Source organism: Thalassobellus citreus, from assembly GCF_044385915.1.
Classification (GTDB): domain Bacteria; phylum Bacteroidota; class Bacteroidia; order Flavobacteriales; family Flavobacteriaceae; genus Thalassobellus; species Thalassobellus citreus.
On sequence record NZ_JBISCC010000125.1, the window covers coordinates 57,672 to 115,342 of the forward strand.

Sequence of the window (57,671 nt, forward strand, 5' to 3'; positions counted from 1 at the left end):
AAAATAGATAGTGTTTTAGCGTATTCAAAAAAGGACTATTCGAAAACTGACAACAAATTAAATACTGCAATTGGCAACTTTATAGCCGATGCTATTTTTAAAGAAGCTAACCCTGTATTTAAAATGAGAACAGGTAAAGACATTGATATGGTTATACTCAATTATGGCAGTATACGCTCATCTATTTCCAAGGGAGACATAACAATTAATACAGCATACAGAATAATGCCTTTTGAAAGCGGTATTGTGGTAGTAGCCATGACAGGATCTCAAATTAAAAACCTTGTTTCTTTTTTAGTTAAATCTAGGGAAGCTCATCCAATATCTAAATTAAAACTATCTATTGACAAAGATTTCAATTTAATTAACTACAGAATAAATGAGCAAGTAGTTGAAACAGACAAAATATATTATGTTGCCAGTAGCGACTATTTATATAACGGTGGTGACGGTATGACTTTTTTTAAACCGAATGATAGTTTATATGTTTTAAATTACAAAGTTAGAAATGCTTTGATTGATAATTTTATAAAGACAGACACCTTGCTAACGGTTAGAGACGATAGATATATTCAAATTATAAATTAAAAATGAAACGAAGAGAATTTATTCAACATGCTACTAAAGGAACAGCACTTATAACTCTTGGAAGCTTTGGTTTACAATCATTTACTACCCCCACAAAAACCAAAAGAATCACTATTTTACACACCAATGATGTACATAGTAATATTGACACTTTTAAAGATGGTAAATACGCTAACAAAGGTGGGATTTCTAGACGTGCTACTTTAATTGAATCTATTAGAAAAGAAAGTCCTAACACACTCTTATTAGATGCTGGCGATATATTTCAAGGTACTCCATATTTCAACTACTATGGTGGTGAATTAGAGTTTAAATTAATGAGCAAATTAAAATACGATGCTGCGACTATTGGTAATCATGATTTTGACAATGGTATTGATGGATTATACGCTCAATTTCCGTATAAAGATTTTGAATTTGTGATTGCTAATTACGATTTCAAAAACACTATTCTAGACACCCATACCAAACCTTATAAAACTTTCATAAAAGACGGCATTAAAGTAGGTGTTTTTGGCTTAGGCATTGAGTTAAACGGATTAGTTCTTTCTGAGTTAAGCAAAGAAACAAAGTATTTAGACCCTATTGAATCTGCTCAAGACATGACACGCATTTTAAAAACCGAAGAAAAATGCGATTTAATTATTTGCCTTTCCCATTTAGGATATCATTATAAAAACAACCCCAATAAAATTAGTGACTTAAAACTTGCCAAAGCGACAAAAGACATTGATTTAATTATTGGTGGACACACACATACTTTTTTAAAAAAACCCACAGTTGTAAAAAACTTAGAAGAAAAGAATGTATTAGTAAATCAAGTAGGTTGTTATGGGGTGAATTTAGGAAGAATCGATTTTTATTTTGATACAGAAAAAAACAAATCTGCTAACGGAACTTCCATAATTGTTTAGTTTTATTTTTCTAACCTGATAGTTTTCTCAAGTTTAAACGACATAATGTTTAACTTTTTTAAACTTCATAAAAATGAAAAAGCATTTACCTCTAATACTAAGAATTGTTGTAGCAATAATACTTATTCAAACCTTACGCTTTAAATTTACAGCACATTCTGATAGCGTTTATATTTTTAGCAAAGTTGGATTAGAACCTTACGGAAGAATTGGTATTGGAGTTTTAGAACTAATTGCAGGCTTTATGTTACTTATACCAAAAACTATTTGGATTGGAGCCTTACTTACTTTAGGTATTATTGGAGGAGCTATATTTATGCACTTAACCTCCTTAGGAATTCAAATAAATAATGATAGTGGCGTTTTATTTTCAACCGCTGTTGTAACATTTATACTTTCTTTAATTATACTATACATATACAGAAAAGACATTCCTTTTATTAACAAAGCACATTAATTTAGAACAATTTCTTCTTTATCTTCATCTAAAAGCTTAGATTGTTTATAGAAAAAACAAAAAGCTAATAGAGACAGTGTAGCAGAAATAACATTAAGCAAGAATCCTGCTGAAATATATGTATAAGCTACCCAAATTACTTCAGAAAAAACAATACATAGCGCTCCTACAAATAGGTATAATGATTTCCTATTATCTCTATAAAAGAAGTTTAATAAAGACGCTGATAAAAACACTAACATAACTATATTATAAATCAACTCTACATAATACTCATTTGTCAATTCTACATAAGGATTTACTATAACCTGAAGAACATATACTATATAAAAGCTTAATGCTATTAAAACAATTAAATGTATTTTATAATTTTTCAGAACATGAATTACACAAATTGATTTACAAACTTCTAAAAACAAAGATATATAAGCTAATATATATAACGAATTACCTATATAATAATCAACCTCATGAGGAACAAGATTAACAATGAAAATCATTAAATCTGAAATAGAAAATAATATTAAAAAAAGTGAGAAAAATAAAGTTTTACGCTTAACAAACAAGAAATAAGCCAAAGTAATGATCGGCACTAAAACCGCATCAAAATACTCAGCTAATGTCACATCTCCTCTAAACTGAAAAAACACAAATACTATATAAAATAGTATTAATAAACCCACCAAAATTTTCGACTTGTACATAACAGCAATTTATGGTTACTGCACAAATATAACAAAAAAAATAACAATTAAACGACAAAAACATACTTTTTATCGATTAATTTTACAATTATTTAATTTTTTGTAAGAATTCATATTCACTCATAAGCGAAATATTCAATTTTTCTGCTTTCTCTTTTTTACTAGGCCCCATATTATCACCAGCAACAATGTAACTTGTTTTTGAAGAAATAGAACTACTTACCTTACCTCCATTATCTTCAATAAGTTTTTTTAGTTCGTTTCTAGAAATACTTTCAAATACACCAGTAATTACTATAGACTGTCCTTCTAAAATATTTGTTTGCCCGATAAGTTGCTCTGCAGACATTTCTAATTGAACTCCAAATGTTTTCAATCTATTAATTATAGACATACTTTCTTCTGAAGTAAAGAATGCTACAACACTTTCAGCAATCTTAACTCCTATCTCATCAACATTTTCCAGAGCCTCTTGTGAAGCAGTAGCTATAGCATCGATACTTTTATAATGCTTCGCTAATTTTTTAGCAACAGTTTCTCCCACATAACGAATGCCTATAGCATATAAAACACGCTCAAAAGGAATGTTTTTAGATTCAGCAATACCTTTAATCAAATTATCGGCACTTTTTTCTGCCATACGCTCTAAAGGAACTACCTGCTCCTTAGTTAACTCATACAAATCTGAATAATCCTTAATCAAACCTTCATTAACCAAAAGCGCCACTGTTTCTCCACCCAAACCATCTATATCCATAGCTTTTCGGGATATAAAGTGCTGAATACGACCAATTATTTGCGGATTACAACCGTTATAGTTAGGACAAAAATGTTTTGCATCACCTTCTAATCTTTCAAGAAGTGTGTTACACTCAGGACAATTTTCAATATAATGTGTAGGTTCAGAATTTAATGGTCGTTTAGTTAAATCGACTCCCAAAATTTTAGGAATAATTTCGCCGCCTTTTTCAACATACACTTCATCACCTACTCTAATATCTAGTTTTTCAATTTGATCGGCGTTGTGTAAGGATGCACGTTTTACTGTAGTTCCAGCTAACTCCACTGGTTCTAAATTTGCAACAGGCGTTATCGCCCCCGTTCTACCCACTTGATAGGTAATACTATTTAAACGCGTAGAAACTTGCTCCGCCTTAAACTTATATGCCATCGCCCAACGCGGTGCTTTAGCTGTATAACCCAACTCTTCTTGTTGCTGTAAATTATTTACTTTTATAACAACACCATCGGTTTCATAAGGTAAATCATGCCTATGTACATTCCAATAATCTACAAATTCTAAAACCTCATCAATAGAATGAGTCAATTTTGCAGCTTTGGGCACTTTAAACCCCCATTGTCTTGCCTTTTCTAAACTTTCAAATTGAGAATTGATTCCTAGATTAGATCCTGTTAAATTATACAATAAACATTCTAAAGGACGCTTAGCTACTTCAGCACTATCTTGCAACTTTAAACTTCCTGACGCTGTATTTCTAGGATTTCTATAAGGCTCTTCTCCTATTTCAATCCGTTCTTCATTCATTTTATTAAAGCCATCAAATGGTAATACAATTTCACCTCTTATATCAAACTTTGGTGGATAATCGCCTTTTAATTGCAATGGTACCGACTTAATCGTTTTTATATTAGCTGTTACATTATCACCCTGAAAGCCATCACCTCGCGTTACCGCTTTAACTAATTTACCTGCTTCATAGGTTAAACTAATGGAAGCACCATCGTATTTTAACTCGCAAGTATATTGAATATTGCCGTCTACTAATTTCTTAATACGCGTTTCCCAATCTTGTAAATCTTCTTTTGAATATGAATTATCTAAAGAATACATACGATGCTCGTGCGGAATAGTTTCAAAATTCTTAGTAACCTCACCTCCTACACGTTGTGACGGAGAATTTGCATCAAAAAATTCAGGATGCTTTGCTTCAAGTGCTTGTAATTCCTTTAACTTTATATCAAAATCATAATCAGAAATTGTTGCATTATCTAAAACATAATAATTGTGATTATGCATACGCAATTCTTCGCGTAAAGCTTGTATTTGCTCTTTAATATTACTCATTATTCTTTTCTCCTTTAATCATTCTATCTTTTTTAAAGATATCTTGTTTTAACTGAATGTTTTTAAAATTGGTTTTAAGCAACAGTCGAATCATATCTTTCCCTAAAAACTCATTAATTTCAAAAAACAATTGGCCGCTTTCTTTTAATTTTTTAATAGCAAAATCTGTAATGGATTTATAAAACTGCAATGGATTTTCATCTTTTACAAACAATGCCAAATGGGGCTCATTATTTAAAACATTCGCTTTCATTAAATCTTTCTCCTTATCTCTAACATAAGGCGGATTTGATACAATAATGTCAAATTTAAATTCAGAATCAAACAAAGATTCATCGATATTCAAAATATCTGCTTCAATAAACTCAATATCCACTTCATTTAATTCTGCATTTTTTCTAGCTACTTTTAAAGCATCTTTACTTATATCAAGCGCATACACTTTTGCACACTTTAATTGTTTAGCCAAAGCTATAGCTATACAACCGCTTCCTGTTCCTATATCTAAAATTCTGATTTCAGAATTATAATTTTTATATTCTTTAATAATCCATTCAACCAACTCCTCGGTTTCTGGTCGCGGTATTAAAGTATGCTCATTTACTTTAAATGGTAATCCGTAAAATTCTGTTTCTCCTAATATATATTGTATAGGTTTTTCTTCTTCTAATAAATTTAGAGCATTGAAAATCCTTTGTATATCTTGAACATCATAATCTAAATCTAAAGCCAACTGCAATCTTGAAACATTATAATACTCTTCAATTAAAATATAAAAGAAATTATCAACCTCCTCTTTTTCATAAAGCGCATCTAATTTTTGATGAAACGTATTTTGTATGTCTTTTAATTTCATAAGTCTAATACTATTGCTGTTTTTAACACTCATTTTGAATGCTCATATTTCTATACCGTTTGAAAAACTATATCTTTAGTCTTAAGAGCTAAATAAAACACTCCCTAACAACAACTCTTTTTGATTTTATGTGACCTTAATTTTTAGAATAACTATAGTATCTTTACCAACTCTAAAAATGCTAATTTTACGCAAGTGAAGATACTTAAATCTAAAAAACACCAGATGAAACGACTTATATTTTTATCAACAATATCAATTCTTTTTTTTAACTGCTCGGTTAAAGAAAAACCTCAATTTATAAACGTTGATAACATTAAAGTTTTAGAGTCTACATCAAAACATGTAACACTTTCTGCTGATGCTCATTTTTTAAACCCTAATGATATTGGAGGCGAATTAAAAACTGATGAAATAAAAATTTATGTAAACGACAATGAAATGGCTTCTGTTTCTACAAAAAGCTTCGATGTACCTGCTAAAAAAGAATTTTTAATTCCTTTAAAAGCTAACATTCCAACCGACAGCATTTTTAACAATAAAAATTTAGGCGGTTTACTAGGAAGTTTATTCAGCCGAAAAATAAAAGTACAATATAAAGGCGATATTATCTATAAAGTTTTTGGTTTTTCATATAGATATAATGTAGACGAAACTGAAACTATTAAAATTAAATAACAACCATTGCATAAACACGAAACTTATATAAAACGTTGCCTTGAGATTGCTAAAAATGGTTTAGGATCTACAAGACCTAACCCTATGGTAGGCAGTATTATTGTACACAATAATATTATTATAAGCGAAGGTTTTACTAGCACTTATGGTGGCAATCATGCCGAAGTAAACGCCATTAATAATGTAAAAGACAAATCGCTTTTAAAAGAAGCCACCATTTATGTAACCTTAGAACCGTGTTCGCACTATGGAAAAACACCACCTTGTAGCGATTTAATTATTAAACATAAAATACCAAATGTAGTTATAGGTTGTATAGATGATAATATACAAGTAGCAGGAAAAGGTATAGAAAAACTAAAAAAAGCAGGATGCCATGTAATTGTAGGTGTTTTAGAAAACGAATGCAAAAAACACCACAAACGTTTTTTTACGATTCACAACAAAAAACGCCCTTATATTATTCTAAAATGGGCTGAAAGCTCTGATGGATTTATAGCTCCTGAATCTAAAAACGAACAAAAACCGGTTTGGATTACCAATAAAAATTCCAGACAACTCGTTCATAAATGGCGTACTGAAGAGCAAGCTATTTTAGTTGGAACTAACACCGTTTTAGAAGACAATCCTAGTTTGACTGCTAGAGATTGGACAGGAAACAACCCCACACGCATTGTTATTGATAAAGAAAAAAAACTTTCTGAAGCGTATTCTGTTTTTAATAATGAAGCTGAAACCATTACCATTTCAAAAAACAATGTAGATTTCTCAAAAGATATAACACAACAAATTTGTAATATACTATTTGAAAAAAATATAAACTCTGTAATTATTGAAGGAGGCGCCAAAACACTACAAACTTTTATAAATGAAGGTTTATGGGATGAAGCGCGTATACTTACAGGCTCTAGCAAATTTAACAAAGGCATCAAAGCTCCTAAATTTTCTGGACAATTAATTTCTGAAGAAAAAATTCTAACAGACAATCTTAAAACCTACACAAATGATTAAAACCATTATTTTCGATTTTGGCAATGTATTTATCAATTTAGATATTGATGGCACTTTAAAAAGAATGTTTGAAACTTTAAAAATTGATGCTTTTTCAGAAGAAATGATTGCTTTTAATAGTTTTTATGAGCAAGGTTTAATTTCTACAGAAGAGTTTATCGATTTTTATTCTGAAAATTTCCCAAAACTTTCAAAAGAAGAACTAATTGATTTATGGAACTTTATACTAAAAGATTTCCCTAAGCACCGTTTAGATTTTCTAAAAACCCTAAAAGCATCTAACAAATACAAACTCATTTTATTAAGTAACACAAACGAACTTCATATTAATTGGATTAAAGACAACGTATCATTTTATGACGATTTTAAAAATTGTTTTAATACGTTTTACTTATCACAAGAAATTCATTTAAGAAAACCGAATAAAGATATTTTTGAATTTGTATTGAATGAAAATAATTTAAAAGCGAATGAATGCTTATTCATAGACGACAACAAAGACAATATAAACACTGCTGATACTTTAAAAATAAAAACTTGGCACATCAACCCTGAAACTGAAGACGTTTCAAATCTATTTAAAATTAAAAATAATTTATTTTAATCTCTTTTTTGACTAAAAACGATACATATAAAACTATTGAAACGGCTACCGAACCTGTTTTATTTAAAGATAAAAACAGTAAGTTTTTTGGCTATCTTTTTCCTGTCTCTAATGTTGAAGCTATAAAACCTCACATTGAAGCATTAAAAAAAGAACACCATGCTGCAAGACATTGGTGCTACGCATACCAAATAGGTACAGAAACAATAGTTTATCGCGCTAACGATGACGGCGAACCTAGTAATAGTGCAGGTATGCCTATTTATGGACAAATACAATCTTTTGAAGTCACTAATATACTAATTGTAGTTGTACGCTATTTTGGAGGTGTAAAATTAGGGGTTGGCGGCCTAATAAATGCTTACAGAACAACTGCTCAAATGACTCTAGAAGCTTCATCTATTATAGAAAAAACCATCAATAAAGATTTCCTTATAACATTTGATTATAAAAACATGAATACAGTCATGCGAATAATTAAAGAAAAAAAACTAAATATAATTAACCAAAAACTAGAAATGGATTGTCAAATAACTATTTCTGTAAGAAAAAAAGAAGCACAATCTGTTTTTAAAATCTTCAATCACCTTTTTGAAATTAAAATAAAAGAAATTTATATTAATTCTTAATAGCATCTAAAATATACTTGGGCACCTTAGTAGGCCTGTTTGTTTTCATATCTACAAAAACCAAAACAGTACTTGCAGTTGTTAAAATCTCACCTTTTTCATTAGTAATTTCATATTCAAATTCTATCTTAGCTGTAGGCTCTTTTTTTAGTTGAGTTTTTACATTAATTACATCATCATAACCTGCTGATTTTTTATAGTTTATATTCAAAGAAACAACTGGTAACATAATCCCGTTTTCTTCCATATCTCTATAAGAAATCCCAAATTTTCGTAACCACTCAATTCTTCCCATTTCAAGATATAATGCGTAATTACCATGATAAACAACCCCCATCTGGTCAGTTTCACCATATCTCACTCTAATTTGTATTTCGTCGATTTTCATAAGGTTTTTTAAATATTTTTTTGTAGCTTCGGCAAGATGTTAAACATGGGGAAAAATTTCTAAAAAATCAATAACAATTGATTTTTTTTTTAAGAAATTTGTTCACATATTTGCCACTCAATAATAAGGGGGATAAAGAATCTAAATTCTTTATCAAAAAAACAACTAACAAAACTACAAAATTAAACAATGAGTGTAACTGCGCAATCGGTATGGAATAACTGTCTACTATTTATAAAGGATAATATCCAACCGCAAGCATACAAAACTTGGTTTGAACCAATAGCTGCAGTTAAACTTACTGATAAAGCTTTAAGTATTCAGGTACCTAGTAAATTCTTTTACGAATGGCTTGAAGAACACTATGTAAAAATCCTTAAAGTATCGCTTACAAAAGAATTAGGTGAAAACGCTAAACTGGTTTACATTATTAAAATGGAAAACACCTATGGCAACAAACAACCTTTTACAGAAAAGATTCCTAGTGCTAATAGAAGTGGTTTAAAATCTCAAAATGTTGATATTCCTTTAAACAATAAAAACCCAGAATTAAGAAATCCTTTCGTAATACCTGGTATTAGAAATGTTAAGATAGAATCTCAACTAAATCCTAATTATAGTTTTGACAACTTTTTAGAAGGTGACTCAAACCGTTTAGCTCGTAGTGCAGGTTTAGCTGTTGCTGCAAAACCAGGAGGCACATCTTTTAATCCGTTATTAATTTTTGGAGGTGTTGGTTTAGGAAAAACACATTTAGCACACGCTATTGGTGTTGACATAAAAGATAAATATCCAGAAAAAACAGTTTTATATATTTCTGCTGAAAAATTCACACAACAATATATAGACTCTGTAAAGAAAAATAATAGAAATGATTTTATTCACTTCTACCAAATAATAGATGTTTTAATTATTGATGATGTACAGTTCCTTTCTGGAAAAACAGGAACACAAGATGTATTCTTTCATATTTTCAATCATTTACATCAAAACGGCAAACAAGTTGTTTTAACTAGCGACAAAGCACCTGTTGATATGCAAGATATTGAGCAACGCTTACTATCTCGTTTTAAATGGGGACTTTCAGCCGAATTACAAAATCCAGATTTTGAAACTAGAGTTTCTATTTTGAAGAACAAATTATATCGTGATGGTGTTGAAATGCCTGAAGATATTATTGAATATGTTGCAAAAAACATAAAATCAAATGTTCGTGAATTAGAAGGTGCTATTATTTCATTAATTGCTCAGTCTTCTTTCAATAAAAAAGAAATTACTATTGATTTAGCTAGAACTATCGTTGAAAAATTTGTAAAAAACACAAAACGCGAAGTTTCTATAGATTACATACAAAAAGTAGTGTCTGATTATTTCCAAATGGATGTTGACACACTGCAATCTAAAACTAGAAAACGTCATATTGTACAAGCTAGACAATTAGCTATGTTTTTTGCGAAAAAATTCACAAAAGCATCTTTAGCTAGTATTGGCTCACAAATTGGAAAACGTGATCACGCTACTGTTTTACACGCTTGTAAAACGGTTGACAACTTATCTTCAACCGATAAACAATTTAGAAAATATGTTGAAGATATTTCTAAAAAACTTACTGTTTAAAATTTAATTACAATGACTAAAATACTCATGGTTTGTTTGGGAAACATTTGTCGTTCTCCACTAGCCGAAGGTATACTAAAGTCTAAACTTTCAAACGATTCATTTTTAGTAGATTCTGCAGGAACTGCTAATTATCATACCGGAAACCCTCCAGACAAACGCTCTATTGCTGTTGCAAAAAAATACGGATTAGATATTTCTAATTTAAAAGGAAGGCAATTTGAAGTTTCAGACTTTGATGTATTTGATATTATTTACGTTATGGACGATTCTAACTATAACAATGTTATTAATTTAGCAAGAAATGAAGCGGACATTAATAAAGTAAAATTCATCTTAAACGAAGTCTATCCTAAACAAAACTATAATGTCCCAGATCCTTATTATGGTGGAAATGATGGTTTTGAAAACATTTACAAAATGCTTGATGAAGCTTGTGATATTATTGCTGAAGATTTAAATTAAACAAAATGAACACAACTAAAGGTCAATTATACCTAATACCAACAACACTTGGCGATAACGATCCTATGGAAGTTTTACCAATGTTAGTGAAAAAGGTTATTGAAGATACTGATATATTTATAGTTGAAAACGAAAAGACCGCTAGACGATTCATAAAAAGAATTACACCTGAAAAATCACAACCTTCTTTAAAAATATTTCTTCTAAATAAATTTACTGAAGCTAGCGATTTACCAAGTTTTTTAAATCCTTGCTTAAACGGTACTAATATTGGTCTTTTATCTGAAGCAGGATGCCCTGGAGTTGCAGACCCAGGTGCAGATGTTGTAAAAATAGCACATGATAAAAATATTAAAGTAGTACCATTAGTTGGTCCTTCATCTATATTAATGGCTATTATGAGCTCTGGAATGAATGGACAAAGCTTTGCTTTTAACGGCTACCTCCCTATTGACAAAGGCGAACGAAAATCTGAAATAAAACGCTTAGAACGCTTATCTTTTGAACACAACCAATCGCAAATTTTTATTGAAACACCTTATAGGAATAATAAAATGATTGAAGATTTAGCTTCTGTACTAGAAAATAATACAGATGTTTGCGTAGCCTGCGATATTACTCTCTCTACAGAATTTATAAAAACGCAAACTGCAAATGCATGGAAAAAAAATAAGGTAGACCTTCATAAGAGACCTACCATATTTATTATTCACAAAAGCTAATAGCGAATTAAATAGCTTTAGCTAACTTATTAGGCTTTACAAAAGACGTATCGTAACCAGAAAAACGTTTCATATAATACTGAACTGTTGTACCATAACCATCTGTAAAATTATCTAAGCCATAACTTCGCAGGTATTTCTTTACACTTCCAGGACCTGCTAAATGCGCTGCTGCTAAAATACCCGATTCTGTCACCAGCACACCATTAATTCGTCTACCAACAAAATTCTTAATATCTCTACGTAAAATCCATTTATTACGAGCTGAGTTAGCAATAAATGCCTTTTCTTGAAGTATTGGATTCTTTAAAAAATGAGCTGGATTATGAATTCCAATCATTCTTAAAGTTCCTTTCCCAAATTGATACTTCCCTAAATACCCTAAAGTATTAACCGAAAAATAATCACCACCAGATTCTTTAAAAGCCAAAGCTTCTTTAAATCCTACAAAAGATTTTCCTAAATAAGGAGAAAACGATTGGTTCACATCATTTGACGCTAAAACATCATCCTTAATGCCCTCGTCTTGACTTACAGTATAATGTAACTCTAAGCCCTTTGTTGAGTACTTACTTAAATCTATCGTTTCATTAGATGAAAACGATACTAACACTAGAATACATATTGTAAGAGTTAGGGTTAAGTAACTTGCAATACTTTTTCTCATAATTTTAAATTTTTTCAGCTCACTTACATAGTAAAGTTTGCTTGAAAATTTGAGCGTGCAAAATTAGATATTTTTTCAACACCATCAAAATTAATCGTCAAACTACTTTTTTCAGTAGTACAACGGGTGAAATACACACCCTTTTTTATTAAATTCTAATGCTGGAAAAGGTATTTTTATAGTATTAAAAACATCAAAAACCACCTTAAGCAACCTCGAATTCGTTTTAATTCTACTCAAATTTACATCAAAACTTAAATAGAACTGCCGTTGCCTTCGATAACTTGTTAACAACTGATTGTCAACATCTTTAACACCAGACAACATACCATCTCCACCATAACCAATAGCGACATTTACCCAATTAGGTATGTTACTTTCTTTAAAAAACGCATGTAAATTAGCACTAAGCCAATACGTCTGTCCATTATAATCTTTCAAAACTTCTTCAAGAAACCCATTACCTAACTTATCTGAACGTAAAGAAGCGTACTTTGTTTGATGAAATGAAAACTTAAGTGCTATTCGCTGCTCTTTCCAAAGCAATTCTTGCCCAACATACAAACCAGTACCTGTTGCATTTGCTAAAACATCGCCCCAAGAAAACCCCCATTCTTCAGAATAACCGTCTAAAACTTCAACAGCTGTTAAAAAAGTAAAACCTAAAGTTGCTCCGTAAATTAATTGATTTTTTTCACTAACACCACTCCATTCTAAAAGTTGAGCACCATGCTTCCCCAATTGATAAGACGTAAACACATGCCCCATCTTATCCATTTGGAGCCATTCATTATTATCATTAATAGTATGAAACTTAGATTGCTTATAATCTGCATACCAAAGCTGATTTAACCCTAATAAAGTAATACCTCCAATAGCTGCTTCAGAAATAATTACAGCATTTCGTCTTGATGTATTTAAGGTATCACTAGGTGTTAAAAAAGCATCGAGATTAGATTGTGAAAAAACAAAAAAAGGAAATACAATAAAGCCTATCGCATATTTTAATGCTAATAGTCTCATTACTTATTTATACCTTGAGAAGATAAATACCTTTGATATTCTCTAGCATTCACATTATGCTGAGCCAAGGTTTTTGCGAATTTATGAAAGCCAAAACGTTTTGCATTTGCCGCAAAATATAAGTATTTATGCTTTTCATAGTTTAAAACCGCATCAATAGCAGATATATCTGGCATAGCAATAAGCCCTGGAGGCAATCCTCGGTTTTTATAAGTATTATAAGGAGATTCTATGTCTTTATGAACATTTAAAACACGTTTAATAACCGTATTTTTATACTTAGGAAGTTTATAAGCAGCAAATTTAAGCGTAGGATCTGCTTGAAGTGGCATACCAATTCTTAATCTATTTAAATAAACACCTGCAATTCTTGGTTGCTCGCTTGCTTGTTTAGATTCTTCATAAACAATAGAAGCTAAAGCTATAACTTGATTTTCAGACAAGCCAATATCATGCGCTTTTTGTATGCGTTTATCACTCCAAAAACGCTTGTATTCTTTAAGCATTCTAGCTCTAAATTTTTCGGCAGATGTATTCCAGAAAAACTCATAACTATTAGGTAAATACATACCAAGAGCTGTTGCTTCATTAAATTTATTTTTAGCTAAAAAAGCTTCATCCTTCATAGCCTTTAATATTGAAAGACTATCTGCTTCAATGTCTTTTGAAATTCTCCCTGCTAATTTTTCTAAAGTACTTTGATTATTAAAAGACACTTTTATAGGCAAGTTATTACTTCTAATAGAGTTTATAATATCATTATTACTCATACCCTTCTTAATAGCGTATTTACCAGCTTTAATATTAGTGGTGTATTTTTTTTGCTCCGCTAAATCGTCAAAAGAATCAATATCATCTAACAAAGGTTCTAATTGACTACGAACATCATTATAACTATCTGTAGATGCTATATAAATATAAGCTTCTTCGTTATTAAAAGCTGTGTTTGGTTTTAACATGGCTTTGTAAACAAAGTTTGCAAAAAAAGCAGCTGCTACTAGCCCGATAACTACAATGGTTAAAAGTATTTTTTTTATATACATTTAATTATTAATAAGCTGAAATAAATATTCGTTTTTATAAGCACCATTAACAAGATTCCAATCTTTTTTAAGACCTATGTTTTTAAAACCTTGATTAGAAAAAAGGTTGATGCTTGTTTCGTTTTCTTCTGAAATGTTACAATATAATTGATGTAAACATAAATGCTTAAAACTATAATCAACCAAAAGTTTAAGCGCTTCTTTTCCGTAGCCTTTTCCTCTTTCGCTAGCATCTTTTACTAAAATACCAATACCTGCTCTACTGTTTTTAAAATCGAAATCGAATAAATCAATCATTCCTAAAGCAACATCTTCATAACTTGAAATAACGAGTCTTAATTGTTTTACCTCAAAAATATCTTTATGAGCTTGCTCTAAATACTGTTTTATTAAATATTTAGAATAAGGCGTAATGGTATTGCTTATTTCCCAAACAGATTCATCATTTTCAATGGCATGAATAAACTCTAAATCTTCAGGTTCTAAAGCACGTAAGTATATATGTTCTCCTTTTAAAGTAATCATATAGTACCTTGATAAACAAAATTTGCAGGCCCAATTAACCAAACGTTTTTGTATGAACCGTTTTCTGTATCAAAAGATACTTTTAATTCGCCACCTTCAACTTTTAAAGTAATGCAGTTTTTATTAGTTTGATTAAGTGTATGCATTGCTATTGCTACGGCAGTTACACCTGTACCACAAGATAAGGTTTCATCTTCAACACCGCGTTCGTAAGTTCTTACTCGAAACTCTGTATCTGATATTTTATTAACAAAATTCACATTAGTACCTCCTTCATTATAGGGTTCGCCATACCTTATTGAAGCGCCTTTTGTTTTTATATCGAAATTGGCAATATTTTCTTCAAACTGAACATGATGCGGAGAGCCTGTATTTAAAAACACATGATTTTCATGTTTCTGAACTATATCAACATCTAACATTTGCAGTTGTACGATGTCATTTTCAATAGTTGCATGATGTAAACCATCAATAGCTTCAAAAACAGCTTTGTCTTTAATAACACCTAATTGTTTTGCAAAAGCCACTAAACAACGTCCGCCATTCCCACACATGGTACTTTCGTTTCCATCGGCATTGTAATACACCATTTTAAAATCTAAATCTGGATGATTTTCAAGTAAAATAAGTCCGTCTGCTCCTATTCCAAAACGTCTGTCGCATAAAAATGCGATATGTTTTGTGTCTTTTTTATTGAACGTTTGCTGACGATTATCAATCATCACAAAATCGTTTCCTGTTCCTTGGTATTTATAAAAAGTTTGCTGCATAATAAAGCACAAATATAAAGAAGTCCTTTAAACTTTTTGCTGGTTAACTAAAATTTCAATCTATATAACACTGTTGGCAGGTATTGCGTTAGGGATTGAGGCATTTGTTGAAGCTCTCCCGATTTTTCTTCGGGAAGCGACTGCTGAAAGCCCGCCCCCCTTTTCGGGGTAACGCCCAAATTAATTTTGTTTTTTTGATTGTTAAATAGGCGTTAAAGTGGGCGTTAAAAAAAGTTAAAACGTATTTAGGAACTCAATAAATATTTAATTTTAATCGTTGTTTAATTCCCTCCTTAACGGGAATGACAATTTCAAGAGGAAACCTTAAAAATGAATTTTTGAGGAATTATTTTAAAATAAAATTAAATTGAACATATATGAAGAAGATTTTATCATTAGTACTAGTATCTGCATTGGGTGGCGTTTTAACACTTGGTGCTTACAAACTATTTTTAGAACCAGAAAATAAAGTTGTTGTAACAGCAACCAACGAAACACCTTCCTTTTTGCCCACTAACAATGTTAATACATTTTTAAACACTGCTGAAAACCCAGATTTTACTACAGCTGCTGAAAATACTGTGAATGCGGTTGTACACGTTAAAAACGTATCGATTAGCAGAGGGCAAATGACTATACAAGATTTATTTTCAGGAAGAAGCCCGCAACGTGCACAAATGGGTACAGGCTCTGGTGTTATTATTAATGCCGATGGTTATATTATTACGAATAATCATGTGATTAATAATTCGGATAAACTATCAGTAACTTTAAATAATAATAAAACATATGATGCCAAAATTGTAGGAACTGACCCGAAAACCGATATTGCATTATTAAAAATTGAACCAGATGAAGATTTACCTTATGTAACATTTGCCGATTCTGATCAAGCTAAAATTGGTGAATGGGTTCTGGCTGTTGGAAATCCTTTTAATTTAACATCTACAGTTACTGCTGGTATTATTAGTGCTAAAGCACGAGACTTATCGGGTAATAGTGCGCAATCTTTTATACAAACAGATGCGGCTGTAAACCCAGGAAATTCTGGTGGAGCGCTTGTAAACACCAAAGGAGAACTTGTTGGTATTAATACTGCTATTTCATCTCAAACGGGTTCTTATATTGGCTATTCGTTTGCTGTACCAAGTAATATTGCCAGACGTGTTATTGAAGATATTATGGAATATGGTAGTGTACAAAATGGTATTCTTGGTATTAACGGCACACCGCTACCGCTAGACCCAAAATCGGCTGAAAAACTAAACATTAATATTAATGATTCTGAAGGCATCTATATTGTTAATGTTATTGAAGATTCTGGAGCTGAAAAAGCAGGACTTATTACTGGCGATATTATAAAAGAAATTGATAATGTAAAGGTTTCAAAATTTGCCGATTTAACAGGACATATTAATGCAAAAAGAGTAGATGACGTTGTTACAATTAAAATATCTAGAGATGGAGAACTAAAAACTATACCTGTTACTTTAACTAGAAACGAAACTTTTACACTCCCTCCTGTTGGACAAATTAAAAATGCAAAAAAAGAAGACTTGAAAAAATTGAATGCCCCGAACGGTGTTAAAATAAGTAAGTTGAACGGAGAATATGCTGAGTACTGGAAAAATAATGGTGTAGAAGAAGGTGCTATTATAACATCTATTAACAATACCAAAATATACAATGTTGATGATGTAAAAGAAGCTATGACCTCTAAATCATCTTATGAACCTTTAAGAATAGAACTTATAAACTCTAACGGGGAAAAAGAACGTTATAACTTTAGATAAGAAACAAACCATTTTCGTTTTATAATCCTTCAAAATCTAAGAATTTTGAAGGATTATTTTTTTAATAAAACACGCTACGAAAACGTTTGAAATATAGTATTTTTGCGAAAAACTAACTAAAACTAAACTATTTAAAATGTCTTTTATTAAAAACTACGACAAGGAATTAGCCTTTCAAACGGATCGCCGCAGAGCTACTGTAGAGTTTATCAAAATTATTAGTGATTTATGGTATGAAAACTCTATTGAACTTGTTATTTTCAGAAATCAATTAATTGATAAAAATGTAAGTCAAATTTTAAACCTTCATGAATATGCTAGCAAATTTGTACAAAAACCTATTTCTGTTTTTGATACTGTAGAAATTGCTCAAGCCATTAAAACACTTAACATCCCTCCTGCAAAACTAGATATAGGAAAATTAACTTATGAATATTATTTAGAAGACAATCAGCATAATAATGCGATGGCCTTTGTTGTATCAAAACTAAAAAACGCTAATAAAAATGGTGAGATAAAACCAAAAGATGTTATTCTTTATGGCTTTGGAAGAATTGGACGCTTGGTAGCTCGCGAACTTATGGCTCGTACAGGTAAAGGAAGTCAGCTGCGTTTAAGAGCTATTGTTACCCGAGGTGTTGTTGACACCAAAACATTAGAAAAAAGAGCATCATTATTACGAAATGATTCAGTTCATGGTGATTTTTCAGGCACTGTTTCTATTGATAATGATAACAAAGCCCTTATTATAAACGGTACTACGGTTAATATTATTTCGGCAAATGCACCAGAAGATATAGATTATACCAAATATGATATTAGCAATGCATTAGTTATTGATAACACTGGCGCTTTTAGAGATAAAGAAGCTTTAAGCAGGCATTTAATTTCAAAAGGTGTAGACAAAGTTTTACTAACAGCACCAGGAAAAGAAATCCCAAATATTGTTTATGGTGTTAATCACAAAGAAAACGACCCTGATAAGATTAATATTTTCTCAGCAGCTTCATGTACCACAAATGCTATTACCCCTGTTTTAAAAGCTATTGAAGATTCTTTTGGCGTAAAAAGCGGTCATTTAGAAACTATTCACGCTTATACTAATGATCAAAACCTAGTAGATAATTTTCATGGTAAATACCGCCGTGGTCGTGCTGCAGGACTAAACATGGTTATTACAGAAACTGGTGCAGGAAAAGCAGTTTCTAAGGCATTACCAAGTTTAGAAGGCAAATTAACATCTAATGCTATTCGTGTACCTGTACCCAATGGCTCACTTGCTATTTTAAATTTAGAATTAAAAAACAAAACATCGCTTAATGGCGTAAATACAATTCTAAAAAAATATGCTTTAGAAGGTGATTTAGTTGAACAAATAAAATATGAACTAAGCGACGAACTTGTTTCTAGTGATATTGTTGGAGCATCAGCGCCTTCCATCTATGATAGTAAAGCCACTATTGTTAGAAAAGATGGTAAAAATATTATTGTATATATTTGGTATGATAACGAATATGGCTATAGCCATCAAGTTATTAGACTTGCAAAATATATTTCAAAAGTAAGACGCTATACGTATTATTAATAGCAAAAATCTAAAATTATTTTTTAGTCGTATATAATTTAGCCTCACCTAGTGAGGCTTTTTATTAATTATGCTATGTTTTAATAAACAATATTTTATAACTTCGTAAACCAAACAAAACCATTTTAAACCAAAATCATAAATGAAATCTCTTAAATACCTAGCTATTGCCTTTCTTTTTGTTTTATCATCAACATTATTTGCACAAACAAAAACACAGGAAGACAACCTTTCTTTAAACAGTGGTACTATTAAAAGTCAATTTGAATATGTTCTTAAAAAGTCAGGTAATTTTAAAGGTACTAATGGTCAAATGTATGAAGCTGTAAAACTTAACATGCTGCTTACCTTAAGAAATCACACTATTGACTCCTTAAAAACCATTCATAAGAATTTAACTGATACACAAGCTATTGTAAAAAAACAAGCTAAAGAAATTACAGATTTAAAATCTAACTTAACAAATACGCAAACAGATTTAGACAAGACTGAAACAGAAAAAAACAGTATGTCGCTATTTGGTATTCAAATGAGTAAATCTGGTTACAATGTCCTTATGTGGGCTATTATTGCTGGTTTATTAGCTATGCTTCTTTTCTTTATTTATAAATTTAAAAACAGCAATACTATTACTAAAGAAGCTAGAAAAGCTCTTGAAGAAATTGAAGAAGAATTTGAAGAGCATCGTAAAGTTGCTTTAGAACGCGAACAAAAAGTAAGACGCCAGTTGCAAGACGAAATTAATAAGCAGAAAAAAGCTTAATACTTATATTTTAAAATTAAAAAAATCTGTGATTTCCATTACAGATTTTTTTATGTTTATTTTTAAAACAAACACAATCTTGAATTTATAAAAAATTTCAATTACATTTATTAAAAAAATATAAATCACTAAAAAACAACCACTAACAACTAAACACATAAACCACCATGAAAATCAATAACATTTTAGAAGGCATAGGCAACACACCTGTTGTACGATTAAGTAAATTATTTCCAAATGCGAATGTTTGGATGAAACTTGAAAAATCAAATCCTGGAGGAAGCATTAAGGATAGAATTGCTTTATCTATGATTGAAGATGCTGAAAAGAAAAACCTTTTAACTAAAGACACCGAAATTATTGAACCTACCTCTGGAAACACAGGAATTGGTTTAGCTATGGTTGCAGCTGTAAAAGGATACAAACTTACATTAGTCATGCCAGAATCTATGTCTGTTGAACGACGTGCACTTATGGCTGCTTATGGCGCTAACCTTGTGCTAACACCAAAAGAATTAGGCTTAGGAGGTACAATTGCAAAAGCAAATGAGATGGTTGATAACAATACAAATGCGTGGATGCCATCTCAATTTACAAACCAAGCAAACCCAAAAATACACCGTAACACAACTGCTTTAGAAATTATTAAAGATTTTCCAGAAGGCTTAGATCATTTAATTACAGGTGTTGGTACTGGTGGGCATATTACTGGTATGTCTGAAGTTTTAAAAGAAAAATTTCCGAGTTTAAAAGTATTTGCTGTTGAGCCAAATGATTCTCCAGTAATTTCTGGAGGTGAACCTGGACCTCACCCACTTCAAGGTATTGGACCTGGATTTATTCCTGAAGTATTTAATATTAAAATAATTGATGGCGCCATTAGAATAACTAAAGAGGAAGCTTTTGCTGAAGTTAAAAACATAGCAACTACAGAAGGTATTTTAGTTGGTATTTCTACCGGAGCCTCTTTAGCTGCTGTTAGAAAACAATTGCAGACTATAAAAGGAGAAGAAACCATCCTAACTATGAATTATGATACTGGAGAACGCTACCTTTCTATTGAAGGACTTTTATCATAATTTTTAAGAAAACATATCTCATAAAAAAAGCTTCCAAATTGGAAGCTTTTTTTAATCAACACTTTAATTTCCTTATTTTACAGGAGCATTAAGTTTTGTGCTCATCTCCATAGAAATAGCTGTTCTATCAAACTTTAACTTTCCTGCCATCGTTTCAATAACACAACTGTTATCTTTATCATTTAACTCAGCTATTTTACCGTGTAATCCGCTTTTGGTAATAACTTTATCACCACGTTTTAATTCGGCTGCAAATTTCTTCTCTTTTTTTGCTCGTTTCATTTGAGGTGCAATCATAAAGAAATACACAACTACAAACATTAGTATAAACGGCAAAAATTGTCCCATTCCTTCTCCCATAATATTCTTTTTTTATTTAGTGAGCAGCTGCTGCTGCTTTTGGTTTAGCATTTGGGTCTGGTTTTACAAACGCTTTTATTTTTACTACTTCAGAACCTTTTTCTGTATTCGCAGTAACTGTTATTGATTTAGATATTTTACTAGATCCTGCCCCACTAAACTTTACTGAAAAACTAGCTGAATCTCCTGGAAGTAAAGGTTCTCTACTCCAATTTTGAGGGATAGTACATCCACAAGAACTTTTTATATTAGTAACAACAAGTGGTGCATTACCTGTGTTTTTATATGTAAACGTAGTTTCTTGAGGCGATCTATATTCTATTTCACCAAAATCATGTTCTGTTTTATCAAACTCAATTACTGGAAACTTAGTTGAATTAGCATCTCTTTCTGCTGCTGCTACAACATTACTTTCTTCTATTTTTTTTGCTGCATTTTCTTTACAAGAAACAAATGCTACTAGGCATAATGCACTTAATCCTAATATAACTTTTTTCATTTTAAATACTGTTTAATATTAAAGATGTAAAAATAGCAATTATTTAATCTATTAAAAATTTTTATTAGAGGCTTTAACAGAAAATTACATCAACCCTCGACCTACTTTATTTAAGGCTCCTGCTTCTTCATATTCTTTTACCAACTTATCTAATATTCCGTTAATAAAAATACTGCTCTTAGGTGTTGAATATTCTTTAGCTATTTCTAAATACTCATTAATAGTCACTTTTACAGGAATTGATGGGAATTTTTTCAACTCACAAATAGCCATTTGTAATAACACATAATCAACATTTGCAATACGATCTGATTCCCAATTTTGAGTTTTACCTTCAATTTCTTTATTAATGGCCGATCTATTTAAAAGCGTTTTTCTAAATAAATCGATAGCATATTGTTTATCTTCAATATCTTTATAAAGTTTAGGCGTAAAATGATGATCTGGCGAACTCGCTTTAGATTTTCTTAGTATTTTTAAAATAGCAGTATTTACTGTAGGCAAATCATCTAACCAAGTTAAATTTTTATCTTCAAGATATTCGTAAAGCTTCTCGTTAGGCGCCATAATATCTTTAAAAACATCAACAAGAAATGCTTTATCTTCCTTAAAATCTGACACCTTAGTTTGCATATACTCTTTATACAAATCGCTAGACACAATTGCTTTAAAAATAACATCCACATACTCACTATCAAGCTCCCAGTTATTTATTTTATAAGCCTCGAACCTATCTTTTAATTCTAGGTTGTTTTTAAGTAATAGCAATAATTGGTTGTTAACAAATTTCCTGTTAGGATCTTTGTCTTCTTTAGTTGCTAAATGTTTCTGTTGTTTTTTTTGTAAATCGTTTTCTGCTCTTTTTTGAACTTCAAGTAATAACGATATTAATAGTAGGTACAAGTTGTACATATTATCTATACTAAACAATAAAAACTTTTGATCTTTACTTAGGTCATCACTTTCACTACCTTTAAAGGCATACATAGTTTGCATTACCTTTACGCGAATATGTCTTCTGTTTAGCATAATAAAAAAGAACTTAAATTTTAAAAAACGTAATTATCATTAATTTCGTTCGGCAAAAATAATATTATTTTAAAAAACTACTTCATATTATTTACTTTATTATCTAATAGATTTTAAAGTATATTTAACACTTAGTAAATGTTAATACTAAGAGCTGTTTTATTATAAACCTTTATCTTTGTTAACTCACATTTTTTTACACATAAAAGTGAATCCTTAGATTATTAATGAAAGAATTACAACATTTAAATAAATATTTTTTAAAATACAAAGTACATCTTTTAACAGGTATTGCTATTACTATTGTTGCTAGAATATTTTTACTTTTTACACCTCGACTGGTTAGAGAAATTTTTGTGATAGTTGAAAAATATAAAGAAGGGAATGTTATTGGGGATTCTACAATTGAAAGTGAACTAACCCAAATTATACTTTATATTATTGGTGCTGCCATAATTGGTGGTATTCTTACTTTTTTTATGAGACAAGCCATTATAAACGTGTCTCGATATATAGAATACGATTTAAAAAACGAAATTTATGACCAGTACCAAAAACTTTCTTTAAACTTTTATAAAAAGAATAGAACAGGCGATTTAATGAATCGTATAAGTGAAGATGTTGGTCGTGTTCGTATGTATGTTGGTCCCGCCATTATGTATAGTATTAATACCATTACACTTTTTGTAATAGCACTAATCTACATGTTTAATACTGCTCCTAAACTAGCGCTTTACACCATTTTCCCATTACCTATTCTATCTATAGTAATTTATAAATTAAGCAAAGAAATACATAAAAGAAGTACTATTGTTCAACAATATTTATCAAAATTATCAACTTATACACAAGAGTCTTTTAGTGGTATTTCAGTTATTAAAGCTTATGGTATTGAGCCATTAACATCTACAAACTTTAACGAATTAGCAGCTACTAGCAAAGAAAAACAAATTAGCTTAGCAAAAGTACAGGCTTGGTTTTTCCCTATGATGATACTTCTTATAGGTATTAGCAACTTATTAGTTATTTACATAGGCGGCATGCAATATATAAATGGAGAGATTGAAAGTTTAGGCACTATTGCCGAATTTATTATTTATGTAAATATGCTTACATGGCCAGTTGCAACAGTAGGTTGGGTCACCTCTATTGTTCAACAAGCGGAAGCTTCACAAAAACGAATTAATGAGTTCTTAAAAATAGAACCAGAAATTAAAAACACGGTTGAAGCACATACCAAAATTACTGGTGATATTGAGTTTAAAAACGTATCGTTTACTTATGACGACACTAACATTCAGGCTTTAAATAAAATAAATTTTAGAGTAAAAGAAGGGGAGACACTGGCTATTATAGGCAAAACAGGATCTGGAAAATCTACAGTTTTAGATTTAATAGGTCGACTTTATGACATTGACAATGGAAGCATTAATATTAACAATATAGAAATTGACAAACATAATTTAACAGATTTAAGAGATGCTGTTGGTTATGTACCACAAGATGCTTTCTTATTTTCTGATTCTATAAAAAGCAACATCAAGTTTGGAAAAGAAGATGCCACCGATGCCGATGTTATTGAAGCTGCTAAAAACGCACAAGTCCATAAAAATATTATTAAGTTTAATAATGGTTACGATACTGTTTTAGGTGAACGTGGTATTACGCTTTCTGGCGGACAAAAACAGCGTGTATCTATTGCTAGAGCCATTATAAAATCGCCTGAAATTTTATTATTTGACGATTGTTTATCGGCAGTAGATACAGAAACAGAGGAAAAAATACTAAAAAACCTTAATAAATTATCTGAAGGTAAAACAACAATTATAGTTAGTCATAGAATTTCTTCAGCTAAAAATGCCGACAAAATCATTGTTTTAGACAACGGAGAAATCGTACAAGAAGGCACACATGAATCACTTATTAACGTAGATGGTTACTACAAACATCTTTACCTAAAACAATTAAGTGAAACCGTTTCAAATTAAATTTTGACAGTTAAAAACACCTAATTATTCCGTTTGCTTTTTTTATGCTTTTATCACTAAATAGTAATATTTCAAAAAGAAACTACAATATTTGTTGGTTAGTATTGGTTTTTTTTAGATTTTTGGTATACAAATGCTAATCGCATAAATCTCAAAACAACACTATGAATAATTATGATATGATGGAGAAAGAAGAAATTTTTTCAAAAGTATTAAGAGCAGGAAGACGCACTTATTTTTTTGATGTAAGAGCTACTAAAGCAGAAGATTATTATCTAACAATTACTGAAAGTAAAAAATTCACTAACGATGATGGATCTTTTCATTATAAAAAACATAAAATTTATATTTACAAAGAAGATTTTGCTGAATTTAAAGAGATTTTAGCAGAAATGACTGATTACATTATAAACGAAAAAGGTAATGAAGTGATTAGTGAGCGTCATCAAAAAGATTTTAAAAAGGAATATAATAATACACCTATTGCTACAGAAACTGAAGATGCTGAATCACCTGAAGCTAAAACTACTGAAAGTTTTACAGATGTAGATTTTGATGATATTTAATTAACTTGAACAATTTTATATTAAAAACCGTTACAGTTTTGTAACGGTTTTTTTTATTTTACTAAGCAACTACACTCCCATTTTTCACTTTATTTTCTGGGTTTAACAAAATAACATCTTTTCCATTAACAGCTCCCAAAACCAAACACTCACTCATAAACTTAGCAATTTGCTTTTTAGGAAAATTAACAACAGCTATAATTTGTTTTTTAAGTAAATCTTCTTTTTTATAAAGTGTTGTTATTTGAGCCGATGTTTTTTTTATTCCTAAATCTCCAAAATCAATAATTAGTTGGTATGCTGGATTGCGTGCTTCAGGAAAATCATTCACTTCTAAAATAGTTCCTACTCGTAAATCTATTTTTGTAAAATCTTCGAAAGTTATTGTATCGTTCATTGCCTAAAAATACAAATAATCACGAACTTTGTTAAAAATATTTATTTATGGCAAATACTCCTTCAAACATGATTCCTTTAGGAACCCAAGCACCCGATTTTAATTTGTTGGACACCGTATCTGACAGTGTTTTATCGCTTCAGCAATTAAAAGGAAGTACAGGCACTGTTATTATGTTTATTTGCAACCATTGTCCGTTTGTAATTCATATAAATTCGCAAATAGTAAAAATGTCCAATGACTATAGCAAAAAAGGCATTCAATTTATAGCCATTTCTAGTAACGATGTTATAAACTATCCACAAGATAGCCCTGAAAAAATGAAAGTCCTAGCTAAAAATGAAAGTTATCCTTTTCCTTATTTATATGATGAATCTCAAGAAGTAGCAAAAACTTATGATGCGGCTTGCACACCAGATTTATATCTTTTTAATAAACAACTAAAACTTATTTATAGAGGGCAACTTGATGACTCAAGACCTGGAAACGGACTTGCTGTAACTGGCAACGATTTAAAACATGCTCTAAATTGCTTAATTGAGGACAAAGAAAACATGGCCGTTCAAAAACCTAGTATTGGTTGTAATATAAAATGGAAGTAATTAAAATTTTAATTGCCAAAACCCTATATCGTGCCATTTTCCAAATTTTAATCCAGCTTCTTTTAAATGAGCCACTTGATTAAAACCAAACTTTTCATGTAATTTAATACTTGGCTCGTTAGGAACAGTTAACACTCCTAAAGCTGTGTGAAAATGACTTTGCTTTAATTGCTTTAACAACTCTTTATATAGCTTTGTTCCAATTTGTTTTCCGTGTGCTCCATGTTTTACATAAACGGTAGTTTCTACTGTATAGTTATAAGCTGGTCGTGGTCTAAACTTACTTCCATAGGCATATCCTAAAATTTCACCCGCTTCCTCATAAACAATAAAAGGAAAATCTGTTTTAATATCTATTATTTTTTTAGTAAATGAATTTAATTTAGAAACCTCTAAATCAAAAGTTACTACGGTATTTAAAACATAATAATTATAAATATTTAGAAGTTCTTGAGCATCATCTATATGAACCTTTCTAATCATAAATAAATATTTAAATCCAATTATTATGTTTTAGTACATTTTCTATATGCGCATAATGATGGTTACTATGCCATGCATAATTTCCAATATTAAAACTTAATATAACTTGACTATTAGTTTCAGGATGTATAAAACACTTGTTTAAATCATACTCATTCAACGTTTTAAGTAAATACACTAGCTTAGTATGAATAGCTTTTAAATGCAATAAAGACATCTCTATTGGTGCTGTTTTAGAATCTATTAATTCGGCCCATCGTTCTTCATAATATGCTTTTATAACAGGGTTATCTTCTGTTAAAGCCCATTTAAAACGAATATAGCTATGATGATGACTATCTGATAAATGATGAACGACTTGTCTTATTGTCCAGCCTCCTGGTCTATAAACCGTATCTAACTGTTCGTTGGTTAAACCTTTAACAAGATTTTCTAACTTATTTGGAAAATGCTCTAAAATAGAAATCCAATTTGCTATATCTTCTTTAGAAATATTTGTTGGGCAATCAAATTGACCTATTGGATATTTAAGTAACTGTAATTCTTTCTCTGTCATAAAAACAAAGATAGAAATTGTTAGGCAACTTCGTTCATCCCTTTTTTAACAAAATTAACAGCGTTATATAAATTATTAAAGTGTTTAATTTTTATCCTTAAAAATAAATTTTCAACCAAAACACACAACTTTCCCAATTTACTATCGGATACAATGCAATATTCTTTTAAATCAAATTTACTATTATAAAACTTTGGCCAATCTGAAGGTACAACAGAATATGGATATACTCTATTAGATATATAAATAAGATCATCTCCGTTTGTTCCTAAAAAACAAGAAATATCTTCTGTAACAAGTCTTGCATGATTATCCCAAGTATAATTAACTCCCCGGTTAATTTCAGCTACTACAAAGCCTTTAAAAATAAATATATTTCCAAATGGATAATTTAATTCTTTTATAACTTCAGAATATAAAGGTGTCGCTTTAACATTTATCATTTTTTAAAAATATTTTATAATAACCTATTTTTAAAATATAATCGACAAACAAAGTATTACTTAGTTTATATAACAAAAAAAGCACCCAATAATTGAGTGCTTTTTTTGTTATATATTCTGAATATTATTTCACATCCATCAACTCTACGTCAAAAATTAAAGTAGCATCTGGTGGAATAACCCCTCCAGCACCAGCACTTCCGTAAGCTAGATGACTAGGAATAACAAAACGAGCTTTATCTCCAACTTTCAATAAACCTACACCTTCATCCCACCCTGGAATTACTTGACCAACACCTAATTGAAAATCGATAGGTTGATTACGTTTATATGAAGAATCAAACACGGTTCCGTCAGTTAATTGTCCTTTATAATGTACAGATACTGTTTTTCCTTTTTCTGCACTTGCACCAGAACCTTCTTGAATAATTTGATAGCGTAAACCACTATCTGTTTTATTAAAACCAGAAGCAATTTTTTCTAAAGCTGCTTCGGCTGCTGCTTTTGCTTCTGCTAATTTTGCTTCTCTAGATCCTTCAAAAGTTCTAAAAGCTTCAACAGCATTAAAAGCTTCGGCCTCAGCTCCTACTCTTACAATGTCTAAAGTATCAATAAGATCACCTTGAGCAATAGCATCAACAACATCTTGTCCAGATTGTACTTTTCCAAAAACAGTATGCTTGTTATCTAACCAAGCTGTTTCAACATGTGTTATAAAAAACTGACTTCCATTAGTTCCTGGTCCTGCATTTGCCATAGAAAGCACACCTGGTCCGTCGTGTTTTAAATCTGGATGAAATTCATCATCAAATTTATGTCCTGGATCTCCAGTTCCTGTTCCTAGTGGACAACCACCTTGAATCATAAAATCTGGTATTACTCTATGGAATTTTAAACCATTATAATATGGTGTTCCTTGAGGTTTTACCTTGTTTTCTAGGTTTCCTTCAGCTAAAGCTACAAAGTGCCCTACTGTACCTGGTGTTTTTTGATATTCTAAAGCAACAAGAATTTCTCCTTTTGTTGTGTTAAATTTTGCGTATAAACCGTCTTGCATTGTTCTAATTTTTAAGAAAACGCAAAGATATAAAACAAAGTGAGAAGTACGAAGTTAGAAGTGTAAAGTTTAGTTTGCTACTTCACTAATAAACTTGATACGATACAAACGAAGTTCTTCATCATCATAATCACCATCAAACTCTTCAATTGCTGCATCAATATTATCAGTCTCAGATTCCATGAAATAATCATGTATTTCTTCTTGCTGATCTTCATCTAGAATATCGTGTAACCAATAATCAATATTCAGTTTGGTTCCTGAATACACAATAGCTTCCATTTCCTTTATAAAATCGGGCATAGACATGCCTTTTGAAGACGCAATATCATCTAACGGTAATTTTCTATCTACATTCTGAATGATGTATAATTTATTAGCAGAATTAGTACCCGTAGATTTTACAACTAAATCATCTGGTCTCGTAATATCGTTCTCGTCAACATACTTAGAAATTAAAGCTACAAAATCTTTACCATATTTTTTTGCTTTACCATCTCCAACTCCATGTACATTTGCTAATTCGGTAAGATTTATTGGGTATTTTAAAGACATATCTTCTAAAGAAGGATCTTGAAAAATAACAAATGGAGGAACACCAAGTTTTTTAGCATTCTTTTTACGTAAATCTTTGAGCATACCCATTAAAACAGCATCTGCAACAGATCCGCTTCCTTTAGACGCTGTAATAATTGTACCATCTTCTTGTTCGCCTTCAAAAATATGATCTTCGGTCATCATGAACGATTGCGGATTGCTTATAAAATCTACTCCCGCCTCTTTCAACTTAATAACTCCGTAAGTTTCTATATCTTTTTTAAGATAGCCAGCAACCAATACTTGCCTTAAAAGTGCCATCCAATATTTATTATCTTTACTTTTTCCGTTTCCGAAAAAAGGCTGTTCATTGGTTCTATGAGAATTAATTAACGCATTTTCTTTTCCTATAATAACGCTAACTAAATCTTTAGATTTATATTTCTGATTCGTTTTTTGAATAATTTCTAACAACAGTTGTGCATCATCCTTAGCTTCAACTTGCTTTTTAGGGTGACGTACATTATCGTCCATATCTCCACCTTCGCCTGTTTCATTATCAAACTCTTCTCCAAAATAATGTAAAATAAATTTACGCCTGGATATTGAAGTTTCGGCAAATGCAACCACTTCTTGTAATAAGGCTTGTCCGATTTCTTGTTCTGCAACAGGTTTACCAGACATAAATTTTTCTAACTTTTCTATATCCTTATATGCATAATATGCTAAACAATGCCCTTCGCCTCCATCTCGTCCTGCACGTCCTGTTTCTTGATAGTAACTTTCAATACTTTTAGGAATATCATGATGAATTACAAAACGCACATCGGGTTTATCTATTCCCATTCCAAATGCAATGGTAGCAACCACAACATCTACATCTTCCATAAGAAACTTATCTTGATGGCTAGATCTTGTTTTAGCATCTAAACCAGCATGATACGGTACTGCTTTTACTCCATTAACCTGTAATACTTGCGCTAATTCTTCTACACGCTTTCTACTTAAACAATAAACAATACCCGACTTACCATCGTTCTGCTTTACAAAACGAATAATATCGGCATCAACATTTTTTGTTTTTGGTCGTACTTCATAATATAAATTAGGTCTATTAAAGGACGCCTTAAATGTTGTTGCACCACTAATACCTAAGTTTTTTATAATATCTTCTTGTACTTTAGGCGTTGCTGTTGCTGTTAATCCTATAATAGGAATATTATCGCCAATACGTTTTATAATATGACGTAAATTTCTATACTCTGGTCTAAAGTCATGTCCCCACTCACTAATACAATGCGCTTCATCAATAGCTAAAAAAGACACTTTTACAGAACGTAAAAAATCAACATTCTCTTCTTTAGTAAGCGATTCTGGAGCTACATAAAGTAACTTAGTAATACCGTTTACAATATCTTCTTTAACGCGTTTTACTTCGGTTTTATTTAATGAAGAATTTAATACGTGTGCAACACCCTCTTCTTTTGAAATACCTCTTATTGCATCTACTTGGTTTTTCATTAAAGCAATTAAGGGAGAGACAACAATGGCTGTACCTTCTTGCATTAACGCTGGTAATTGATAACAGAGCGACTTACCGCCTCCTGTTGGCATTATTACAAACGTATGATTTTTAGACATGATACTCTCTACAACGCCTTCTTGAAGACCTTTGAATTTATTAAATCCAAAATATTTTTTTAATGCAGAATGCAAATCAGTTTTTGCTATTGACATGAATTTTATAAAAATTTATTTCTACTTATTTAATACACCATAAAAAAGCAATTTTTCAATTACTAATTTAATAGTACATTTCGAGAACCCTCATATTTTTTTTCGTTAGTTTTGTAACGAAAATTCAAATTACAATAAAATTTTAATTTGAATAACATTTAAAGATAATAAAATCTTTAAAAGCATCAACAATAATAAAATAATAAATTTTGAACAGCAAAAATTCCATTATTAAAATTGCTAGACAAACCATTGAAACGGAAAGCAAAGCCATTTTAAATTTATCTAGTTTAGTAACTGATGATTTTGCAGATGCTGTAAATCTTATTTACAATTCTAAAGGACGTGTTATAATTACAGGTATTGGTAAGAGTGCTATTATTGCAAATAAAATTGTAGCTACATTAAACTCTACTGGTACACCTGCTGTATTTATGCATGCTGCAGATGCCATTCATGGCGATTTAGGACTTATTCTTAAAGACGATGTTGTTATTTGTATTTCAAAAAGTGGCAATACACCAGAAATAAAAGTTCTTATTCCTCTTATTAAAAGAGCAAATAATAAATTAATTGCCATAACTGGTAATAAAGAGTCTTTTTTAGGGCAACAAGCACATCATATATTAAATGCTTTTGTTGAAAAAGAAGTGTGCCCAAATAACTTAGCTCCTACAACAAGTACAACAGCACAATTAGTTATTGGAGACGCCCTTGCTGTTTGTTTATTAGAATTGCGTGGATTTTCTAGTAACGATTTTGCTAAATACCACCCAGGTGGTGCTTTAGGTAAAAAACTTTACTTAAGAGTTAAAGATATTTCTTCTGTAAATGAAAAACCAAAAGTTAACACCAATACAAGTATAAAAGATGTAATTATTGAAATTACAAAAAAAATGCTAGGTGTTACTGCTGTTGTTGAAGGAGAAAAAATTGTTGGTATTATAACTGATGGTGATTTACGTAGAATGTTAACCAAAGTTGATGATTTCTCTAAACTAACAGCCAAAGATATTATGGGAGCAACTCCAAAATATATTAGTGGTGATGCTATGGCTGTTGATGCCTTAGAAATTATGGAAGCTAATGACATTTCTCAAATTTTAGTTGAAGAAAATGGCAAGTATGCTGGTGTTGTTCACCTACACGACTTAATAAAAGAAGGTATTATATAATGGCAAAAAAGAACATAAATGAGATGTCTTTTTTAGACCATCTTGAAGATTTACGTTGGCATTTAATTAGAATATGTTTAGCAGTAGTAATTGTTGGTTCTTTAGTATTCATTTTTAGCAGGTTTGTTTTTGATGCCATTATTTTCGCGCCATTAGAAATGGATTTTCCAACCTATGAATTTTTATGTAAAACAGGAAAGCTTTTAAATGTTGAAACCTCTTTTTGCAATAGCGAAATGCCTATGATACTTCAAAACAGAACCATGGCAGGACAGTTTTCTGCAGATATATGGACAGCTGTATTAGGTGGTTTTATTATTTCATTTCCTTATGTTATTTATCAACTATGGAAATTTATAAGCCCTGGTTTACACGAAAACGAACGAAAACATTCTCGTGGTTTCATTATTATTTGTTCGCTTTTATTCTTTTTAGGTGCTTTATTTGGATATTATATTATCACTCCGCTTTCTATTAATTTCCTAGCAAACTACAGCATATCTACTAAAGTAGATAATCAAATAGATATAAGTTCAATTATTGGGTTAGTAAGATCTTCTGTGTTAGCTTCAGGTTTAATTTTCGAATTACCTATAGTCATATATTTCCTTACAAAAGTTGGTTTAGTTACACCACAGATTTTACGTAAATACAGAAAATTTGCTTTAGTAGGCGTATTAATTCTATCTGCAATTATTACACCACCAGATATTGCAAGTCAAGTAATTGTGGCTGTCCCTATACTTATTCTATATCAAGTAAGTATTTATATTTCTAAAATTGTAATTAGAAATCAAAAACGGAAAGAAAAACAACTTTGTTAAACAAAATATAAATTAAACCATCTGCTACAATAGTGTATATGATTTTACTATTTTTAGCGTTCAGTATATAAAATATGATTTTAAGAGCCGAAAATTTAATGAAGTCCTACAGCGGACGAAAAGTTGTAAAAGATGTTTCTCTTGAAGTAAAACAAGGAGAAATTGTTGGTCTTTTAGGCCCTAATGGTGCTGGAAAAACAACATCTTTTTACATGATTGTTGGATTAATTAAGCCAAATGGCGGTCATATTTTTTTAGATAATACTGAAATCACAAAATTCCCAATGTACAAACGTGCTCAAAATGGTATTGGTTATTTGGCGCAAGAAGCATCGGTTTTTAGAAAATTAAGCATTGAAGATAATATTTTAAGTGTACTTCAACTCACTAAACTAAGTAAAAAAGAGCAACTCCATAAAATGGAATCGCTTATTGAAGAATTTGGTTTAGGGCATATTAGAAAAAGTAGAGGCGATTTATTATCGGGTGGAGAACGTCGTCGTACGGAAATTGCTCGTGCTTTAGCAACCGACCCTAGTTTTATTTTATTAGATGAACCTTTTGCAGGTGTAGACCCTGTTGCTGTTGAAGATATTCAACGTATTGTAGCACAACTTACCAAAAAGAACATTGGTATTCTTATTACCGACCACAACGTACAAGAAACACTTGCAATTACAGATAGAACCTATCTTATGTTTGAAGGTAGTATTCTTAAAGCTGGAGAACCAGAAGAACTTGCTAATGATGAAATGGTACGTAAAGTATATTTAGGTCAGAATTTTGAGCTGCGTAAAAAGAAAATTCGCGATTAAAGATTTTTATTCTTTCTTATAAAACTTGTCATTTCTATTTTTATCTAAAAAATAACAAATTAGCAACATTACCCCTTTCTTCTTTCTAAAAGTACCATCATCATTAAACCTAAAATAATACGTTCTTCATCATCAGAATCGATATCATTCAGTTTAGATAATTCAAATTTTCTTCCGAAGAAAGAAGCTTCTTTTTTCAACCTTACAATAGGTTTATCATTCAAATCAAGTACACTATAACTTGGATTAAAAAGGTAGCCTGTAAAGAAACCTAAAATTGGAATTTCTCCAATTAAAGAATCTAAAACTTTAACCCATGCATTATCTTCTCTTATATGATATTGAAGTTTTTGATGCTGATCTATCAACTCATACTCGGCTTTCCAAATAGATTTCCAGCCTTTTCTTGCTACTTTACCTATTTCTTTATTGCTTCTATTTAATATACTATATGCTGCAGAAAAATCAATCCATCTATCTGCTTTAATTCTATATTGAATTTCTTGTTTGCTTTCGTTATTATAAACAAGAACATCTTCTTTTAGCTTAAACATTTTCTGCTTTACAAAAGCAATTGTAATTCCTAAAGAATCTTTTGCCGTAAAATCGTTAGCTAGTGTACCAATATTAAATTTAAAATTTATTGGATATTTAATGTCTTGCATATAAATTGAGGTTACTTGTGAGATTCTTGAGACTGTTCTTTTAACAATTTCTTTTGATAGCGTCCTTGAACAACATCGGTTATAACCAAAATAGTTATTACAAAATAGAAAGTTGTTTTACTCATAGACTCTATTGGCTCTCCAAATAACTTTAAATGTGCTAAATGCCCACCTTCTGTTACCAACATGATACCTACAATAAATAAAATAAATAATCCAAGTACTTCATACATTCTATTTTTAGCTAAAAAAACTGAAATTTTATCTGCTAAAAACAGCATTAGTAAACCACTAATTACAATAGCAATAGCCATAACTATAAAAGCTGTGGCTGTGTTATCTATTTCGCTAGTTAAACCAATAGCTGCTAATATAGAATCGAAAGAAAATACAAGGTTCATTAAAACAATACTGAAAATTACTGCATTTGAAGTTTTAGTTCCTTTTCCGTCATCTCCAACATCATCACTTAAATCGTGTTTAGAAATCATATGCCAAATCTCTTTTATAGCTGTATAAATAATAAAGCCACCTCCTGCTAATACTATTATACTATGACCATTAAAAGCAAAACTTGCAACATTTTCAATCTCTCCTGATAAAAAAGAGAATGGATCTTGAAAAAAATCAATGATAGACACTAATACAAATAACAATACAATTCTTAAAGCTATAGCAATAAGAATCCCCACTTTTCTTACTCTTTTTCTATCAAACTCTGGTGCTTTTTTTGATTCTAATGAGATGTACAATAGGTTGTCAAATCCTAAAACAGCTTGCAACAAAACAAGCATTAAAAGTGTAAAAATAATTTCTAGCATGATTTTTATTTAGAAGTTAAATTGTCTAAAACAGACATAAGTATATATAAAATTATAATTAATGGAATAGCTGCAAATTGTAAAACAATTAAAAGAACTATGCAGAGTATTAGAAAAATATAACGGATTGAATTTCCTTTAAAACTGTAATCTTTAAACTTTAAAGCGAATAATTTAATACTTGAATTTAATATCCAACAGCTAAAAATAGTTAACCCAATTAAAAACCATTTATTACTAATAATTGCATTTATAACATCGCTATCTTGATATTCTATTATTAGCGGTAATGATATTATAAGTAATGTATTTGCTGGTGTTGGCAAGCCTTTAAAATAGGATTGTTGTTCTACATCTATATTAAATTTTGCTAACCGGTATGCTGATGCTAAAGTTATAGTTAAACCTATAAGAGGGAAAAGTGTAATTTCATTAAAACTCAAACTCGATTCATTTATTAAATGGAAGTCGCTCCAAGTTCTATCAGACAACTCTAAAAGTTTATACATAACAATACCTGGCACCAATCCACTAGTAACCATATCTGCAAGCGAATCTAACTGTACTCCCAACTCGCTTTGTACATTTAGTTTACGTGCTGCAAAACCATCAAAGAAATCGAAAAAAATGCCCAAAAACACAAATAATGATGCTGTTACAAAATTATTATTAACCGCAAAAAGAACAGCAATACATCCACAGAAAAGATTCAAAAGGGTTAATGCATTCGGAATATATTGCTTCATATTTTGAAATTTGTTTTTGTAAAAATAATAAACAATTTGCGTCTAATACAAGTATTAAACAATATCTATTACAATTTGAAGTTTTAAAGATTGTAAATTATGTGCATCTTTGTAAAAAAATTGCGATTGAAACCTTATATAACGATATTATTCTTTATAATTTCGATATCTATATTTAGCCAAACCACTAGAAAATATTCTAATGAGTTTATGAACATAGGTGTAGACGCTGCTGCCCTAGGAATGAGCAGTGCTGTAACTTCACATTCTAGCGATGTGAATTCTGGTTATTGGAACCCCGCAGGTTTATTAAAACTTGAAGACAATCAATTATCATTGATGCATTCTAGCTACTTTGCTAATATTGCTAATTATGATTATGCAGCTTATGCTATGCCTTTAGACGACAGAAGCGCTATTGCTGTTTCATTAATTCGCTTTGCAGTTGATGATATTTTAAACACCACACAACTTATTGATGAACAAGGTAATATTAATTACGATAGAATTAGCCTGTTCTCTACTGCCGATTACGGACTTACATTTTCGTATGCAAGAGAGCTTCCTGTTCAAGGGCTTAATTACGGTGTAAATGCGAAAGTTATTAGACGTGTTATTGGAGATTTTGCGTCCTCTTGGGGTTTTGGTTTCGATTTAGGTATTCAGTTTGAAACTGAAAACAATTGGAAATTCGGAATCATGGGACGCGATATAACAACAACTTTTAACGCTTGGGCTATAGATGAAACAGAATTTGCTAAAGTACAAAACGCGGTAGAAGGCCAAAACCAAGAACTTCCAGAAACTACTGAAATTACTATTCCTAAATTACAAATTGGTATTTCTAAATTAGTAGATTTCAACTACGATTACACCCTTCTAACATCTGTTAATTTAAATGTAAGATTTGAAGAAAACAATGATATCATTTCATCGTCATTTGCTAGTGTTAATCCTGCTTTAGGGTTTGAATTTGGCTATATAGATATGGTTTATTTACGTGCTGGTTTAGGTAATTTTCAAAATGAATTACAAATAGATAATACCGAGCAATTAAGTTTTCAACCTAGCTTTGGATTGGGGTTCAAATATAATGGTATTCAAATAGATTATGCATTTACAGATATAGGAGATCAAAGTGTGGCTTTATATTCTAATGTATTTTCTTTAAAGGTAGATTTAAGTATCTTTCGGTAATATATAATTATAATTATGCAAAAAACATTTCTATTTTTATTCTCCTTTTTATTTTTTATTACATTATCTGCTCAACAAAATCTTTTATCAAACGAAGCTGAGATAAGTGTACTTACAATTTCCCCTGGAAATTCTTTATATGAAGCTTTTGGGCATAGTGCATATAGAATTTTTGATCGTAAAAATAAAATTGATGATGTTTATGATTACGGTGTATTTTATTTTAACACACCTAATTTTTACCTGAAATTTGCTCAAGGAAAACTTAATTATTCAATAGGCAAAAATGATTTTTATCAATTTTATCAAACATATGTACATTACAATAGAAAAATAAAATATCAAGTTTTAAATCTTTCCCAATCTCAAAAACAGACACTCTACAACTTTTTATTAAACAATTATAAACCTGAAAACAGAAATTATTTATATGAATTCTTTTTTGATAATTGTGCTACTAAAATTAAAGATGTTACAACAATTGCAGTAAACAAGACAATTGAATTCAAACTTCCTAAAAATTATAAAGAAAAAACGTTTAGATCTCTAATATACGAAAACGTTAACAAGAATTCTTGGGAAAGTTTAGGTATTGATGTGGCTTTAGGTTCTGTAATTGACAAAAAAGCAACTCCTGAAGAACAAATGTTTTTACCAGAAAACATCTATCAATTCTTTGAAGTAGCTACGATAAACGATGGAAATACGCCGCTAGTAAAAACTAGTAAAACACTTTTCACTCAAAAAGAAACTATAAAAAAAGATTCCTTTTTTACGAGTCCGTTATTCGTTTTTGGCATTATTGCTTTCTTCATAATCTTTATCACTTATAAAGACTATAAAAGCAACAGACAAAGTAAATGGCTAGATATAACTCTGTTTAGTATTACTGGGCTTGTTGGGATACTCATTTTACTTCTTTGGTTTGCTACCGATCATACAGGGACTCACCAAAACTACAACTTACTTTGGGCTTGTGCTATTAACCTTTTTGTTATTGGGCAATTTTTCAAAAAGAGAATCAGTATTTGGTTTATAAAATACTTGAAATTATTAGTTATTCTTTTATGCTTACTAACCCTACATTGGAGTATGGGTGTACAAGTATTCGCTATAGGGTTAATACCATTATTAATAGCCTTATTTATTAGATATATCTTTTTAATAAAACATTACAATAAACAATAATTTAATTATTGTCCTCTAAAGAAAATCATTGTACTAATTGTTTTTATAAGAATATTTATGTCTAAAAAAAAGCTTTTATGCTTGATATAATACAAATCATACTGAAGTTTTAATAAGCTATCATCAATAGATGAACCATATCTTGTATTTACTTGCGCCCAACCTGTTAAACCTGGCTTAATAATATGTCTGGTTTCATAAAAAGGGAGTGTTTGCGATAATTCTCTAACAAAATATGGTCGTTCTGGTCTTGGCCCAATTAAACTCATCTCTCCTTTTAAAATATTTATAAACTGAGGTATTTCATCTAGTCTAGAATTTCTTAAAAACTTACCAAAAGGTGTTATTCTTTTATCATTTTTTTTTGCCCAAACTGCTCCATTCTTTTCAGCATTCTTGACCATCGTTCTAAACTTTATAATTTTAAAAAGATTACCATTCTTACCTATACGTTCTTGAGAATAAAAGAGAGGTCCACGGTTGCCTATTAAATTACCTAAAAAAATAAAAGGCAGTAAAATCAGACCATTTAAAGTTCCTAATACAGAAATAAAGACATCAAAAAAGCGATGAAAAAACTGATACATTTTGTTTTGGTTACTTCTACTAAAAGGGAAATATTTATAAAAATCTTTTCCAACAAATTGAACAGGTACTCTATAAGTCATATCTTCATAAACCTGCGTGTATTCTTTTATTGAAAAGCCACCTTCTAAAAGCGTAATTAGGTCTTTATAAATTTCTTGAGTTATAGACTCTGAATTATAACTAGCTACAACAATTTCAGATATGCTCTCATCTTTAATAACTTGATAAATTTGCCTTGGACTATATTCAACTATTCCTTTTAATTTAATACTATCTGTTTTTTTTACTTCACAATTTATAAAACCAACTATTTTATAATTTGGATCAGCGCCATTAAACGCTTCAATAATAGTTTTTATGCTAGATGTTTCACCAACAATTAACACCTTTTGATAAAATCGTGGAGATACAATAAATGTTATATAAGCTAAACGCCATATAAATAATGCACATAGTATAGCAAAATAAAAATACAGAATCTGCAATCTATTATCTGGTAAAACAGGAGTTAAAAATGGGGTTAAAAAATAAAATAAAACAGTAACTGATGCTGTTAGTATAATATTGGCTAACACTTTTTCTAACCTACTAGATTTTTGTAAATCATAAAGCTCAAAAATAGTTCCGAATAAAGAAATATATAGAATTAATACAAATACCCACCTCCAATTTTCTTTATTAATTGTAAAATAAACAAAATCAAATGTGTTACTTACAAAGTATAATACAAGAAGTATTGAAACAATATCGAATACACGCAATAACACTTTACGCTCGGAAATGTTGAAATGAATCCCTTTTTTAGACATTATCGAAGAGCTTTTTTTGAGAGACTGTAAATATAGTAAGTTAATTCAACTAAAAACCAAATATCATTGCAAAACACTAAACCATTTTTGTTTAACAACTTCCCAATCATAGTTTTCAACTTTTTCTCTAGCTTTTAAAACCATTATATTAGTTTCTTCAGTATTATCAAATATACTTTTTAATGCCATTAAAAACTCATTCACATCATTTGGTTCAACTAATATGCCTTCTTTTTTGTTTTTTATTAAAAAAGGCATACCTCCAACATTGGTTGAGATAACAGGCAAACCTAATGCCATTGCTTCGATAATACTCACTGGCATATTATCAAAATTTGTAGTATTAATAAAAACATTGTAGTTCTTAGATAAATCACCCCATGCTTGCTTAGAAAGTTTTCCTGTAAATTTTACATCAACATTTAATTTCTTAGCATACGCTTTTGTTTTTTTAAGTGAACCATCATTTTCTGGACCAACCATACATAACGATGCATCAAACCCTTCTTTAAGTAATTGTCTAAAAACATCTATTGCTAATAATGGATTATAAATTTCTGAAAAAGAACGCACCCAAAGGAGTTTCGGCTTATCATAAATCCTTTTTTTAAACGGGTAGTTTTTAAGTTCTATAGCATTAGGAATACATACTAAATTATTATAGCCCTGTTTTTTAAATTCAGCCTGAATATATTTGGAAGGAGCTATATTTTTATAAGCATTAATAAATATTCTCTTGCTTAACTTTGGATTAATATGCAACCTATTTGGCAAATTACCTCCATGTAATATGGGAATATATTTCAACTTAAAAAACCGGCATAATTGACTACATAAAAAAGTGTAATAAAAATTCTGAGTACTGTACGTATCTATTAAAACATAACTTACTTGCTTCTTATATCTAATAATATGAAATAACATATCAAGCAAACGAAACACCTTATTCTCTTTCTTTGAAGCTGTAAAAACATGATACCCCTCTAACCTTAAAGATTTACTTAAAGTATCAATTATTGTTTCTGTTTTCCCCTTTTGAGATAATTGATTTCCTATGTAAAGGAGTTTTGTCATGTGCGTGCGTATCTACTATTTTCAATGGTCACATTAGTATCAATTTAATTTTTTCCTTGATTGTAACGATTTCGTTTTTGATGTTTCGTAAGTAATATTTAATAAACAAAGACCGTAAATAAATGCTGGAGCTGCAATTCGCATTGCTGAGTGATTAATAGTTAGTAGCCAAAATAGATAAAATGAATAGAAGAAAATATTATTCCTATTCTTAATTCTATATACTAATGGCACTAGCAATAATATTAAAAATGCAAATACGCCAAATAGCCCATGCTCTGCAACAATTCGACTCATTTCATTATGTGATGCGGCAGTAATTCCTGTTTCGTTTAAACGTGCTTCTTTTACTTTACCTACTCCAATTCCTAAAAAAGGATTATCAACAAACTCACCTATTTCAAAAGCGACTAACTCTGTTCTTCCTGTTGTAATATCTGCTTTTTCTCTTCCTGCTGCATCTTGATTTGCATAACGTTTATCTAAAAAACCACTAGTTTGAATAGAACTAACCATCCAAGTAAAAATAACCACTATTAAAAATATAATTATTGAAAATTTAATACGCAATTTAGTTTTTACATTAACCTTTAAATAATATAATATTAAAAAAAAAAAAATCATTACAACTGCTGTGATTACACCTCCTCTACTAAATGTCACTAGGGCTCTTAACCCTAATAATCCTAACAAAAGTAAATCTATAGTTTTATGAAAAAATAATTCTTTAGACATAAAAAATCGGGTTGTTAAAACAAACAGACCTATACCTAAAACAGTAGCCACTTGATTGGGGCCAAAACCACCTGAAGCAGCAAAATTAGAACCTGTACTAGTAATAACCTCCTGTAAATTTGGCGTATATAAAACCAAATATACAGTCATGCTAATAAGCGGTAATAAAAAAGCTGATAATATTATTTTAATCTGATTATAACTCACATTACGTTTATAACAAAAAAATGCTGTAAAACCTAAACAAATAGGACCACTCAAATTAAACGCAATCGCTCTTCTAATATCGGTTTCAAAACCCATTTCGACTACTGCAACAAAAATCCCGGGTATTAATAACAATATATATATTAAATACATTAATGCCTGCTTAGAAAAACTGTTACTAAACAATCCCATTATAATAAAAGCAATGACTAAATATTTACTTGCTTCATAAAAAAAAGTAGCATTATTCATTCTTAAAAACACTTCAATCCCTACTATGTAAGCACATGCCAAAAGCACATAAAACGTTTTATACTTTTTAGAAGCCATTAAAATTTTATAACTAAAAAAAACAGTAATGAATAAAAAATAAACTAGGGCTAGTGGTTTAAAGGCAAAAACACCTATAGCCAAAACTACATGAAAAATTAAAAGTTTATAATATAATGACAATCTCATTTTTAATTTTTAATAGTATTAATCAAATTAAAATATTTTACAACAAACCCTTTAGCACCATAGTTTTCATAAATATTTCTTTTTAATCCAATAGCTTTTAAATTGGCTAATTCTTTCTTTTCAAGAGCCTCCTTTATAGCTATAGCCAATTTTAAAGGAGATTTAGGGGGTACAATCCAACCAAATTCTCCATCACCTAAAACTTCTTTACATTGTCCAACATCCGTACATATCACTGGTAATTCTGCAAGACCATACTCCAAAAGAGACAAAGGCAGTCCTTCACTAAGAGAACTTAAAACCCCTACATCTGCTTTACCTAAAATTTCAGAAACATCAGTTATAGGACCTAAAATTTTCACATAGTTCTCGAGATTAAGATCTAAAATTAGATTTTTTATTTTTTTTACCCAATTTATATTTTCTAATGAACCTGCCAATAATAATTCGAAATCAATTTTTTGTTCTTTCAATAAAACACAGGCTTCTAATAAATTTGGATGATCTTTTTGAGATCGAATATTTGCAACACATAACAACGTGTGTGTTTTAGTCTTTTTTCGTTTCTGTATCTGTTGTATTAAAGGATAATTAGGGATATATACTATTGTTTCTTTTGTTACTTTTAAGTTATTAATATTCCATATTTTAATTTTATTATTTACACAAACAACGCCATTAATTAAAAAAGAAAAATACTTAATTATTCTTCTATCAGAATCTTTTAAGAGATCACTAAACCCCCAGTGATCATGCCAAATAACAGTTGTTTTAGGGTATAAAATTTTCACTAAAAAAGTCCAATATATAGATGTTTGATGTGCATGAATTAATGTCGGTTTATATTTCTTTATAAGTTTAAAGAATCTAAAAAAAGATAAAATATCCAAACTTCCTTTTTTATTCAAAAAAACAACATTTTTATTTTCCTGAATGAAATTATATAACGGTCCTGTTTTTCTTGAGACTATTAGAAAATTTTCAATATTATTCGAAGTGAATGTATTATACATATTAACACTCATTCGTTCGGAACCACCGATCTCTAGTGAATCTATTATCTGAAAGACCTTTTCATTTTTCATTTCTTAATCAATTCCTTTTGCTATAACTATTAAACTGATTCCAAAAAATTTAGAGAATACATACGGATTTAAACGTAACAAAATAGCCTTAAAAGGGTATGTTGCTTTTTGTAAAAATGTTTTATTATTAGACGGTGCTTTTATAGCTCCTTTTGAATATTCGTAGTCAATAATTTGTAACCCTGAGTACGTAATTAGATTTATTGCAGAATTAATATCTAGAAACACTAGATGTCCTGGGTTTTTAATTTTATTTTTTTGTAAATTTCTTATGTTAATCGAAAAGCAATTCTCTAAAGGAATATGCATTACAACCAGTTTAGCTCTTTCTCCTACTTTTGTTAAAAATGATATTGGATTTGGAATATGCTCGAAAACATCATTTAAAGTAACTAAATCAAATTTTTCATTCGACTTTATAAAATCTTCACAAGAAAACGTGATTATGTCGTCTTCTAAATTTTTAACGTGCGGAGAAATATCAAAGCCTTTTAAAGTCTTAAGGGTATTAAATTTGTGCTTTAATTCTTTTCCTAATACTTTTATTACTTCCCCTGAACCACAACCAACGTCTGCATACGATGTCAACTTAAAACTATTATGCGACAAATATTTAATTAAAATTTTTTTTAACGCCCCTGCCTTATACCTACTATCTTCTGTATGCCTACTTGGGTCTTTAAAATAAGTTCCTTCTGAATACATTTTACTTTCTTAATCTATTATAATTATCTTTTCACGAATTTACTAATTTCATTTTCAAATTTTTCAATTGTAAATTGTCTTGACCATAGTATAGCCCGCTCAACTTGCATTTTATATTTTTCATGGTTTGTTAAATAACGCTCAACCGTAGATACTATGTCTTCTTTTTTTGAAGAAACAATCGCTCCTCTATTCCCTTTATCTAACATATCTGGTATACACGAAACATTACTAGCAATAGGCAAACACCCCCAAAACATGGCTTCAGCAACAACTTTTGGCCAACCTTCTGATTTTGAAATAAACAATAAAAAATCGGATGTTTTAAATGCTTGTTTGATTATACACTTAGAAACATTACCATGTAAAATAATATTATCGCTTAATGCATTAGTCTTTATGTAATCTTCAATTATAATACGTTCCTCTCCTTCCCCATAAATATCCAAATGCACATTATGCCCATTCTTTATTAGCTTATGAATTACTTGAACACTTAATATAGGTCTTTTTCCAACAGTTAGAGTCCCTACAAATAAAAATTTTTTAACACTCCTATTAAAACTAGAATGCCTTACATCCTTTAAGACCTCCTCTTTTTTTTTAAAACGGACCGACCTTAAATTTGATTCTACATTATATTCTATTTCCTTTTTTGAATAGGTTGCTGTAAAAAAAGGGACTATATTTTTACTTTGATTCTTCCAGCTCCCATACACAAGAACTTTTATGTTTCGAGTCCAAAATACATTACTTAATAATCTTTTTTGAATTCTATAACTCAAAGGTTGTTTAGAGTTACTATCCCAATTACCTGCATACTTTGCTGTTTTTATTTTTTTAGGAAAAAACACTTGAACAAAACATCCTAATAATCCAATATTACCTGGACAACGTAAGTGAATATGGTCTGCTCTATTACAAGCAACTATTATATTTAAAAGAATGAAGGGTATTCTAAAAAACGACAAAATTGTTGTTTTAACACTTATAAAAGCTATTGCTGGAATTCTAGTAAACTTTATATGCTTATGTATATAATTTGTATCTATTGTTTCTAAATTCTCTTCTGATTTTGGAGCCAGTATTTCAATCTCGTCAACATATTTTAACCATAAATTCATCTCATTTACATAAGGAGCATAGGCAAACCATTGCTTATTTTGCAACTTATGAGGAACATGTGTTATAATTAAAAACTTCATTTCTGAATTTTCGGTTTATTAAAGAGTAATGAGAACCAACCTATAGCACGTCCTAAACTTTCTGTTAAGGACTCTATTCGTTTCTTTGTTGTTACAATATTTATAATCCTAACTACAGTTAACAATAAAGCTATTCCATGCCATTTAAACTGTGCTTTAAAAGATGGATTCGTGTTTTTTATACGCCATACGTACCAACCATTCCTAATTACCATTTTACCATAGTGATATTTATTGGGTCTCCCTGAACCATTATGATGATGCTGTAGTTGCGCTTTTGTATTTATATAAAGCTTGCCTTGTTTTGCCAAACGCAAAGAAAAGTCGGCATCTTCATAAAGTCCGTATCCTTCAAAATACGGCGAAAATGATAGCGTTTTAAAAACTTCTTTTTTATAACTAGACACCCCTCCCATAAGTTGTTCTACATTATAAACCCTCCCTGAAGGTGGTAAAAAGCTAACCGAGCGCCCATTTGAAAAATCGGGCATAAAACCTGGTGGCACATCGGGTTGTAAACCAAATTTTCGCCTTAACTTAAAACGAGAAGGTTCATTTCGAATCCAGCCATCAAAATAAAATTTTGATGGGTTTGTATTTTTATTAGATTGTTTCCAAGTAACTTCATTGGTAATATACCCTCCCACGGCCAAAGCCTCTGGAAATGTTATATATGTGTTTAATAATTGTTCAAAATAGTCTTTTTCTAAAATAATATCGTCATCTAAAAAGCATACAATTTCGGAATCTTCAGAAACTAAATTAATACCATAATTACGCTGTTTAGTTAGGCCTCTATTTAAATTATCTACTTTATAATATTTTACTTTTTTAAAATTATATTGTTCTAAAATTTTCTTTGTTTTATCATTGGTAGAACCATCTATAATTAAAATTTCATTAGGATATAATGATTGTTTTACTACCGACATTAATAATTCCAACAATGGTGTTGATCGTAAATAAGTGCAGATAATTAATGTGAACGTCTTATTCATTTTTCTTAAATTCTTGATGCATTAATTTAAAATAACCATCCCTTTTTAAGCTACTTAGCCATAATTCTCTATTTAATTGTTGTAATTCTTGAAATTCTATATTTGACAACTTATTATGAAACTTTAAAACCTGTTCTTCCATAGGTTCATTTTCTTTTATAATTACACAATGTTTACTCCAATCAATAATTTCGTGTAATGGCAATCTACAATCTGTATCTATCAAAATAGGTATTCGTCCTGTTGCTAAAGTTTCATAAAATCTAACAGAAAAATTACCGACTCCTCTAAGACAAAAGGTATAAGCATTATTATAAATATTTTCATAAAACTCTTTAGCCGTCTTGTTTCTTTCAATATCTAATTTTGCACCAGCTCTATATTTATTTCGAAATATAAAATCTGTTTTAAATAGCCCAGAATTAGTTAATTTAACCAAGTAGCCAGCACGTTTAACACTAGAAGGATAAAACGATTGTTTATCTGCTAACAGCAACTTACTTCGGCGTTTAATATCATATTTCAAATAATTAATATATTCTTTTACATACTTTAATAATCCACCTTGTGCATGGCCTACAAATCCAATACTTGGTTGTTCTTCTCTTTTTATCGACTTAAATTCAAATTGTAAATGTTCCTTATAAGGATCACTTATAAAGGAGGGCATGATATAGGTATTAGTATTAAACTTACTATCAAATCCACCTAATCGAAATACATAACTATTTTCTAAATAACTGGTAAAACCAAAATCTCCTGCTGCATATAACCAAACTACTTTGTTATTCTTTCTTGCTAGATGCAATAAACTTCTAAATGCACTTTTATGTGCTAAAAATGACACGTAATCTATAGGTAAGATAACAACATCACTATCTGAAACATTTTCGACTATTGTAAAATAAGACAATAATGTTTTATCCTTAAGAAAGAATAAATCTAGTAATAACGGAAATAAATAACGTCTATACTTTTGAGTTAAAAAAGTTTTATCTGTGTAAATATTAATCATTTCCAATCTGTTTTAATACATTCGCCCAATATTCACTTCGCTCCCAACGTTTTTTATAATTTCTAATATATCTTATAGGGTTTTTTATAGAGTTTATTTTATAAAATTTAATTCCCAAAATAAGTTTATACCCGAGTAACTGGCTTGGTGTAAAATAGGTTTGGTTTAATAATTGAATGGCTGGTGATGGTTTTGGAGCTGGCACATCACCTTCCCACAATTGTTTGAATTTAGTTCTATAGCCCCCCATAGGAGCCTTTAAATGTGTAATTTTTATATTTGCAAAAAAAATAACGTCTTCTCCTTGATTACGAAGTTGCATACCATAATCGATATCTTCCCCATAATTGAATTCGTATACTAAATTGAATGACGCTTTTTTTAATACCTCAGTCTTTAAAAAACTGTTCCCTCCTCCAAAAATTTGAGTTTGTGCGGTTTTTAAATAGGTTTGCTTTTGATTTGGCTGTAAACAGACTGTCGCCCCTACATTTTGTCCTGTAGTTTCTAATTCTTTAAACATATTTTCAAATAATAAGGCATCAAACCTTATATCGTCATCACCAAAAAACACCCAATCACTTTCTACTTGTGCTATTGCCAAATTTCTAGCATTACCAACTCCTTGCTTATTTATAAATGTATGTTTAATTTTAAAAGGCCACTCTTTATTATATAAATAATCTAGTTCTGTAACACTTTCGGGCAAAGCTCCCTGCTCTACTATAATAACGTTTTTGGGTACAATGGTTTGATTAGATAAATCTTTTAAAACATCATATAAATATGTCTTTCGACCAATGGTTGGTATAACTACATCTATTTCCTTTTTTATTCTTTTTTGTTGCGTTGAATCAATCCACTCACTATCAAAACACAACTGAGGTGACAGCTTTTTATAAAAAAGTGCTTTTAATAGTGAAAATACCACAACCTGTTTTTCATAAATTAATAAACATAAACACAAAATAAATAACCATTTTGGTTTATAATGTTGGCTCACAAATTTAAAGAGCATTGATATAGATGCTTTGGGAGCTATATACGTCGAAGTAACTTGCTTTAGAAGTCTAGGTTCTGAATAACAAAACAACCCATTGGGCATCCCTATTTTTGCAATGGAGTTTAAAACATAGTCCAACGAATTATCTTCGGAAACCACAGTTTTAAATTTCAATAATTCTGAACCATAAATAGCGCCAACCTCACTACTCATTAACCATGTTGGAAACTTTACACTTTTATTTACTTTTATAAAAGATGAAAAATCAACGTAGCCAATTTGCTTCGATAAATACTGATCTTTCGTATAAGATATCATCATATTTTTTAAATAAAATACATCTTGAATATCTTCTATATTGAGGTTGTTTTTTTGAGATTTATGACACCAAACTAAAATAGATTTTGGGTATTTAGCTGCCAACATAAATAACGAAGAGCTCATACCTTTCTGTTCAAAGTCATCAACTTCTATCTGCGTTCCTCTTTCTACTTTTAAAACCTTATCGTTATTATGATATACGATTATCATTAGCTATAATTGTTTTGTAAAAATTAACAGATTGTTGAGCGACTATTTTGTGTTCAAACATTTCTTTTACACGTTGTCTTGCGGCCTCTCCAAACTGTTTTTGCTTTTTGGTATCAATTAATAATTCTAAAATACGTTCTGCATATAATTTATGTTGGGTTGGATGCACTAAAAAGCCTTCTTTGTTATCTTCTATCATTTCTTTTGCCCACCCTATACTTGAAGCTACAATCGCTTTTTCTAAAGACATTGCTTCTAACCAAGATACAGGTAAAGCTTCTGCAAATGTAGGAAACACACAAACTGTGGCTTCATTAATTAATTTTTGAATTTTGGAATACTTTACTTCTCCTAAATATCTTACTTTTTTTATGGCTGTATTCGTAAACAAGGATTGCATCAACGCCCATGTAGAAGGTAACCCTGTCCTGACATCTCTACTATCTTTTCCTACCAACACGAGTTCTACTTCTGTATTCGATTTATTAATTAAGTTAAATATTTCTGGCAACTCCAAAAGTCCCTTTTTTCGAATTAACGTTCCAAAATAAAGAATACTATGTTTTTTATTTTGACACTCTTTGGGTTTAAATAATGTAAGGTCAATTCCATTAGGTATTACCGTAAACTCTCTATTTAAATTTAATAATTTGTTTGTCAACTCTCCCGTAAAAGCACTCACACTAATAATACCATTAGCCTGCTTTAGTGCTCTTTTTTCTAAGAGCTTATTTTTAAATTTCACTTTACGATGATCTAAATAACAAAAATAGGTGTCACTACCATGTTCTCTAATCACCAAAGGGCATTTTGGTTTCACAAAGGCCGAAAAACCTGTCCAATCTGGAGTTTCTATAATATCAATTTTTTCTTCTTTATATAATACATTAATCAATCGTTTTACTTTTATTTGAGTTAAGACAAGTGATAATCCCTTTATTTTTATATTTTTTATTTTATAAAACTCAATATTTTCTTCTGTAAAATAATCGTCTTTATCTTGCCCATATACTAAAACACTAACTTCATGTCCTAAAGCAACTAATGCTTTAGATAAACTTAAAAGGCTTGTTCCTATTCCTCCTGATCTTCCCGTTTTAGAATGCGGATACTCTGGTGTTAAAAATCCAATTTTCATAAACTTAAAAGTGCTAAATGCTTATCGACCATCTTATTTATAGAAAACTGTTTTTCTATTTGTGTTCTTGTATTAATCGTAATACTTTTTTTTCCAGTAATTAATGCTACTGTTTTTTTTTGTAACTCTACTACATCTTGCGCCTTCACAATAAACCCATTTTCATCATTAAATACAACTTCTGTATTTCCCCCTACAGGAGTTGTTATAACTGGAACATTAGCGGCCAAACTCTCTAAAATAGACAAACTAAAACACTCCATATGTGTTGGCTGAATTAAATAGTCATACTTTTGATATACATTTTTTAAACTTGAACTATTGCCTTTAAAATTAAAAACTAATTCTAATTTGTGTGATTTTACTAAGTCCAATAATGTCGACTTATAAGGGCCATCTCCATAAACATCTATTTTTAAATTAGTTTTTAAATGCTCTGGTAATAGATGTACTGCATCAATTAAATCTTGAATACCTTTTGAATACCTCAGATGTGAAACTACTATAAATTTCGGATTTACTTTACGGCGTGCTTCTTTTTTAGGTATGATATCATCTATTAAAACACCATTATAAATGGTTTCTACTTTATGTTTTAAAAACCCTCCAAAATCTTTTAAAATGGCATGACTTGTATATTCTGAAACTCCAATAAATCGATCTATATGTTTACCATACAACATCCCTTTTAATCGTTTTTTAATTCGTTTCTTAAAAGGATAACCGTTTAATGGTCTTGGATTATGATCTACAGCTATTATCCTTCCTTTTTTTTGAAGTCTTTTTATATCTGCAAAAAACGAGGTGCATAATTCTACAAAATGTGTAATTATGTGTGTGTACTGTAATTTTACAGTCTTTAATCGTGTTATAACCGCTTGCTCTAAACTTGTGTTTTCTGCTGAAAACATATTGAATTCGTGATAATCTCCATGAGTAGATGTATTAGGAAAAAACCAATCAATTTTTACACCTTGCGCTTTACATACACCATTAAAAGCCCAAAAGAAGTAATCCATCCCTCCTACACGATCTTCTAAAAGTTTGTAATCACATATTACTGCTATATGTTTACCTTTTAACTCCATTCCCTTAAACGCTCTACAAATTGTTTACTGGTGTCTCTTAAAGGTACTCCTATTTGTTGATCTATAAAACCCTTTCTATTTATTTTATCATAATCATTTTCTAGATAGGCTTTAATTGCCTCAATTAATTCTGATTTTGTTTTTACAACTTTAGACGCTTTACTATCTACTAGTTGCTTTATATGTGCATAACCTAAAAACCGTTGGTCGTCGTATAGATTATTGGAAGCATTTCCAAAAATTGGATTAATAACAGGCTTATTAAACAACATAAAATCTAAACTCATTGTGGATAACATATTTATGTTTAGATCTGAATATTCTAATAATGCTCTTAAATCTTTTACATCTTCTAAATTTGGAATTCGTTGAGACCAAGCTTCTTGATGATTGGCTCTTACTTGCTCCCATTTTGGAAAATCCCAGGTAATAAAAGGAAACCTTTCTACTAATTCCTTAAAACGAATTGGGTCTTCGGCTGGAGATGTTCTAACAATAATATTAACGGGTTCTATCAATTTTCCCTGAATCGCTTTCGCTATCGTTGTAATATACAGCTCATCATTTTTACTTGTCGATATATCTCCACAACTAAAGCAAATGGTTTTTAAACTAGCTTTTAATTTAAACCTGTCAATAAATGCTTCTTTGGATATTTTGTACGTATCCATAACATAAGGTACAAATTGTGGTGTACCAACAACCTTTACTTTATCTCCTTCTATAGAGCTATAAAATTGTAATAAGTCGATTTTCATAACATCACTCCAAACCAAATAAAAATCAAAATTAGATGCCATACGTCCTTTAGAAGCCAGATTATCCCAACTAAATATGAACGTCGACGTTTTTAATTTCATTTGCTGTGCTGCATAAACTAACGGTGCAATATAAGGAGGACGTTGGTGTGTAAAACATAATATACTAAACTGTTCCTTTTTTAGAATGGTATTGTACGATTTTGTAATATCGTGTGATGCAAATGTTGCGTTTTGCATCCTCTGAAACTTTTGAATTGTTTTTTCTGAATGGAATAATGCTGTTACTTTATAAATACATCGTGTTGCATAACCTCTACTTGTTTTTAATTTCGAAGTATTTGTTTTTAAGTTATCTTGAATCCCTAAATTTCCTTTTTGATGTAATTTAAGATGCGCTATTTCTTTGGCTTTTCTAAAAAACCATGTTTTAAAACGTTCTTCAAATACATCTAATTCTATTATACGACAATTGGTATGCACTTTATATACCTCTTTAGGTAAACATGATAAAATAACAACATCATCAAATTTATGCTTTGCATGTTCTAAAAAATCACTTAGAATAAAATTTCTAAACCCTATACCATCGGTAATAACTAAACCTAATTTTTTCATTACAATTCTTTAAATTGTTTTTGATGATTAGTACTCCAAAAGCGCTTCAATTGTAGTGCTTCTATAAATCCCTCTGCACTATTTCCCTTACCAAATTCTGAAACCTCAAACTGTTTAACTTGTTCTACCTGAGCAATACTTTCTAAAATATCGGCAACTTCATAATCTGTATTTATAATAGAAGGGTTCGACATTACTCTGTTTTGTTGACGTGAGCCTATATTAATCGTTGGAATACCATAATAAGGAGCTTCTCTTACTCCTGCACTACTGTTTCCTATAATACTTTTAGCGTGTTTTAATAGCGTTAAAAAATATTCGAATCTAATGGATGGAAATACTCTAAAATTAGGATGATCTATAATATCATTATAGGCTTCTAAAATTGCTCGACTTCCTAAATCGTTATTAGGATAAATTACAACATAGTTTTTTTCACTTTCTAAAAGGGCTTTTACAAATGCTTTTGCATAATGTCCCATTTTATCATTTTCTGTTGTTACGGGATGAAACATGGCCACGGCATAATTATCGAATGTTATATCATAGTATGTTTTTACCGTTTGTAAGTCTGGAAGCGTATTAGAGAACATAATATCTACATCTGGAGATCCAATACTAAAAATTGATTCAGATAATTCTCCCATTTGCTCTAATCGTGCTTTAGCTTTTCTATTTGCTACAAAATGAATATGACTCATTTTACTAGTGGCATGACGCATTAGTTCGTCTATCGTCCCAGACAATTCTCCTCCTTCTACATGGGCAACTAAAATATTATTTAAACTTCCTACTATAGCACCTGCCAACGCTTCTACACGATCCCCATGAATAACTATTAAATCTGGTCCTACCGTTTTTACAAATTCTGAAAAACCTGTTATGGTTTTTGCTAATGCTAAATCCATACTAGTTTCGTCTGTATGGTTTTTAAACGTAGAAATATTTTTAAACCCACAGCGTTCCACTTCTATAAGTGTATAGCCATAAGTTTCTATAAGGTGCATACCTGTAACAAAAATATGAGTTTCGAAATCTTGATGTGTTTCAAGAATTTGAATTAAGGATTTCATTTTCCCAAAATCGGCTCGAGTTCCTGTAAGAAATACTATTTTTCTTGTTTTATTCAATATCCTCCAAAGTTAGTTGTTGGTCATTTTCTATATGGCGTGTTGCTTTTTTGCCTATAATACTTTCGAATTTGTCTGCCAAAATACCTCCTGTTCCTGGTCGCTTTACCCAAATATTATCTTTGGTAAAAACTGTTCCCTTTTCTATTTTAGAGATACTGCATACAGTTGCAAATGCAAAGTCTATAGTAACCTGCTCCTCTTTTGCTGGTTCTTTTGTACCTCCTCGCATTACGGCTATTTCTTTACTATCTTTTATTAAAGCATTGCATGTACTTTCATCCATACTGCAAACAATATCTGGACCTTGTCGTTGCATGTGGTCTGTAAAATGACGTTCTAAAATAGATGCACCTAAGGCTACCGAGCCCAAACAGGCATTATTATTTATAGTATGATCACTTAATCCATAAACTTTATCTGGAAAGGCATCATGTAATGCCATCATTGCCCCAAATCGAACCAAATGACTTGGTGTTGGATATAAATTTGTAGTATGTAAAAGTGCTACTGGTACTTTGTGTTTATCAAAAACAGCAACTGCTTTTTTTACACTTGCTATAGTATTCATTCCTGTACTTAAAATAATTGGCTTTCCAAATTGTGCAATATGCTCTAATAAAGGATAATTATTACATTCTCCAGAACCAATTTTATATGCTGGAACATCAAATCGTTTTAACCGTTCTGCCGCTGCTCTAGAAAAAGGGGTTGATATAAAAATCATACCTTGACTTTCTATATAATTCTTTAATTCTAATTCTTCGGCTTCATCAAGTGCACACCGTTCCATAATGTCATAAATTGAAACCTCAGCATTTCCAGGAATAACCTCCTTAGCAATACCACTCATTTCATCTTCTACAATATGCGTTTGATGCTTTACCACCTCAACACCTGCTCTTTTAGCAGCATCAACCATATCTTTAGCTACTTTTAATGAGCCTTCATGATTAATACCAATTTCTGCAATGACTAAGGGGGGATAATCTAATCCTATTTTTCGTCCTGCTATTTCTATAGATGGGTTATTCATTATTATTTTTTTTATACATAAATTCTGCAAAATCAAAATCTAATTGCGTATCAATATCAATACATCCAAAGGGATGCTCCACGATAAATGGTAGCGCATCTTTAGTTATAATTGTATCATTTAAAATAGCTTGTGTTTTTACAATATACAACAATCCATTTTCATAAAATTGAGGTTCTAAATCTTGACTTCGTTGTCCTATTGTATAATTCATCGGATAAAATACTCCGTCTATAATTGTACCCAACTTACTATGATTCATTGAAACTGTAAATAGGCTCTCGCTGTTATTTTTCACAAAAGCTCCAAAAGATTCTATAAGGAGGTTACTAGGGCGCAATGGATTTGTTGCTTGTAATAAAATCACATTTTCAACGTCTTCATTAATTGATTCTATAACATGTTTTAAGGCTGTTACGGTAGGCTCTAAATCTCCAGATAATTCCTTTGGCCTATCTATTACTAATGCTCCAAATTTTAAAGCTGTCTTTTTTATCAAAATATTATCTGTAGAAACATAAATAGCATCGATAAAATCATGTTGTTTGGCATAATTTATACTATGTACGAGTAACGGAATACCTCCTAATAACTTTACATTTTTGTTAGGCAATCGTTTAGAACCTCCTCGAGCTGGTATGATGGCAATAGTTTTCATTTAAAACTTTAATGCTGATATATTATTTATTTTAGATCTGATATCTTTATGAATTGGTTTACGATACTTTAAAATTCTTGGTATATTAATTAGCACCTCAAATATTGATTTGATAAATATCTTAAAATACGTAAAATCCATCACTCCATATTTCCTAAAATTATGAAAAAACAACTTCCCTATTTTAATAAATGGAAAAGGATAATAAACCATATAATAATAGGCACTGTTTTTTAATTGTTTTCCAAACCTAAAATAATTCTGTCTTTTTAACTTACGACTTACAATATCTACTCTATGGTTAACAGTTACTCTATTAGAAAACAAAATATCATATCCATTCTCTATAACTTCTACAGAAACACAAGATTCTTCTCCATAGATATCAATCCATACGGGAAACCCTCTAGTTTCTTCATAAACGTCTTTCCGTATGGCAAATCCACAACCAATAAATTCCTTTGTATAATATTCTTGTTTATTTACTTTTAGTTTATTTTCAATATCCTTTTCACCACAAAAAATACCTTTCAATTCTCTGTAAGCGATAATACCAACATTGGGATATAACTCAAAAATTTTTGATGTTCTTTCTATAAAATCGTTATGTAAAGGGTGTGCATCATCATCTAAACCAATTAAAATATCACCTTTAGCATTTTTATAGAGTCTTTGTCTTGCTGCCGAAGCTCCAATAGACACATTCGAAACATACCATTTCACCCATTCATATTCTTTTATTAAAGCCTCTGAATTATCTATACATCCATCAAGAAAAATTAAAACTTCATGCACACTAAGACTAATCATACTGTATAGTACATCTAAAGTATACTTGAGTTCTTCTTTTCTATTTTTAGAAACAATAAGAATTGTTGCTTGCATCAAAATTTACTTGTACTACTTTAAATTGGTTAATATCTCTTTTAAAAAACCATGAGAAACATAACGTTCCAAGTCTGGTCTATTTAGTTGTAATGTCTCTTTATTTTCTTCCCACAATGTATAAAGTTTTTTTATATTATTTGCTATATCATCTACGGCATCTATTTCTGCCCAATAGGGATACGTTTCGCCTAGTAACCTTTTTGTTTCACTATTAACTGGACCTAACAAAAGTATTGGTTTATTGCTATTCACACAATGCGGAAATTTACCTGGTAAAAATGGACTTATTTCAGATTTGGCTTCTAAAATAATATTTACTGCTGTTTTATGTTGTAAAAACTGAATTTCTAAAAATGACTTATTGGTCTTAAAAACAAAAATTTGAGCAATTTCCGTTTGAGCTTCTTCTAATGCTTTTTCATGATAACTAGCATTTCCTATTAACGATAGTTTTGCATTTTTTTTAGCATTGGGATTACGTTCTAAAAATAGCTTAAACCCCTCTATTAGACCTTCTGGAGACCGTTGTTTCATTAAATTACCAGCATGTAACAAATTAAACTTAGAACTATCAAAATAAGGTAAGGGATATGCTTTACTCGTATCGAAATTGGTATTTTGATGTGGAATTACAATTCCTGTATTTAAAAAATTGGAAAAATAATTTCCCATCCATTCTTTTAATAATAGGCTTGGAAAAGCGGAATACTTCGCTTTTTTTGAAACTTCCCGAAAGAATCGTTCTTTATGTTTATGCCCTGGTTCTATCCACTCGTATGGTGGAGGGTAACAATTAAACGGATAAGGATCATGCACATAAGCCATCCATTTATTATGAAATTCAGGATATTTTAAAACTGCATAATGTGTTCTAAAACTAGCACCTTTACTTAAGGTTAACACCAAATCAATTTCTAATTTAACACCTTTTAATCTTTTTAAAATACTTTTTACATCATTAAAATATGTAAACGAAAAGCCTAACCAATTTTCTATTAAACGATGGACACTAACTCCTGTGATTCTTGTAAATACACGTTGACTTCGACTTAAAATGTATAGCAAATTCCATTTTATCTCATTAATTAAAAAACACTCAAGGTCTTCTATCTCTACATTTTTATAAGAATAATGATATACCGTAACATTAAACCCTGCTTTTTTAAGGTTTAAAATTAAAGCGACATTGGCTTTAGCTCCGCTGCTATCATCGACATCAATTGAATCTACAAGAACTAGAATATTTTTCATTACTTATTTATACACTTTTTTAAAAACGCCACAATTTTCT

Annotated in this window: 61 protein-coding genes (2 of these 61 cut by a window edge); 22 read left to right on the top strand and 39 right to left on the bottom strand. The window is 30.3% G+C overall.

Annotated elements, in window-relative coordinates:
* The 3 genes from ACH5TX_RS10640 to ACH5TX_RS10650 all read left to right on the top strand — a co-directional run.
* Positions 1-588 carry the 3' portion of a 5'-nucleotidase C-terminal domain-containing protein gene (locus tag ACH5TX_RS10640; RefSeq protein ID WP_439339484.1) on the top strand. 174 nt of this gene lie to the left of the window's left edge, so 588 of the gene's 762 nt are visible here — the last part of the coding sequence; its start codon lies beyond the left edge, outside the window; its stop codon occupies positions 586-588.
* 2 nt (positions 589-590) lie between these two features.
* The gene (locus ACH5TX_RS10645; RefSeq protein ID WP_439339485.1) at positions 591-1,502 is read left to right on the top strand and encodes a bifunctional metallophosphatase/5'-nucleotidase; all 912 of its coding nucleotides are present in this window, start codon (positions 591-593) and stop codon (positions 1,500-1,502) included.
* A 73-nt stretch (positions 1,503-1,575) separates the two neighbouring features.
* Entirely contained in the window at positions 1,576-1,959 is a 384-nt protein-coding gene (locus ACH5TX_RS10650) for a DoxX family membrane protein (RefSeq protein ID WP_439339486.1), read from the top strand.
* Here the strand turns inward: ACH5TX_RS10650 and ACH5TX_RS10655 are convergent.
* The 3 genes from ACH5TX_RS10655 to prmC all read right to left on the bottom strand — a co-directional run bounded on the left by ACH5TX_RS10655 (position 1,956) and on the right by prmC (position 5,605).
* Complete coding sequence (locus ACH5TX_RS10655; protein ID WP_439339487.1) at positions 1,956-2,663, bottom strand: hypothetical protein; 708 nt, start codon at positions 2,661-2,663, stop codon at positions 1,956-1,958. The two genes, ACH5TX_RS10650 and ACH5TX_RS10655, sit on opposite strands and share 4 nt — an antisense overlap.
* Before the next feature lie 88 nt (positions 2,664-2,751).
* Positions 2,752-4,749, bottom strand: coding sequence for an NAD-dependent DNA ligase LigA (ligA, locus tag ACH5TX_RS10660; protein ID WP_439339488.1), 1,998 nt, complete (start codon positions 4,747-4,749; stop codon positions 2,752-2,754).
* The gene (prmC, locus tag ACH5TX_RS10665) at positions 4,742-5,605 is read right to left on the bottom strand and encodes a peptide chain release factor N(5)-glutamine methyltransferase (protein ID WP_439339489.1); all 864 of its coding nucleotides are present in this window, start codon (positions 5,603-5,605) and stop codon (positions 4,742-4,744) included. The genes ligA and prmC overlap by 8 nt, the downstream gene beginning before the upstream one ends.
* A 225-nt stretch (positions 5,606-5,830) precedes the next feature.
* Here prmC and ACH5TX_RS10670 point away from each other — a divergent pair, with 225 nt between their 5' ends.
* The 4 genes from ACH5TX_RS10670 to ACH5TX_RS10685 are packed head-to-tail and all read left to right on the top strand — an operon-like array spanning position 5,831 to position 8,527.
* On the top strand, positions 5,831-6,283 hold the full coding sequence (locus tag ACH5TX_RS10670) for an LEA type 2 family protein (protein ID WP_439339490.1): 453 nt from the start codon (positions 5,831-5,833) through the stop codon (positions 6,281-6,283).
* Between the two features lie 6 nt (positions 6,284-6,289).
* On the top strand, positions 6,290-7,294 hold the full coding sequence (gene ribD / locus ACH5TX_RS10675; protein WP_439339491.1) for a bifunctional diaminohydroxyphosphoribosylaminopyrimidine deaminase/5-amino-6-(5-phosphoribosylamino)uracil reductase RibD: 1,005 nt from the start codon (positions 6,290-6,292) through the stop codon (positions 7,292-7,294).
* Positions 7,287-7,898 carry an HAD family hydrolase gene (locus ACH5TX_RS10680; RefSeq protein WP_439339492.1) on the top strand — a complete coding sequence of 204 codons (612 nt, stop codon included), beginning with the start codon at positions 7,287-7,289 and terminating at the stop codon, positions 7,896-7,898. The genes ribD and ACH5TX_RS10680 overlap by 8 nt, the downstream gene beginning before the upstream one ends.
* Before the next feature lie 8 nt (positions 7,899-7,906).
* On the top strand, positions 7,907-8,527 hold the full coding sequence (locus ACH5TX_RS10685) for an IMPACT family protein (protein WP_439339493.1): 621 nt from the start codon (positions 7,907-7,909) through the stop codon (positions 8,525-8,527).
* On the opposite strand, the gene ACH5TX_RS10690 is transcribed toward ACH5TX_RS10685, so the two are convergent.
* Complete coding sequence (locus ACH5TX_RS10690) at positions 8,517-8,915, bottom strand: acyl-CoA thioesterase (protein ID WP_439339494.1); 399 nt, start codon at positions 8,913-8,915, stop codon at positions 8,517-8,519. The genes ACH5TX_RS10685 and ACH5TX_RS10690 overlap by 11 nt on opposite strands.
* A 189-nt stretch (positions 8,916-9,104) precedes the next feature.
* On the opposite strand from ACH5TX_RS10690, the gene dnaA reads away from it, so the two are divergent.
* From dnaA to ACH5TX_RS10705, 3 genes are read left to right on the top strand one after another with little or no spacing between them, the layout of a single operon-like run.
* Entirely contained in the window at positions 9,105-10,532 is a 1,428-nt protein-coding gene (gene dnaA / locus ACH5TX_RS10695; protein WP_439339495.1) for a chromosomal replication initiator protein DnaA, read from the top strand.
* 12 nt (positions 10,533-10,544) lie between these two features.
* On the top strand, positions 10,545-10,997 hold the full coding sequence (locus ACH5TX_RS10700; RefSeq protein WP_439339496.1) for a low molecular weight protein-tyrosine-phosphatase: 453 nt from the start codon (positions 10,545-10,547) through the stop codon (positions 10,995-10,997).
* Positions 10,998-11,002: 5 nt separating this feature from the next.
* Positions 11,003-11,719 (top strand): SAM-dependent methyltransferase, encoded by a 717-nt coding sequence (locus ACH5TX_RS10705; protein WP_439339497.1) that lies wholly within the window; start codon positions 11,003-11,005, stop codon positions 11,717-11,719.
* Positions 11,720-11,726: 7 nt separating this feature from the next.
* On the opposite strand, the gene ACH5TX_RS10710 is transcribed toward ACH5TX_RS10705, so the two are convergent.
* The 5 genes from ACH5TX_RS10710 to dapF all read right to left on the bottom strand — a co-directional run bounded on the left by ACH5TX_RS10710 (position 11,727) and on the right by dapF (position 15,747).
* Positions 11,727-12,386, bottom strand: a complete 660-nt coding sequence (locus ACH5TX_RS10710; RefSeq protein WP_439339498.1) for a lysozyme family protein — start codon at positions 12,384-12,386, stop codon at positions 11,727-11,729.
* 111 nt (positions 12,387-12,497) lie between these two features.
* Positions 12,498-13,409, bottom strand: coding sequence for a DUF2279 domain-containing protein (locus ACH5TX_RS10715; RefSeq protein ID WP_439339499.1), 912 nt, complete (start codon positions 13,407-13,409; stop codon positions 12,498-12,500).
* Positions 13,409-14,452 carry an endolytic transglycosylase MltG gene (gene mltG / locus ACH5TX_RS10720; protein WP_439339500.1) on the bottom strand — a complete coding sequence of 348 codons (1,044 nt, stop codon included), beginning with the start codon at positions 14,450-14,452 and terminating at the stop codon, positions 13,409-13,411. Before mltG ends, ACH5TX_RS10715 begins: the two co-directional genes overlap by 1 nt.
* Positions 14,453-14,977, bottom strand: coding sequence for a GNAT family N-acetyltransferase (locus ACH5TX_RS10725; RefSeq protein WP_439339501.1), 525 nt, complete (start codon positions 14,975-14,977; stop codon positions 14,453-14,455).
* Positions 14,974-15,747, bottom strand: coding sequence for a diaminopimelate epimerase (dapF, locus tag ACH5TX_RS10730; protein ID WP_439339502.1), 774 nt, complete (start codon positions 15,745-15,747; stop codon positions 14,974-14,976). Before dapF ends, ACH5TX_RS10725 begins: the two co-directional genes overlap by 4 nt.
* 377 nt (positions 15,748-16,124) lie before the next feature.
* On the opposite strand from dapF, the gene ACH5TX_RS10735 reads away from it, so the two are divergent.
* The 4 genes from ACH5TX_RS10735 (at position 16,125) to cysK (ending at position 20,967) form a co-directional block, all read left to right on the top strand.
* Positions 16,125-17,540 carry a S1C family serine protease gene (locus ACH5TX_RS10735; protein ID WP_439339503.1) on the top strand — a complete coding sequence of 472 codons (1,416 nt, stop codon included), beginning with the start codon at positions 16,125-16,127 and terminating at the stop codon, positions 17,538-17,540.
* A gap of 136 nt (positions 17,541-17,676) precedes the next feature.
* Entirely contained in the window at positions 17,677-19,125 is a 1,449-nt protein-coding gene (locus ACH5TX_RS10740) for a glyceraldehyde-3-phosphate dehydrogenase (RefSeq protein ID WP_439339504.1), read from the top strand.
* Between the two features lie 142 nt (positions 19,126-19,267).
* Complete coding sequence (locus ACH5TX_RS10745) at positions 19,268-19,888, top strand: tRNA (guanine-N1)-methyltransferase (protein WP_439339505.1); 621 nt, start codon at positions 19,268-19,270, stop codon at positions 19,886-19,888.
* A 167-nt stretch (positions 19,889-20,055) separates the two neighbouring features.
* Positions 20,056-20,967 carry a cysteine synthase A gene (cysK, locus tag ACH5TX_RS10750; RefSeq protein WP_439339506.1) on the top strand — a complete coding sequence of 304 codons (912 nt, stop codon included), beginning with the start codon at positions 20,056-20,058 and terminating at the stop codon, positions 20,965-20,967.
* A 72-nt stretch (positions 20,968-21,039) separates the two neighbouring features.
* On the opposite strand, the gene yajC is transcribed toward cysK, so the two are convergent.
* From yajC to nusB, 3 genes are all read right to left on the bottom strand, one after another.
* Positions 21,040-21,327, bottom strand: a complete 288-nt coding sequence (gene yajC, locus ACH5TX_RS10755; RefSeq protein ID WP_439339507.1) for a preprotein translocase subunit YajC — start codon at positions 21,325-21,327, stop codon at positions 21,040-21,042.
* 16 nt (positions 21,328-21,343) lie between these two features.
* Positions 21,344-21,826, bottom strand: coding sequence for a DUF1573 domain-containing protein (locus tag ACH5TX_RS10760; RefSeq protein WP_439339508.1), 483 nt, complete (start codon positions 21,824-21,826; stop codon positions 21,344-21,346).
* A gap of 84 nt (positions 21,827-21,910) precedes the next feature.
* Positions 21,911-22,855 carry a transcription antitermination factor NusB gene (nusB, locus tag ACH5TX_RS10765; RefSeq protein WP_439339509.1) on the bottom strand — a complete coding sequence of 315 codons (945 nt, stop codon included), beginning with the start codon at positions 22,853-22,855 and terminating at the stop codon, positions 21,911-21,913.
* Positions 22,856-23,082: 227 nt separating this feature from the next.
* On the opposite strand from nusB, the gene ACH5TX_RS10770 reads away from it, so the two are divergent.
* Together ACH5TX_RS10770 and ACH5TX_RS10775 are read left to right on the top strand one after the other, a co-directional pair.
* A complete protein-coding gene (locus ACH5TX_RS10770; RefSeq protein ID WP_439339510.1) occupies positions 23,083-24,843 on the top strand; it encodes an ABC transporter ATP-binding protein in 1,761 nt (586 codons plus the stop codon).
* A 164-nt stretch (positions 24,844-25,007) separates the two neighbouring features.
* Complete coding sequence (locus ACH5TX_RS10775) at positions 25,008-25,409, top strand: PUR family DNA/RNA-binding protein (protein WP_439339511.1); 402 nt, start codon at positions 25,008-25,010, stop codon at positions 25,407-25,409.
* A gap of 61 nt (positions 25,410-25,470) precedes the next feature.
* Here ACH5TX_RS10775 and ACH5TX_RS10780 read toward each other — a convergent pair whose 3' ends face one another.
* The gene (locus ACH5TX_RS10780) at positions 25,471-25,806 is read right to left on the bottom strand and encodes a tRNA-binding protein (RefSeq protein WP_439339512.1); all 336 of its coding nucleotides are present in this window, start codon (positions 25,804-25,806) and stop codon (positions 25,471-25,473) included.
* A 47-nt stretch (positions 25,807-25,853) separates the two neighbouring features.
* Here ACH5TX_RS10780 and ACH5TX_RS10785 point away from each other — a divergent pair, with 47 nt between their 5' ends.
* Positions 25,854-26,408: a thioredoxin family protein gene (locus ACH5TX_RS10785; protein WP_439339513.1), complete on the top strand. Its 555-nt coding sequence runs from the start codon at positions 25,854-25,856 to the stop codon at positions 26,406-26,408.
* Here the strand turns inward: ACH5TX_RS10785 and ACH5TX_RS10790 are convergent, their stop codons facing one another.
* The 5 genes from ACH5TX_RS10790 to ACH5TX_RS10810 form a co-directional block, all read right to left on the bottom strand.
* Positions 26,409-26,891, bottom strand: a complete 483-nt coding sequence (locus ACH5TX_RS10790) for a GNAT family N-acetyltransferase (protein ID WP_439339514.1) — start codon at positions 26,889-26,891, stop codon at positions 26,409-26,411. It lies immediately after the preceding gene.
* Positions 26,892-26,901: 10 nt separating this feature from the next.
* Positions 26,902-27,447: a YfiT family bacillithiol transferase gene (locus ACH5TX_RS10795; protein ID WP_439339515.1), complete on the bottom strand. Its 546-nt coding sequence runs from the start codon at positions 27,445-27,447 to the stop codon at positions 26,902-26,904.
* 20 nt (positions 27,448-27,467) lie between these two features.
* A complete protein-coding gene (locus ACH5TX_RS10800; protein WP_439339516.1) occupies positions 27,468-27,890 on the bottom strand; it encodes a hypothetical protein in 423 nt (140 codons plus the stop codon).
* A 124-nt stretch (positions 27,891-28,014) separates the two neighbouring features.
* Entirely contained in the window at positions 28,015-28,947 is a 933-nt protein-coding gene (locus ACH5TX_RS10805; protein ID WP_439339517.1) for a peptidylprolyl isomerase, read from the bottom strand.
* Between the two features lie 69 nt (positions 28,948-29,016).
* Positions 29,017-31,221: a RecQ family ATP-dependent DNA helicase gene (locus ACH5TX_RS10810; protein ID WP_439339518.1), complete on the bottom strand. Its 2,205-nt coding sequence runs from the start codon at positions 31,219-31,221 to the stop codon at positions 29,017-29,019.
* A gap of 209 nt (positions 31,222-31,430) precedes the next feature.
* Between ACH5TX_RS10810 and ACH5TX_RS10815 the strand changes: the two genes are divergently transcribed.
* The 3 genes from ACH5TX_RS10815 to lptB all read left to right on the top strand — a co-directional run bounded on the left by ACH5TX_RS10815 (position 31,431) and on the right by lptB (position 34,035).
* Positions 31,431-32,396 carry a KpsF/GutQ family sugar-phosphate isomerase gene (locus ACH5TX_RS10815; RefSeq protein WP_439339519.1) on the top strand — a complete coding sequence of 322 codons (966 nt, stop codon included), beginning with the start codon at positions 31,431-31,433 and terminating at the stop codon, positions 32,394-32,396.
* On the top strand, positions 32,396-33,220 hold the full coding sequence (gene tatC / locus ACH5TX_RS10820; RefSeq protein WP_439339520.1) for a twin-arginine translocase subunit TatC: 825 nt from the start codon (positions 32,396-32,398) through the stop codon (positions 33,218-33,220). The genes ACH5TX_RS10815 and tatC overlap by 1 nt, the downstream gene beginning before the upstream one ends.
* 74 nt (positions 33,221-33,294) lie before the next feature.
* On the top strand, positions 33,295-34,035 hold the full coding sequence (gene lptB / locus ACH5TX_RS10825; RefSeq protein WP_439339521.1) for an LPS export ABC transporter ATP-binding protein: 741 nt from the start codon (positions 33,295-33,297) through the stop codon (positions 34,033-34,035).
* 68 nt (positions 34,036-34,103) lie between these two features.
* Here the strand turns inward: lptB and ACH5TX_RS10830 are convergent, their stop codons facing one another.
* The 3 genes from ACH5TX_RS10830 to ACH5TX_RS10840 are packed head-to-tail and all read right to left on the bottom strand — an operon-like array spanning position 34,104 to position 36,267.
* The gene (locus tag ACH5TX_RS10830; RefSeq protein ID WP_439339522.1) at positions 34,104-34,700 is read right to left on the bottom strand and encodes an LURP-one-related/scramblase family protein; all 597 of its coding nucleotides are present in this window, start codon (positions 34,698-34,700) and stop codon (positions 34,104-34,106) included.
* An 11-nt stretch (positions 34,701-34,711) separates the two neighbouring features.
* A complete protein-coding gene (locus ACH5TX_RS10835) occupies positions 34,712-35,521 on the bottom strand; it encodes a TerC family protein (protein ID WP_439339523.1) in 810 nt (269 codons plus the stop codon).
* 5 nt (positions 35,522-35,526) lie between these two features.
* The gene (locus ACH5TX_RS10840; protein ID WP_439339524.1) at positions 35,527-36,267 is read right to left on the bottom strand and encodes a CDP-alcohol phosphatidyltransferase family protein; all 741 of its coding nucleotides are present in this window, start codon (positions 36,265-36,267) and stop codon (positions 35,527-35,529) included.
* A 126-nt stretch (positions 36,268-36,393) separates the two neighbouring features.
* Here ACH5TX_RS10840 and ACH5TX_RS10845 point away from each other — a divergent pair, with 126 nt between their 5' ends.
* Entirely contained in the window at positions 36,394-37,464 is a 1,071-nt protein-coding gene (locus ACH5TX_RS10845) for a putative type IX sorting system protein PorV2 (RefSeq protein WP_439339525.1), read from the top strand.
* A gap of 15 nt (positions 37,465-37,479) precedes the next feature.
* The gene (locus ACH5TX_RS10850; RefSeq protein WP_439339526.1) at positions 37,480-38,652 is read left to right on the top strand and encodes a lipoprotein N-acyltransferase Lnb domain-containing protein; all 1,173 of its coding nucleotides are present in this window, start codon (positions 37,480-37,482) and stop codon (positions 38,650-38,652) included.
* A 5-nt stretch (positions 38,653-38,657) separates the two neighbouring features.
* On the opposite strand, the gene ACH5TX_RS10855 is transcribed toward ACH5TX_RS10850, so the two are convergent.
* The 18 genes from ACH5TX_RS10855 to wecB form a co-directional block, all read right to left on the bottom strand.
* On the bottom strand, positions 38,658-40,049 hold the full coding sequence (locus tag ACH5TX_RS10855; RefSeq protein ID WP_439339527.1) for a sugar transferase: 1,392 nt from the start codon (positions 40,047-40,049) through the stop codon (positions 38,658-38,660).
* Between the two features lie 63 nt (positions 40,050-40,112).
* The gene (locus ACH5TX_RS10860; RefSeq protein ID WP_439339528.1) at positions 40,113-41,123 is read right to left on the bottom strand and encodes a glycosyltransferase family 4 protein; all 1,011 of its coding nucleotides are present in this window, start codon (positions 41,121-41,123) and stop codon (positions 40,113-40,115) included.
* Between the two features lie 39 nt (positions 41,124-41,162).
* Complete coding sequence (locus ACH5TX_RS10865) at positions 41,163-42,524, bottom strand: O-antigen ligase family protein (RefSeq protein WP_439339529.1); 1,362 nt, start codon at positions 42,522-42,524, stop codon at positions 41,163-41,165.
* 2 nt (positions 42,525-42,526) lie between these two features.
* Positions 42,527-43,609, bottom strand: a complete 1,083-nt coding sequence (locus ACH5TX_RS10870; RefSeq protein ID WP_439339530.1) for a glycosyltransferase — start codon at positions 43,607-43,609, stop codon at positions 42,527-42,529.
* Positions 43,610-43,612: 3 nt separating this feature from the next.
* The gene (locus tag ACH5TX_RS10875) at positions 43,613-44,314 is read right to left on the bottom strand and encodes a methyltransferase domain-containing protein (protein ID WP_439339531.1); all 702 of its coding nucleotides are present in this window, start codon (positions 44,312-44,314) and stop codon (positions 43,613-43,615) included.
* A gap of 23 nt (positions 44,315-44,337) precedes the next feature.
* Positions 44,338-45,519 carry a glycosyltransferase family 4 protein gene (locus tag ACH5TX_RS10880; RefSeq protein ID WP_439339532.1) on the bottom strand — a complete coding sequence of 394 codons (1,182 nt, stop codon included), beginning with the start codon at positions 45,517-45,519 and terminating at the stop codon, positions 44,338-44,340.
* Positions 45,516-46,517, bottom strand: coding sequence for a glycosyltransferase family 2 protein (locus ACH5TX_RS10885; protein WP_439339533.1), 1,002 nt, complete (start codon positions 46,515-46,517; stop codon positions 45,516-45,518). Before ACH5TX_RS10885 ends, ACH5TX_RS10880 begins: the two co-directional genes overlap by 4 nt.
* Positions 46,510-47,532, bottom strand: a complete 1,023-nt coding sequence (locus ACH5TX_RS10890) for an exostosin domain-containing protein (RefSeq protein ID WP_439339534.1) — start codon at positions 47,530-47,532, stop codon at positions 46,510-46,512. Before ACH5TX_RS10890 ends, ACH5TX_RS10885 begins: the two co-directional genes overlap by 8 nt.
* The gene (locus tag ACH5TX_RS10895; RefSeq protein WP_439339535.1) at positions 47,525-49,066 is read right to left on the bottom strand and encodes a glycosyltransferase family 2 protein; all 1,542 of its coding nucleotides are present in this window, start codon (positions 49,064-49,066) and stop codon (positions 47,525-47,527) included. Before ACH5TX_RS10895 ends, ACH5TX_RS10890 begins: the two co-directional genes overlap by 8 nt.
* Entirely contained in the window at positions 49,047-50,204 is a 1,158-nt protein-coding gene (locus ACH5TX_RS10900; protein WP_439339536.1) for a glycosyltransferase family 4 protein, read from the bottom strand. Before ACH5TX_RS10900 ends, ACH5TX_RS10895 begins: the two co-directional genes overlap by 20 nt.
* Entirely contained in the window at positions 50,201-51,292 is a 1,092-nt protein-coding gene (locus tag ACH5TX_RS10905) for a glycosyltransferase family 4 protein (RefSeq protein ID WP_439339537.1), read from the bottom strand. The genes ACH5TX_RS10900 and ACH5TX_RS10905 overlap by 4 nt, the downstream gene beginning before the upstream one ends.
* Entirely contained in the window at positions 51,283-52,668 is a 1,386-nt protein-coding gene (locus tag ACH5TX_RS10910) for a hypothetical protein (protein WP_439339538.1), read from the bottom strand. The genes ACH5TX_RS10905 and ACH5TX_RS10910 overlap by 10 nt, the downstream gene beginning before the upstream one ends.
* On the bottom strand, positions 52,668-53,798 hold the full coding sequence (neuC, locus tag ACH5TX_RS10915; protein ID WP_439339539.1) for a UDP-N-acetylglucosamine 2-epimerase: 1,131 nt from the start codon (positions 53,796-53,798) through the stop codon (positions 52,668-52,670). The genes ACH5TX_RS10910 and neuC overlap by 1 nt, the downstream gene beginning before the upstream one ends.
* Positions 53,791-54,834 (bottom strand): N-acetylneuraminate synthase family protein, encoded by a 1,044-nt coding sequence (locus ACH5TX_RS10920; protein ID WP_439339540.1) that lies wholly within the window; start codon positions 54,832-54,834, stop codon positions 53,791-53,793. The genes neuC and ACH5TX_RS10920 overlap by 8 nt, the downstream gene beginning before the upstream one ends.
* Positions 54,827-55,492, bottom strand: coding sequence for an acylneuraminate cytidylyltransferase family protein (locus tag ACH5TX_RS10925; protein WP_439339541.1), 666 nt, complete (start codon positions 55,490-55,492; stop codon positions 54,827-54,829). Before ACH5TX_RS10925 ends, ACH5TX_RS10920 begins: the two co-directional genes overlap by 8 nt.
* Positions 55,493-56,377, bottom strand: a complete 885-nt coding sequence (locus tag ACH5TX_RS10930; RefSeq protein ID WP_439339542.1) for a glycosyltransferase family 2 protein — start codon at positions 56,375-56,377, stop codon at positions 55,493-55,495. It abuts the gene before it with no gap.
* Positions 56,378-56,392: 15 nt separating this feature from the next.
* Positions 56,393-57,631 carry a glycosyltransferase family protein gene (locus tag ACH5TX_RS10935; RefSeq protein ID WP_439339543.1) on the bottom strand — a complete coding sequence of 413 codons (1,239 nt, stop codon included), beginning with the start codon at positions 57,629-57,631 and terminating at the stop codon, positions 56,393-56,395.
* Positions 57,631-57,671, bottom strand: the 3' end of a protein-coding gene (gene wecB / locus ACH5TX_RS10940) for a non-hydrolyzing UDP-N-acetylglucosamine 2-epimerase (protein WP_439339544.1). The gene runs 1,072 nt beyond the window's last position; 41 of the gene's 1,113 nt are visible here — the last part of the coding sequence; its start codon lies off the right edge, out of view; the stop codon is at positions 57,631-57,633. The genes ACH5TX_RS10935 and wecB overlap by 1 nt, the downstream gene beginning before the upstream one ends.

What these genes read in the sequence shown, in the direction of transcription:
- ACH5TX_RS10760 (WP_439339508.1), bottom strand. Translation starts at nt 21,826, where the DNA reads ATGAAAAAAGTTATATTAGGATTAAGTGCATTATGCCTAGTAGCATTT.
- ACH5TX_RS10810 (WP_439339518.1), bottom strand. Translation starts at nt 31,221, where the DNA reads ATGTCAATAGCAAAAACTGATTTGCATTCTGCATTAAAAAAATATTTT.
- ACH5TX_RS10745 (WP_439339505.1), top strand. Translation starts at nt 19,268, where the DNA reads ATGAAATCTCTTAAATACCTAGCTATTGCCTTTCTTTTTGTTTTATCA.
- ACH5TX_RS10800 (WP_439339516.1), bottom strand. Translation starts at nt 27,890, where the DNA reads ATGATAAATGTTAAAGCGACACCTTTATATTCTGAAGTTATAAAAGAA.
- ACH5TX_RS10670 (WP_439339490.1), top strand. Translation starts at nt 5,831, where the DNA reads ATGAAACGACTTATATTTTTATCAACAATATCAATTCTTTTTTTTAAC.
- dapF (WP_439339502.1), bottom strand. Translation starts at nt 15,747, where the DNA reads ATGCAGCAAACTTTTTATAAATACCAAGGAACAGGAAACGATTTTGTG.
- ACH5TX_RS10880 (WP_439339532.1), bottom strand. Translation starts at nt 45,519, where the DNA reads ATGAAGTTTTTAATTATAACACATGTTCCTCATAAGTTGCAAAATAAG.
- ACH5TX_RS10805 (WP_439339517.1), bottom strand. Translation starts at nt 28,947, where the DNA reads ATGCAAGACGGTTTATACGCAAAATTTAACACAACAAAAGGAGAAATT.
- ACH5TX_RS10870 (WP_439339530.1), bottom strand. Translation starts at nt 43,609, where the DNA reads ATGAAAAATGAAAAGGTCTTTCAGATAATAGATTCACTAGAGATCGGT.
- yajC (WP_439339507.1), bottom strand. Translation starts at nt 21,327, where the DNA reads ATGGGAGAAGGAATGGGACAATTTTTGCCGTTTATACTAATGTTTGTA.
- ACH5TX_RS10690 (WP_439339494.1), bottom strand. Translation starts at nt 8,915, where the DNA reads ATGAAAATCGACGAAATACAAATTAGAGTGAGATATGGTGAAACTGAC.
- ACH5TX_RS10655 (WP_439339487.1), bottom strand. Translation starts at nt 2,663, where the DNA reads ATGTACAAGTCGAAAATTTTGGTGGGTTTATTAATACTATTTTATATA.
- ACH5TX_RS10855 (WP_439339527.1), bottom strand. Translation starts at nt 40,049, where the DNA reads ATGTCTAAAAAAGGGATTCATTTCAACATTTCCGAGCGTAAAGTGTTA.
- ACH5TX_RS10645 (WP_439339485.1), top strand. Translation starts at nt 591, where the DNA reads ATGAAACGAAGAGAATTTATTCAACATGCTACTAAAGGAACAGCACTT.
- ACH5TX_RS10700 (WP_439339496.1), top strand. Translation starts at nt 10,545, where the DNA reads ATGACTAAAATACTCATGGTTTGTTTGGGAAACATTTGTCGTTCTCCA.
- tatC (WP_439339520.1), top strand. Translation starts at nt 32,396, where the DNA reads ATGGCAAAAAAGAACATAAATGAGATGTCTTTTTTAGACCATCTTGAA.
- ACH5TX_RS10830 (WP_439339522.1), bottom strand. Translation starts at nt 34,700, where the DNA reads ATGCAAGACATTAAATATCCAATAAATTTTAAATTTAATATTGGTACA.
- dnaA (WP_439339495.1), top strand. Translation starts at nt 9,105, where the DNA reads ATGAGTGTAACTGCGCAATCGGTATGGAATAACTGTCTACTATTTATA.
- ACH5TX_RS10725 (WP_439339501.1), bottom strand. Translation starts at nt 14,977, where the DNA reads ATGATTACTTTAAAAGGAGAACATATATACTTACGTGCTTTAGAACCT.
- ACH5TX_RS10785 (WP_439339513.1), top strand. Translation starts at nt 25,854, where the DNA reads ATGGCAAATACTCCTTCAAACATGATTCCTTTAGGAACCCAAGCACCC.
- ACH5TX_RS10835 (WP_439339523.1), bottom strand. Translation starts at nt 35,521, where the DNA reads ATGCTAGAAATTATTTTTACACTTTTAATGCTTGTTTTGTTGCAAGCT.
- ACH5TX_RS10890 (WP_439339534.1), bottom strand. Translation starts at nt 47,532, where the DNA reads ATGATTAATATTTACACAGATAAAACTTTTTTAACTCAAAAGTATAGA.
- ligA (WP_439339488.1), bottom strand. Translation starts at nt 4,749, where the DNA reads ATGAGTAATATTAAAGAGCAAATACAAGCTTTACGCGAAGAATTGCGT.
- ACH5TX_RS10710 (WP_439339498.1), bottom strand. Translation starts at nt 12,386, where the DNA reads ATGAGAAAAAGTATTGCAAGTTACTTAACCCTAACTCTTACAATATGT.
- ACH5TX_RS10935 (WP_439339543.1), bottom strand. Translation starts at nt 57,631, where the DNA reads ATGAAAAATATTCTAGTTCTTGTAGATTCAATTGATGTCGATGATAGC.
- ACH5TX_RS10715 (WP_439339499.1), bottom strand. Translation starts at nt 13,409, where the DNA reads ATGAGACTATTAGCATTAAAATATGCGATAGGCTTTATTGTATTTCCT.
- ACH5TX_RS10775 (WP_439339511.1), top strand. Translation starts at nt 25,008, where the DNA reads ATGAATAATTATGATATGATGGAGAAAGAAGAAATTTTTTCAAAAGTA.
- ACH5TX_RS10850 (WP_439339526.1), top strand. Translation starts at nt 37,480, where the DNA reads ATGCAAAAAACATTTCTATTTTTATTCTCCTTTTTATTTTTTATTACA.
- ACH5TX_RS10925 (WP_439339541.1), bottom strand. Translation starts at nt 55,492, where the DNA reads ATGAAAACTATTGCCATCATACCAGCTCGAGGAGGTTCTAAACGATTG.
- ACH5TX_RS10905 (WP_439339537.1), bottom strand. Translation starts at nt 51,292, where the DNA reads ATGGAGTTAAAAGGTAAACATATAGCAGTAATATGTGATTACAAACTT.
- ACH5TX_RS10795 (WP_439339515.1), bottom strand. Translation starts at nt 27,447, where the DNA reads ATGACAGAGAAAGAATTACAGTTACTTAAATATCCAATAGGTCAATTT.
- ACH5TX_RS10680 (WP_439339492.1), top strand. Translation starts at nt 7,287, where the DNA reads ATGATTAAAACCATTATTTTCGATTTTGGCAATGTATTTATCAATTTA.
- ACH5TX_RS10790 (WP_439339514.1), bottom strand. Translation starts at nt 26,891, where the DNA reads ATGATTAGAAAGGTTCATATAGATGATGCTCAAGAACTTCTAAATATT.
- cysK (WP_439339506.1), top strand. Translation starts at nt 20,056, where the DNA reads ATGAAAATCAATAACATTTTAGAAGGCATAGGCAACACACCTGTTGTA.
- ACH5TX_RS10735 (WP_439339503.1), top strand. Translation starts at nt 16,125, where the DNA reads ATGAAGAAGATTTTATCATTAGTACTAGTATCTGCATTGGGTGGCGTT.
- ACH5TX_RS10885 (WP_439339533.1), bottom strand. Translation starts at nt 46,517, where the DNA reads ATGAATAAGACGTTCACATTAATTATCTGCACTTATTTACGATCAACA.
- ACH5TX_RS10910 (WP_439339538.1), bottom strand. Translation starts at nt 52,668, where the DNA reads ATGAAAAAATTAGGTTTAGTTATTACCGATGGTATAGGGTTTAGAAAT.
- ACH5TX_RS10875 (WP_439339531.1), bottom strand. Translation starts at nt 44,314, where the DNA reads ATGTATTCAGAAGGAACTTATTTTAAAGACCCAAGTAGGCATACAGAA.
- ACH5TX_RS10650 (WP_439339486.1), top strand. Translation starts at nt 1,576, where the DNA reads ATGAAAAAGCATTTACCTCTAATACTAAGAATTGTTGTAGCAATAATA.
- ACH5TX_RS10920 (WP_439339540.1), bottom strand. Translation starts at nt 54,834, where the DNA reads ATGAATAACCCATCTATAGAAATAGCAGGACGAAAAATAGGATTAGAT.
- ACH5TX_RS10860 (WP_439339528.1), bottom strand. Translation starts at nt 41,123, where the DNA reads ATGACAAAACTCCTTTACATAGGAAATCAATTATCTCAAAAGGGGAAA.
- ACH5TX_RS10780 (WP_439339512.1), bottom strand. Translation starts at nt 25,806, where the DNA reads ATGAACGATACAATAACTTTCGAAGATTTTACAAAAATAGATTTACGA.
- lptB (WP_439339521.1), top strand. Translation starts at nt 33,295, where the DNA reads ATGATTTTAAGAGCCGAAAATTTAATGAAGTCCTACAGCGGACGAAAA.
- mltG (WP_439339500.1), bottom strand. Translation starts at nt 14,452, where the DNA reads ATGTATATAAAAAAAATACTTTTAACCATTGTAGTTATCGGGCTAGTA.
- ACH5TX_RS10840 (WP_439339524.1), bottom strand. Translation starts at nt 36,267, where the DNA reads ATGAAGCAATATATTCCGAATGCATTAACCCTTTTGAATCTTTTCTGT.
- ACH5TX_RS10740 (WP_439339504.1), top strand. Translation starts at nt 17,677, where the DNA reads ATGTCTTTTATTAAAAACTACGACAAGGAATTAGCCTTTCAAACGGAT.
- nusB (WP_439339509.1), bottom strand. Translation starts at nt 22,855, where the DNA reads ATGCTAAACAGAAGACATATTCGCGTAAAGGTAATGCAAACTATGTAT.
- ACH5TX_RS10705 (WP_439339497.1), top strand. Translation starts at nt 11,003, where the DNA reads ATGAACACAACTAAAGGTCAATTATACCTAATACCAACAACACTTGGC.
- ACH5TX_RS10895 (WP_439339535.1), bottom strand. Translation starts at nt 49,066, where the DNA reads ATGATAATCGTATATCATAATAACGATAAGGTTTTAAAAGTAGAAAGA.
- ACH5TX_RS10770 (WP_439339510.1), top strand. Translation starts at nt 23,083, where the DNA reads ATGAAAGAATTACAACATTTAAATAAATATTTTTTAAAATACAAAGTA.
- prmC (WP_439339489.1), bottom strand. Translation starts at nt 5,605, where the DNA reads ATGAAATTAAAAGACATACAAAATACGTTTCATCAAAAATTAGATGCG.
- ACH5TX_RS10865 (WP_439339529.1), bottom strand. Translation starts at nt 42,524, where the DNA reads ATGAGATTGTCATTATATTATAAACTTTTAATTTTTCATGTAGTTTTG.
- ACH5TX_RS10900 (WP_439339536.1), bottom strand. Translation starts at nt 50,204, where the DNA reads ATGAAAATTGGATTTTTAACACCAGAGTATCCGCATTCTAAAACGGGA.
- ACH5TX_RS10930 (WP_439339542.1), bottom strand. Translation starts at nt 56,377, where the DNA reads ATGCAAGCAACAATTCTTATTGTTTCTAAAAATAGAAAAGAAGAACTC.